Origin of the sequence: Streptomyces sp. NPDC004609 (assembly GCF_042873655.1) — a bacterium.
Taxonomy (GTDB): domain Bacteria; phylum Actinomycetota; class Actinomycetes; order Streptomycetales; family Streptomycetaceae; genus Streptomyces.
This window is the reverse complement of sequence record NZ_JBIALS010000049.1, coordinates 1-49,858: the sequence shown is the minus strand read 5'-3', so window position 1 is coordinate 49,858 and position 49,858 is coordinate 1. Positions and strand designations below refer to the sequence as shown.

Annotated in this window: 33 protein-coding genes and 1 pseudogene; 24 read left to right on the top strand and 10 right to left on the bottom strand. The window is 69.3% G+C overall.

Features of this window, described 5'->3' with window-relative positions; translation table 11 throughout:
- Nucleotides 1-340 precede the first annotated feature (340 nt).
- A pseudogene (locus ACFYT4_RS32730) lies at nt 341-634 on the top strand (transposase domain-containing protein); the annotation flags it as partial.
- 76 nt (nt 635-710) lie between these two features.
- Here ACFYT4_RS32730 and ACFYT4_RS32725 read toward each other — a convergent pair.
- The 3 genes from ACFYT4_RS32725 to ACFYT4_RS32715 all read right to left on the bottom strand — a co-directional run bounded on the left by ACFYT4_RS32725 (nt 711) and on the right by ACFYT4_RS32715 (nt 2,043).
- Nucleotides 711-1,517 carry a hypothetical protein gene (locus ACFYT4_RS32725; protein WP_389277389.1) on the bottom strand — a complete coding sequence of 269 codons (807 nt, stop codon included), beginning with the start codon at nt 1,515-1,517 and terminating at the stop codon, nt 711-713.
- A gap of 103 nt (nt 1,518-1,620) precedes the next feature.
- Nucleotides 1,621-1,896, bottom strand: a complete 276-nt coding sequence (locus ACFYT4_RS32720; RefSeq protein WP_389277386.1) for a hypothetical protein — start codon at nt 1,894-1,896, stop codon at nt 1,621-1,623.
- Nucleotides 1,897-1,920: 24 nt separating this feature from the next.
- Nucleotides 1,921-2,043: a hypothetical protein gene (locus tag ACFYT4_RS32715; RefSeq protein ID WP_389277384.1), complete on the bottom strand. Its 123-nt coding sequence runs from the start codon at nt 2,041-2,043 to the stop codon at nt 1,921-1,923.
- Nucleotides 2,044-2,261: 218 nt separating this feature from the next.
- On the opposite strand from ACFYT4_RS32715, the gene ACFYT4_RS32710 reads away from it, so the two are divergent.
- Nucleotides 2,262-4,940: an NACHT domain-containing protein gene (locus ACFYT4_RS32710; RefSeq protein ID WP_389277381.1), complete on the top strand. Its 2,679-nt coding sequence runs from the start codon at nt 2,262-2,264 to the stop codon at nt 4,938-4,940.
- A gap of 1,576 nt (nt 4,941-6,516) precedes the next feature.
- Here the strand turns inward: ACFYT4_RS32710 and ACFYT4_RS32705 are convergent.
- Genes ACFYT4_RS32705 through ACFYT4_RS32695 form a run of 3 tightly spaced genes read right to left on the bottom strand, consistent with a single transcriptional unit; the run spans nt 6,517 to nt 15,977 of the window.
- The gene (locus tag ACFYT4_RS32705; protein WP_389277378.1) at nt 6,517-8,760 is read right to left on the bottom strand and encodes a UvrD-helicase domain-containing protein; all 2,244 of its coding nucleotides are present in this window, start codon (nt 8,758-8,760) and stop codon (nt 6,517-6,519) included.
- Nucleotides 8,757-15,749, bottom strand: a complete 6,993-nt coding sequence (locus ACFYT4_RS32700; RefSeq protein WP_389277375.1) for a DEAD/DEAH box helicase — start codon at nt 15,747-15,749, stop codon at nt 8,757-8,759. The genes ACFYT4_RS32705 and ACFYT4_RS32700 overlap by 4 nt, the downstream gene beginning before the upstream one ends.
- Nucleotides 15,750-15,809: 60 nt before the next feature.
- Nucleotides 15,810-15,977 carry a hypothetical protein gene (locus tag ACFYT4_RS32695; RefSeq protein ID WP_389277372.1) on the bottom strand — a complete coding sequence of 56 codons (168 nt, stop codon included), beginning with the start codon at nt 15,975-15,977 and terminating at the stop codon, nt 15,810-15,812.
- 293 nt (nt 15,978-16,270) lie between these two features.
- Between ACFYT4_RS32695 and ACFYT4_RS32690 the strand changes: the two genes are divergently transcribed.
- Complete coding sequence (locus tag ACFYT4_RS32690) at nt 16,271-17,317, top strand: beta family protein (protein ID WP_389277369.1); 1,047 nt, start codon at nt 16,271-16,273, stop codon at nt 17,315-17,317.
- A gap of 192 nt (nt 17,318-17,509) precedes the next feature.
- On the opposite strand, the gene ACFYT4_RS32685 is transcribed toward ACFYT4_RS32690, so the two are convergent.
- On the bottom strand, nt 17,510-17,950 hold the full coding sequence (locus ACFYT4_RS32685; RefSeq protein ID WP_389277367.1) for an ATP-binding protein: 441 nt from the start codon (nt 17,948-17,950) through the stop codon (nt 17,510-17,512).
- Between the two features lie 148 nt (nt 17,951-18,098).
- Here ACFYT4_RS32685 and ACFYT4_RS32680 point away from each other — a divergent pair, with 148 nt between their 5' ends.
- Together ACFYT4_RS32680 and ACFYT4_RS32675 are read left to right on the top strand one after the other, a co-directional pair.
- Entirely contained in the window at nt 18,099-18,977 is an 879-nt protein-coding gene (locus ACFYT4_RS32680) for a helix-turn-helix domain-containing protein (protein ID WP_389277364.1), read from the top strand.
- The gene (locus tag ACFYT4_RS32675; protein WP_389277361.1) at nt 18,974-19,237 is read left to right on the top strand and encodes a DUF397 domain-containing protein; all 264 of its coding nucleotides are present in this window, start codon (nt 18,974-18,976) and stop codon (nt 19,235-19,237) included. The genes ACFYT4_RS32680 and ACFYT4_RS32675 overlap by 4 nt, the downstream gene beginning before the upstream one ends.
- Nucleotides 19,238-19,334: 97 nt before the next feature.
- Here ACFYT4_RS32675 and ACFYT4_RS32670 read toward each other — a convergent pair whose 3' ends face one another.
- The 3 genes from ACFYT4_RS32670 to ACFYT4_RS32660 form a co-directional block, all read right to left on the bottom strand.
- Nucleotides 19,335-24,545 carry a class I SAM-dependent DNA methyltransferase gene (locus ACFYT4_RS32670; RefSeq protein ID WP_389277358.1) on the bottom strand — a complete coding sequence of 1,737 codons (5,211 nt, stop codon included), beginning with the start codon at nt 24,543-24,545 and terminating at the stop codon, nt 19,335-19,337.
- 13 nt (nt 24,546-24,558) lie between these two features.
- Nucleotides 24,559-27,543: a DEAD/DEAH box helicase gene (locus ACFYT4_RS32665; protein WP_389277355.1), complete on the bottom strand. Its 2,985-nt coding sequence runs from the start codon at nt 27,541-27,543 to the stop codon at nt 24,559-24,561.
- A gap of 65 nt (nt 27,544-27,608) precedes the next feature.
- Nucleotides 27,609-28,922: a protein kinase gene (locus tag ACFYT4_RS32660; RefSeq protein WP_389277352.1), complete on the bottom strand. Its 1,314-nt coding sequence runs from the start codon at nt 28,920-28,922 to the stop codon at nt 27,609-27,611.
- Between the two features lie 598 nt (nt 28,923-29,520).
- Here ACFYT4_RS32660 and ACFYT4_RS32655 point away from each other — a divergent pair.
- From ACFYT4_RS32655 to ACFYT4_RS32565, 19 genes are all read left to right on the top strand, one after another.
- Complete coding sequence (locus ACFYT4_RS32655) at nt 29,521-29,736, top strand: hypothetical protein (RefSeq protein ID WP_389277349.1); 216 nt, start codon at nt 29,521-29,523, stop codon at nt 29,734-29,736.
- Nucleotides 29,737-29,854: 118 nt separating this feature from the next.
- A complete protein-coding gene (locus ACFYT4_RS32650) occupies nt 29,855-29,986 on the top strand; it encodes a hypothetical protein (RefSeq protein WP_389277392.1) in 132 nt (43 codons plus the stop codon).
- A gap of 621 nt (nt 29,987-30,607) precedes the next feature.
- The gene (locus tag ACFYT4_RS32645; RefSeq protein WP_389277346.1) at nt 30,608-35,302 is read left to right on the top strand and encodes a SpaA isopeptide-forming pilin-related protein; all 4,695 of its coding nucleotides are present in this window, start codon (nt 30,608-30,610) and stop codon (nt 35,300-35,302) included.
- A 183-nt stretch (nt 35,303-35,485) separates the two neighbouring features.
- Nucleotides 35,486-36,016 carry a helix-turn-helix domain-containing protein gene (locus ACFYT4_RS32640; protein WP_389277343.1) on the top strand — a complete coding sequence of 177 codons (531 nt, stop codon included), beginning with the start codon at nt 35,486-35,488 and terminating at the stop codon, nt 36,014-36,016.
- 429 nt (nt 36,017-36,445) lie between these two features.
- On the top strand, nt 36,446-36,763 hold the full coding sequence (locus ACFYT4_RS32635; RefSeq protein WP_389277341.1) for a BBE domain-containing protein: 318 nt from the start codon (nt 36,446-36,448) through the stop codon (nt 36,761-36,763).
- 123 nt (nt 36,764-36,886) lie between these two features.
- On the top strand, nt 36,887-37,615 hold the full coding sequence (locus ACFYT4_RS32630) for an SDR family NAD(P)-dependent oxidoreductase (protein ID WP_389277338.1): 729 nt from the start codon (nt 36,887-36,889) through the stop codon (nt 37,613-37,615).
- 53 nt (nt 37,616-37,668) lie between these two features.
- A complete protein-coding gene (locus ACFYT4_RS32625) occupies nt 37,669-38,157 on the top strand; it encodes a 2,4'-dihydroxyacetophenone dioxygenase family protein (RefSeq protein ID WP_389277336.1) in 489 nt (162 codons plus the stop codon).
- A 96-nt stretch (nt 38,158-38,253) separates the two neighbouring features.
- Entirely contained in the window at nt 38,254-39,225 is a 972-nt protein-coding gene (locus tag ACFYT4_RS32620; protein ID WP_389277333.1) for a LysR family transcriptional regulator, read from the top strand.
- A gap of 167 nt (nt 39,226-39,392) precedes the next feature.
- Nucleotides 39,393-40,046: an RraA family protein gene (locus tag ACFYT4_RS32615; RefSeq protein ID WP_389277330.1), complete on the top strand. Its 654-nt coding sequence runs from the start codon at nt 39,393-39,395 to the stop codon at nt 40,044-40,046.
- Nucleotides 40,047-40,048: 2 nt separating this feature from the next.
- A complete protein-coding gene (locus ACFYT4_RS32610; RefSeq protein WP_389277327.1) occupies nt 40,049-41,017 on the top strand; it encodes a sugar kinase in 969 nt (322 codons plus the stop codon).
- A 42-nt stretch (nt 41,018-41,059) separates the two neighbouring features.
- A complete protein-coding gene (locus ACFYT4_RS32605; protein WP_389277324.1) occupies nt 41,060-42,154 on the top strand; it encodes an ABC transporter substrate-binding protein in 1,095 nt (364 codons plus the stop codon).
- Entirely contained in the window at nt 42,151-42,993 is an 843-nt protein-coding gene (locus ACFYT4_RS32600) for an ABC transporter permease (RefSeq protein WP_389277321.1), read from the top strand. The genes ACFYT4_RS32605 and ACFYT4_RS32600 overlap by 4 nt, the downstream gene beginning before the upstream one ends.
- An 89-nt stretch (nt 42,994-43,082) precedes the next feature.
- Nucleotides 43,083-43,874: an ABC transporter permease gene (locus ACFYT4_RS32595; RefSeq protein ID WP_389277318.1), complete on the top strand. Its 792-nt coding sequence runs from the start codon at nt 43,083-43,085 to the stop codon at nt 43,872-43,874.
- Nucleotides 43,871-44,668: an ABC transporter ATP-binding protein gene (locus tag ACFYT4_RS32590; RefSeq protein ID WP_389277315.1), complete on the top strand. Its 798-nt coding sequence runs from the start codon at nt 43,871-43,873 to the stop codon at nt 44,666-44,668. Before ACFYT4_RS32595 ends, ACFYT4_RS32590 begins: the two co-directional genes overlap by 4 nt.
- Nucleotides 44,640-45,002, top strand: coding sequence for a hypothetical protein (locus ACFYT4_RS32585; RefSeq protein WP_389277313.1), 363 nt, complete (start codon nt 44,640-44,642; stop codon nt 45,000-45,002). The genes ACFYT4_RS32590 and ACFYT4_RS32585 overlap by 29 nt, the downstream gene beginning before the upstream one ends.
- 118 nt (nt 45,003-45,120) lie before the next feature.
- Nucleotides 45,121-46,065 carry a LysR family transcriptional regulator gene (locus ACFYT4_RS32580; protein WP_389277310.1) on the top strand — a complete coding sequence of 315 codons (945 nt, stop codon included), beginning with the start codon at nt 45,121-45,123 and terminating at the stop codon, nt 46,063-46,065.
- Nucleotides 46,066-46,269: 204 nt separating this feature from the next.
- Nucleotides 46,270-47,847: an aminotransferase class V-fold PLP-dependent enzyme gene (locus ACFYT4_RS32575; protein WP_389277307.1), complete on the top strand. Its 1,578-nt coding sequence runs from the start codon at nt 46,270-46,272 to the stop codon at nt 47,845-47,847.
- A 61-nt stretch (nt 47,848-47,908) separates the two neighbouring features.
- On the top strand, nt 47,909-48,397 hold the full coding sequence (locus ACFYT4_RS32570) for a RidA family protein (protein ID WP_389277304.1): 489 nt from the start codon (nt 47,909-47,911) through the stop codon (nt 48,395-48,397).
- A 13-nt stretch (nt 48,398-48,410) separates the two neighbouring features.
- Nucleotides 48,411-49,730, top strand: a complete 1,320-nt coding sequence (locus ACFYT4_RS32565; RefSeq protein WP_389277301.1) for an amidohydrolase/deacetylase family metallohydrolase — start codon at nt 48,411-48,413, stop codon at nt 49,728-49,730.
- The last annotated feature ends 128 nt before the right edge of the window (nt 49,731-49,858 follow it).

The following is a 49,858-nucleotide window of genomic DNA, read 5'->3' as shown; positions in this document are numbered from 1 at the left end:
ACCCGTCGTCCCCATGGGGAATTACGTGACCGCGGGGGTGGGGAATTACGTGACGCGGAACCCGCCCCACCTGGGGAATTTCGTGATCGCCCACACCGGCGGCGTCATCGAGAATCCGGCCTCGTCGCTAACTCGAAGAGGATCCAGGCGCCACCTGCCGCCGCAAGGCTTTTGCCCAAGGCCATGAAGTTAAGGGTGTTTGTGCTGTTGGGAGGGTGTTCTGCGTGATGGCCTGACGCAGGAAGCGGAGCCCCGGTAGAACTGACTGGTCCGCCAAGACAAGCCGTTCACAGCACCGGAGGCTCCGCTGTCGGGTCAGTGTGTCATCACCCGTGAAATCGTGGTAGCCGAGGGCGTGTTCGCGCCTGGACATCTGGGGGAGCTGACCCGGATCGTGCCGTTCGAGATGGTCGACGCCGTCCTCACCGATACCGGCGCGGGGCAGCGGCGGCTGCGGAAACTCCCTGCCCGCGTCGTGGTCTACCTGCTCCTGGCTGCCGCCTTGTTCGAGGAGTGCGGCTATCTCACCGTCTGGCGCAAGCTCACCGCCGCACTGGACTCGTTGCCCATACCGAAAATCACCGGGACAGGACTGTGGGACGCTCGGACCCGGCTCGGGGTCCGCCCGATGCGTGCCCTGTTCGACCTGCTGCGCGGCCCCGCCTCGGCGGTCCGTACCGGTGGTGCCCGCTGGAAAGGGCACCCGCTGTTCAGGCGTCGGGGTCGCCCCACCCGTACTCCGAGACGTACTCAGCGAACGCCTCGTCGTCGAAGTACACGGGGAGCAGCTCCGGCTGGAAGAGGTCACTATCCGGGTCGAGGGCCTCGGAGTGCGCCATCAGCTGGACCAGAAACGTCTGCGCGGCCACCAGGGCCTGCGGGTCATCGAGCCACATCCCGAACTCCAGACTGCTCCTGGACCGGTGAGTTGCGTTCGCGCTACCCACCCAGAGCCGTTCGGGGCGGAAGCCGACGACATCGGCGACGCCGCCCAGGGCGTCCTCGTCGTGCCACCACATCTCGCCGAGCAACATGATCTTTGTGTGGAGGAAGGGCACCATGTCTCCCTTAGGCTGGCGGCGGAACCCGATGGTCCGCAGTGGCGGGATCACCGGGTCGGGCATCGGTGAGCCCGGTCCCAGTACCTTGGCGCGGTCGTTCTCCCGCCAGTCCAGGCCGGTCAACTCGGCGAAGGCACTGGCCAGTATTCCGTTTTCTCCGTCGGCAAACGGCTTGAGCTTGCCCAGCTTCTCCAGCTCGCGTTTGCTGCGCCCCTGCTTGGAGACGACCACGCAGGTGTGGGCGAACCGCGCGAGACAGGAGGCTAGCTCCGGATCGTCGAGCCAGAGAAACGCGCCCAGCGCCACCGGCCCCATGCTCCGGAGCCCCGGCGTACGCCGCTTCTCCTCCAGGAAGCCTTCCATCCCATCCACCAGACCCTTCAGCACGTTCCTGCCGAAGTAGCCGTGGTGTCCGTCCTGCCGGACGAACTCCTGGTCGAACGTCGCGGGAAACACTGGACCGGCCTCGTTCATCGCTTTCCCCTCCCCGAGTGGTCTGGATACTCAATCATGGGGATGACCGGTGGTCCTGCAGTACCTTCACCATCACGTTCTCCTCTCAACCGTCGCCATCCTCGGAGTAGCCCTCCATTGTGACGCTGCTCTCGACCCATCCGCCCTGTTTGGCGATGATCTCGCAGTCGTCGCCAGCGCGCTTGGAGCTGGCAGCCAGTCCGCAGCGCGGAGAATGTCCGGTGGGGCGGAAGTTCAGCTCGGCCCACTTGCGCAGCCGGGTGATGACGTTGCCGATGGTCTCTGGGTCAATCCCGTCGGGCATGACGGTGTGCCATCTGTTGTGCAGCAGCTTGTACGCGAAATCGTCCGGGTCGGCCAAGGCGGCTGACGCCTTTCTGACCCGTCACGCGCTCACGGGGCAGCTGCTCGGCCGGGAGCCGAACGGCACCTTCACCTTCCGGAGCTGGATCTTCGGAACCGGCACGTCGACCTCCATGCCGTGCTCGGTGACGACAAAGTCGCGCACCCACAGAAGGCGACTTCGTGCTCGCGGCCAACGATGGCGAACGCGGTCACCCGATGGAGCAGTCTCGGATGCCCAGCCGGTTGTCCGGCGGGGCGATGACACTGGTGCGCAGAGCCTTCTCGGCGCCAGCGACCACGTGGCTGGTGGACCCGATACGAGCAGGTCATCATCGTCCTCACCAACAATGCCCGCCGCACTGCTTGGCAAGGCAGCCACAGGTGTCGGACTACGCCTGTGCGGGTGCGGCGCTGGCGTCCGGTGATCTACTGGTGGGCATACACATGTCATTGGTGGGGGTGGAAGTGGCTCAGTTGCGTGACGCCGACAGGCGGCTGCTCTGGGGGAAGGCGGGTAATGAGTGCGCGTTCCCTGGCTGCAATGAACGACTGATTGAGGAGTTCCTAAGCGGCACCTCGGCGAGCCTCGTTGAAACAGTCGTGGGAGAAGAGGCGCATATCGTCGCAGAGGCGGACGGTGGCCCCCGGGCCGATGCCGCTATGCCTAAGGCCGAGCGCAACTCCTATCCAAACATGATTCTTCTCTGCAAGAAGCACCACAGCTTTGTGGACAGGGACCGCGGCATCCATTTCACGGTGGAGCAGTTGCAGGGATTCAAGCGTCAGCACGAGGAGAAGATCCGGCGTCGACGCTCCGACCCTGACGAGCAGCGAGCAATCAGCAGACGTCAGGCTCTCTATGAGCTTCTGATCGCCTCGCGGGCTCGGCTTATCGCGCGGTGGCAGGCAGCCGGCCTCGATGACGTGGTGGCCAGCGAGCTCGCAGACGATCCGGTGGTCGGTCGAAGGTCGAAGGCGCTGGCGTCGCTGAAGCCGACTGGGGTGGTGGTCCTGAGCGGGGAGTTCGGTGCGGGGAAGTCCGTAACTGCTGAACGGCTCCATCAGGAGGATGTGAACGCTGCGCAAGAGGGAGATGCGCCGCTGCCCGCGTACCTACACGCGGACGACGTTCATGGACCACTGCAGCAGGCCGTGGAATCGGCCGTGGAGCCACTTGGCGTCCCTGGCGTTTCGGGAGTCCGGATCGTGCTCGACGGGCTCGACGAGATCGACGCGGCACGAGCGCAGCGGTTCTTGAATCAGGCACGTCAGATGGTTCAAATTTGGCCCGGCAGTCGAGTGTTGATGACTTCCCGTCCGGGCCTGGAGACCAGTGCTGGCGAGGAGGTTCCCTTGCCGGCACTGAGTTACGAGGAAGCCGAGACCCTTGCACAACGCTTGGGGCAGCGGCGCCTGCCCTTCTCAGAGTCAACGGCTGTTCGCGAGGCGCTGCTGTTGCCCTTGTTCGTCATCATCGCAGCCGCTGCCCGAGAGGAACAGGATTGGAGGCAGCCGAGATCGCGCATCGACTTCCTCGAAGCCCTCGTGCAACGCGCCCTGCGCGCGGGCGGGGTACCGGAAGACGACACGGAGAACCTTCTGGAGGAACTCGCGTGGCTGGCGGTCCAAGCTGGCGGTCCAGTCGCCGAGGGTGAACTCGGCCTCTCCCAGAGTCGCACGGTCCGCAGGACCCGTCTCGTAGTACGGCAAGGCCGGACTCTGCGGTTCGGGCTTCCGATCCTTGAGCAGTATTTCGCAGGTCGCGCACTGCTGGAGCGTGGCATTCCGGAGCAGGCTTGGGTCTCGTCTGAGGCGGTCGAGCGATGGCGTTACCCTCTGGCGCTTGCACTGGCAGCTGCTGGCTGGCAGCAGTGTCTCCGCCTCATGGAGCCCCTGGTCGAACGGTACCCCGGCGTGGCCGCCTGGGTCGTAGACGAGGCTTTCCCTAAAGGTTCGGGCCTACGAAACGAAGGGCCGACGCTGAGCCCGGAAGCAGGGCAGCGTGCTCACTTTGCCCTGGCCCGCTGGCTTCCTGCTCTTGGGCCGGCTGCCGACCTGGCCTTGTATCAGCGTGTCCCCGCACCGCCCCTCGTCCTCGGATACCAGGTGCACGGCACTGAGTTGTGGGGGGTTATTCAGAACGCCCCACAACCAGGCCATGAGGAACAAGCTATCGAGCTGCCACAAGGCAGCGATTACGAGGATGTGCGTACCTTCGCCGGCTTCCCTACCTATATGCAATTCGCAACGCCCGCTTTCGCATATCCGGGGTGGCCTTGGCAGTGGTCGCTGACCTGGATAAGTCAGCACCTGAAAGAGACCTTGGGCCGCCAGCTCCATCTCACCGGTAATAGCACTTGGGCGGCTGAGCGGCGGTGGGCGCTGAGTCGTGCCTTGGTCAACCAGAAAGGGGTCTTCCTTAACCCTCTGGACGCGACTGAGGTAGCACGGGCCGCTAAGGCGCATACCGGCTCGGTTCGGTCGATCTTCACCTCTGCACGCAACGGCAATGTTGTGGCAGCGGGCAGCGAACTCTCCGCTCTGATCACCGACCTGGAATCCGGAATCGAAGTTGGATCAGATGGCCTGCTCCACGCGCCCTTCGCAGTACCCAACCGCCCCCGCGCCCCAGGACGCATGTACATCTCAGACTTCTACAGCGACGAAGCCTTGCTGGACTACACGTGCTACCTTTTCGAGAGCGCGCTCAGCATCTATCAAGACCTTTGCGATCAGTGGTTCCCCCGACTGCGCCCTACGCTGAGGCTGGCATCGCGGCTGCCCTCCATTCTCACGGGCACCGTCACTCGCGGCGGCCTCGCAGGAACAAGAGTGAGGTACTGGCCCGTCTCGGCCGACCCAACGTCTTCGTCCACGGCCGACTTCACGCTTGATCCACCCCCCGGTCGCGAGAGGGTCCCCGACGTGAACAGCCAATACACCTCGCACGCCCTGCCATTCTCCGACGCACCCGCCACGGACCTCGCCCACAGCTGGCTGTGGAGCGATCTAAAGGGCGTGCGCCTGCTGTCGGGCAACGCGCCGAGCAGATGGCAGTGACGTCTCGACGGGCGACCCTGACTGGAGTAGCCGGCGGGACCTCGGGGTAGACGGCGATCTTCTGGGCCCTCCGAGCGGCAACGGACAAGCCCTTACAACCTGATCGCGCGCCTGGGCCGGGGCGGTTCCGAACGCGGAGCAGTCAGGCTGTCAGCAGCACGCGCGGCTACTACCGGGGGCAGCTGCCCCAGCCGGGGGCAGAAACCGGACCCGGCCGCCTTCGGCCACTGACTCCACGCATCGGGATACGGCCAGGAACAGCTCCAGCCCCGGACCACCGGAGGGGATCTTTCTCGATGCGTTTGCCCGCCGGCTCCCGGCCGTAGCACTTCGTGTAGTTGACAGCGTGCCGCCACTCCGCGATCTCGTCGTCATCGGGATCAGCAATCCGAACGCGCCCCTCGGCGAAGATCCGCTCGATCAGGCCCTACGCCTTCGCCCGCCGGGCCCGTGCGAGGGGCCGCTCGCTATGAGGCCGAGGCTTGGCGGGCTCCGTCAACTCATCGCCGACGGCAACCGCAGAGTCGCCATCGATCATCAGGGCTCAACGGTCCTGCATGGCATCGACTAACGTCAGCCGCTTGACATCAAGGTCCGAGATCCTTTGTCGGGCGATCCGGGCAGCCCGTACTGTCGTTCGATCAAGGTCGACCGCCAGCGTGCAGGCCCTGGCACCGGCCGTCTGCCCTACATCGAGGAGAACCGAAAGGGCGTCCGTCAGTCGTGGGAGTTCTCTGGGACTTTTCTGGGACTTCCAACTTCATCAACCCGCACGAGCATGAAACAACTGAAAGACCATTCGCGCAGGTCAGCAGCCAAAGAGCCCTCATCGTGGCAGGTCGCCGCGCTGACTGGTCTCTTCCGGGACATCTGATCGGAACGACCAGGCTCGGTGCATCACTCGTTGTCGCACCAGCGCCTAAGGAAGGGCGCTACCGCCCACAGCGCTGCCGGATGACGGCTACATACACCCTGCACGCGGAGTGAACGCCCTCGCTCGGCCGAAGACCGACACCGAACCCCGACGCTCGCCCGAGCCCTCTTTCTCTTGACGCTCATATGACGCTCGGGGCCCGGGAATCGCCGCAATCGCACACATCAAATAGTCTCTGACCTGCACTTATATTCAACCAGACCCAAGCCGACCTCTTTCCGATGACACACCACGTGGAGTGCGTGGCGATCCTGGAGCCGGTGAAGAAGGACGACTGAGCTGCGGGCTTACTGATGTGCGTTGTGGGCGTTACGGGCGATATCTTGACGCTGAAACCACGCTCGTTTGACGCTGGTTGATCATGGTCTGAGGCCGCTCTGACCACTGGGTTTTCCACGACTCAGCGTTGATGTCGACGCTCGAAGGCCCTCCGTACGCCGCCTCCGAGCCGAGGTCCCCGGTCGCGTCCGTGATCCCCCCGCCCCGGACGCCGAGGCCGGGCCGTGGGGAGCGCGAGGCACCGGCAGGTCCCGCCCGCAACGCACGCTCACGCGCAGGACCCTACATACCGTCTGCCGCCCTTCGACCACCCCGCAGCTCACCGCTTCCGGGGCGAGCCGCTCCTCCCCGGTCCGCGAATCCCTACTTCTCCCCCGTCAGCCACGCGCCCAGGAACGGACTGGGTTTTCCGTGCCAGAAGACGTCCACGCTGTCCCGGGCCCGTGTGGCCGCCACGAAGAGCAGGGAGCGGGCGCGTTGTATCTCGTGGCGGTACCGTACGGGATCACCGGCGCGCAGCCTGTTGACCGCATCGCGCGGAACCAGACCGTCGGTGACACCGGCGATGATCATTCGCTGATACTCCAGTCCCTTGAACCGGAACATCGTGCCGATATGCACTCCGCCGTCACCATGGGGCCCGTCGGAGCGGATCTCCACGGGACGGATCCCGCGCAGACCGAGGGTGTAGCCGACCTCGGCCGCCATCTGGTTCGTCGGTACGCAGATCGCGACCTGTTCATGCGGAATGCTCAGGTCGGGGCTGGCGTCCCACTCCTCGATGAGATCCGCGATGCCCTCCCGCTCCGCGGCCCAGTCCGGGAACGGGTGGCCGATCGGCTGCCTCCCGCTCAGCACGGACCGGTAGCCGGCCAGCGTCTCCTCACTGCCGTCGAGGTCGTCGTACGCCGTCTCGCCCAGCACATCGAGGGCGGAGCGCAGGATCTGACGCGTGGTGCGGTAGCTCAGGCTCAGCTTCGAGGATCGGCCGCGGATGTTGATGCCCAGGCTCCCCAGCGTCACCTGGTTCTTGTAGATGCGCTGGTGGGTGTCGCCGACGAGGAAGAGGTCGTCGGCCTCGCGAGGGGTCATCGACCGCAGCATCTTCCAGTGCGCGGGGCGCAGATCCTGCGCCTCGTCCACGACGATGTGCCGGTACCGGAAGCGCAGCCAGCCGCCCGAGGTGTCCTGGAGGTGGATGTTCTCACGGCCTCCCGCCTCTTCCCGCTGACGTGCGATCGAGAGGATGCGCTGTTCGCGGCCGATCTCCAGTCGCGCGGCCCGTTCGGCGACCTGGTCCCAGGTCTGCCGTCCGAGGCGGTCGAGCCGTTGGGTGAAGCGTTCGGCGAGCTGCCAGATCTCGGCGCGTTCGCCGCGGGTGATGTTCCGGCCGCGCCCGGCGCGACGTGCGCGGAAGTAGTCGGTCCGGGTGGTGACGGCCTGGCCGAGGATCACCTGGGTCCATTCGTCGTGCAGGAACTCGGGGTCCCAGCCGTCCTCCCCCAGCTCGTCCAGGAGCGCGCGCCACTCGCGTACGGCCTGGCTGTCGTCCATCGCCTGCTTGCCGCTGCCGGGTTCGGCCTCCCGCACGATGCGCAGCGCCAACTGGTCGACATGGCTCACCTCGACGCGGGCCAGCAGCCCCTCGCCGCCCAGTTCGAGCAGGCGGGAGCGCAGGTCCGCGGCGAGGTTCTTGTTGTACGTGGTCAGCAGGACCGGCTTGTCCCGACCGGGCGGCAGCTGTCGTACGAGATGGCGTACCCGGTGCAGGGCGACGATGGTCTTGCCGGTGCCGGGGCCGCCTCCGACCCGTGCCGGTCCCGAGTAGCGCCGCTCCACGAGTCTGGCCTGCGTGGGGTGGAGGAACACCTTCCACCGGCCGAAGTCGCCGCCTTCCAGGGCCTCTCGGAGGGCTTCGTCGGAGGTGGTCACCACCGTGGCCGGGCGCTGGGCCGCGGCCTGGAAGTCGTCCGGGTCGACCGGCTCGGCGGCGGCGACGGGCGTCGTCACCTGGTCGAGCACGTCGTCGAACGACTTGCCGTCGAAGAGTGCGAGCAGCACCTCACCCGTCAGCTGGGGGGCGTACTCGATCAGTCCGAGCAGTTGGTCTTCGGTGGTGAGGGTCCGGATGACCGGCAGCAGGGGCCGGGCGACGCCGAGTTCCGACAGCTGGGTGTCGGACCAGTCGGCGAACAGCGCCCGGGGCCGGGCCGGTTCGGGTGCCGCGGCCGAGGTCGGCGGCGGTGTGGGAAGGCGTCGCAGGACGCTCTCCTCCACCACCTCCAGATCGACGTACTCGATACCACCGGTGACGTGGTTGACGCCGTAGGCCAGGCGATCGTAGACGTCCTTGCGGTGTTTGACGGAGACGATCAGCCAGTCGTCGGCGGCGAGTCTGAGCAGCAGGGCGCGGTAGTCGTCGCTGACACGTGCCGACCACAGCCTGCTGTCGCCTTTGAGCTGCTGGAGTTTGAGCCCGGTGGTGTGCGGGTTGGCCTTGAACTTGTGCTGGAAGTCGAAGAATGCGCCCTTGACCGTGCGGGGGAGCTTGAGGATCTCCTTGTCGGCCTTGTCGAGCAGGCGCAGTGTCACGCCCGAGGTGTTCATCGTGTGTGCTCCCCGCTGCTGGTGCTGCCGTCACTGTCATCGCCGCTGTCGCCGCCGCCATCGCCGCCATCGCTTTCCCGGCGCGGTCCGTTCAGCCGGTCGATCAACTCGGTCGGCCCCCAGGCCGTCGCGGTGCGGACATCCCATCCGGCCGCCGCGAACGCCCTGTCGCGGTCGGCGGCCTCCTGGTCGGGCTCGGCGTCGGGCCCGAAGCCGTGTGTACGGGGGGCGAGGACCACGCCGACGCGGGCCGCGGGCCATGCCAGCTCCGCCTGCCAGCCCCGCTCGTTCAGTTCGTATCCGTCCTCGGGTGCGACGACTCCGGCGTCGGCCAGTGTCCGGGACAGCTCGGCGAGCCCGGCTTCCTCGGGATCGAGATACTCCAGGACCTGGTCCCACGCGGGGTCCCGGTCCGCCGACCGGGCCCCGGAGGGCTCGGTCGCGGTGCTTGCCGGCGCGTCGCCCCGGGGGGCGCCGACCACCTCGATCGTGGGCCTGGGGACGGCAGGCGCGGGCTCTGCCAGGGGAATCACGGTCCTGGTGGAGGGCAGCCACCCCTCGCCGCCGGTCACGGTGAGCACGTCGGTGGTGAAACCGTCGAGCAGACCGCTGGTGAGCTGCACGCTGTCGCCGCCGCCGTGGTCAAGGAACTGGAGCACATTGCTCCAGTACAGCCAGCCCCGCCAGCGGCGCCGGTGCGCCTGGGTGTCGGCGAGGGCCGCCGTACTGTCGTCCAGGACCGCGAGACCCGTCCACACCGGCGGGGTGCCCCTGCCGTCCGCGGCCAGGACCAGGCGGCAGCCGGAGGCGTCCGTCCCGTGGAACAGCCGGACGGGCCCCGGGGAGCCCGTGATCGCCGCGCCCCGCAGCGCTTCCCGGATGCCCGCGCCGACTCCGTCGGCTCCGAGGGCGGCACCGCGGACGCCCTCCGTCCCGATCAGGCCGGCGGCGGCGGCCTCGGCCCGGCGCTGCCAGCGCTCCGCGTCGGGTGTGCGCAGATAGGCCAGCAGCAGCCGGGCCGGGTTGACCCACACGGTGTCGGACAGCTCGCCGGGCAGCCCCTTGCCCACCCGGCTGTAGTAGTCGCGCGCCCGGTTCCGCGCATCCGTCCCGTACGGTTCCCAGACCGGGTCCACCGGGCCCGCCCCCGCGTATCCGGTGTCGCGCACGCGCTCGCGCCACTCCTTGACGTCGTCGTACGTCAGCTGGAACACCCGCAGACCGTCGCCGCGAAGCCCGGCCCGCTTGGTCGCGTCGTCGGCCAGCCGGTTGTGTGCCGGGGTCGCGTGGTACGCAAAGCCGTCGAGGTACACGGCGACGCGCGGGCTCGGCGCGTCGAGGCGTTCGAGGAGTATGTCGGGCCGGGTGCCGTCCATATCGCGCTGCTGCGAGACACGCCAGCTCACGGTCTTGTCGGCCGCCGTCAGCCGCAGGTCCAGGGCGTACGTTCCGGCCGAGGTGGTGTACGTGTCGGCCGCGGCCTGGGATTCGGGCAGCCCGGCCCACTCCCGGAGCGTGTCGACGAACATGATCTCGAGGTCGCTCTCCGCCTGCCGTTCCAGCGGAATGTGCCGTGTCGTCTCGACGGGTGCGGTCTGCCAGCCCTCGCCGTCCGCACCGAGCAGATCGTCCAGCATCTGCCGCACCTCGTTGCGGCTGACCTTGTCGTAGTCGGCGGCCGGTACCCGGCGCAGCAGGCACTGGTGGCAGCCGTCGAGTCCCTTCTCGCGGCAGCCGCAGCCCTCGATGACCTCGCGCGCCTTCAGGAGCACGTCCCGAAAGCCGTCGGCGGAAGCGAGCCGGTGCAGATATCCGGTGCCTCCGGGAAGGCGGTCGTAGACCACGAGGAACCGCCGGGGCCAGTCCGCCCCGTCGGCGCCCGTGTGGTCGGGCATGGTCGCCTCGGCGATGTCGATGTGGTCCGGGTCGCCCCCGTACTGGGCGGCTATCCCCGCGAACAGCGCGGCGGTGAACGAGGCCAGGCGTTCCTTGGCCCGGGCCACGGAGGCGGGCAGCAGGACGCGCACGGCCTCGGTGGTCAGCTCGTGGGCGAGGAGCAGCGGAAGATCCCGGCCCTTGCCCTGCTGCTCGCCCGTGCCGGCCGCGGACGTCTCCCGGGTCCGGCGGCGCGGACACCACAGCAGGTGGTGCGCCGCCGCCGGGGTGCTCGTCGCCCCCGATTCCGTCAGCGCGTGCTGCGACACGTCCACGACGGGGCGTCCCTCCGCCGTCGCCCCTCCGCAACTGGTGCAGACGTAGAAGGGGTTGAGGCGGACGTCCGCGCCCGCGAGCGGCACGGTGCTGCTCCCCTCCTCGCGGTCGAGCCCCAGATTGAACGTCCGGATCTTCGCCTGGCGGGTGAAGTCCACCCCGAACACGGCTGTCCGGTGCCGCCAGGACCCGGGGGCGATCCGTTCGGGGTCGATGTCGACCGCCGTCAGCACCGCGTAGTGCCGACGGACCCGTTCGTCGCGGTCGTCCCGCACCCGGGCGTCGTCCCGCTTGTCACGGGAGACGACCCGCCTCGGCTGGAGGACGTACTGCACGCACCCCGCGTCGGCGATCTCCCGCCCGCCGCAGCGGGAACAGGGGCTCGGGTCGTCCGCGGCCTTGGCATGGGTACGGGCGTATCCGCACGACGGGCAGAGCCGCCACACCGACCAGGCGCGGCGTTCGGGGGTGCCGACGTCGAGCGCGCGCACGATGTGCCGGTAGCCGTTGACGTAGAAGCTGTTGCCGGGGGCGAGTTCCGTCAGGGCCAGTTTGCGGGAGCGCTCGTAGTCCCGGGTCTCGCTGCGGTACACCCGGTCGGCCGGGTCCGCGGCGGGGCCCTTGGCCCGCGGACCCGACTCGTCGTCCGGTGTCTGGGTCCAGTACAGGGTTGCTTCCAGCTGGGTGGTGGTGTCGCTGAGGCTGTAGTTCGGCAGCAGGCCCAGTTCCACCAGGGTGCCGTGGGCGCTCGACTGGCTCAGTTCACGGAGCAGGTCCCCGGTGCCGCGCCGCTCGGCGAGCAGCTCGCGGCGTTCGCGGTCCTGCGCGGTGTCCGTCCGGACCAGTTGCGCGGCGGCCTCGTCGATCGCGGCGATCCTGCGGCGGAGTTCCTCGCGCCGGCCCGTCCAGTCCTCTTCGGCCTCCTGCAGCGCCCTGACGATTCCCCCGGTGGCGTACGCCTTCAGCTCCTCGGCCGCGTAGGCGGAGACGCCCGCGCCGTCGGAAGCGTCCACGCCGTCGGGGGCGTCCGGCCCTCCGCCGTCCGGGAAGAGGCCGAGGAACTCCTCGGCCAGTGCGGCGCCGTGGGTCTGCGCCGCGTCCGCGAGGTCCTGGCACCAGCCCGTGGTGCCGAACAGTGCCGAGGACAGCCGGGGGACGGGGGCGAGCGCTTCACCGTCGGAGGTGCGGAGTTCGCCGCGGGCCGCGAGGTCCAGCAGCCGGGCCGTGTACTGGCGTCGCAGGATCTCGACGGCCGACAGGTAGCAGCCCGGAGGCAGGATCGTCCCGGCGATCATCTCCCGCGGCTCGTCGAGGTAGTACAGATCGCGGGCTCTGCGCCCGCCGAAGGCGACCACCAGGGCGTTGCCCGTCCGGCGTCCGGCCCGGCCCGCCCGCTGCACGTAGTTGGCGGGCCCCGCGGGCAGGGAGCCGAGCAGAACGGCGGACAGCTCGCCGATGTCGATGCCGAGTTCCAGCGTCGGGGTGCACGAGAGGACGTTGGGGTCGGTGTAGTGGGTGCCTGCCTTGAAGCCGCGTTCGACGCGCTCCCGTTCCGGCCTGCTCAGCATGCCGGTGTGCTCTGCCGTGACCACGCGGAAGGTGCCGCCGGTCAGATAGAGGCGGCGGTAGTAGTCGCCGGTGTAGTCACGGGCGCGGACGGCCGAACCGAACGCGGAAACGCTGGTTCCGCTGCTCGGCATGCCGGGCTGGGGAGCGGTCAGCAGCCCCTTGCACCGGTAGCGGGGGCAGGGGTGTCCGTACCATCGGGTGCGGCGCTCGGGCGCCACGACCTGCTGCCAGCCGCAGTCCTCGCAGCCGACGAACGCCTTGTTGACGACGGAGTCGTCGAGCAACTGGGCCTGGATGTGACCTGGTTGCAGGCCGTAGATCCTGGTCTGCCGGTCGCGCGTGGTCCGGGCCGCGAGTACCCGTTGGTCGGCGAGGGCGGGCAGGAGTCTGCGCAGGTACTCCGTGGCGCCTGCCGCGTCCAGACCCAGGCATCTGCGCGTCCAGTCCTGGTACCAGCCCAGCCGCCCGGTGACGGCGTCGAACTCGGACTTGTCCTTGAGGCCGTCGAGCAGGAAGCGGGGCGGGGCGATGCCCTCGGGGAAGGCGGGCATGCCGTCGGGCCTGCGGCCCGAGATGAGGTACCGGTTGGTACCGGCTTCCCTCATCCAGGTGTCGAGCCAGCGGTGGTGTACCGCGCCGCGCAGCCGGAGCCGCTCCAGGATCCCGCGCACATAGGCGAGATAGCGCTCGGGGGTCGGCAGTCCGCCGGTGATCAGGAGCTGCCCCGGCAGGGCCAGATGGAGATCGCGGGCGATGTCGGTGACCCGGCCGGGCTCGTCGACGACGACCTCGGCGGCGGCGGTCCGCGTCAGTTCGAGGGTGCGCCCCATCCTGCTGCGCAGTCCGAATTCCATCACGGTGGCGAAGGCGAGTCGTTCGCCGATCAGTTTCCAGGTGCGGGCGTCACCGGTTCCGCGCCCCGACAGCAGCCGGTCCACGCCCGGCTCGTCGTGCAGATCGGGCGGTACGACGGCGGCCAGGGCGTCCGGGTCGTCGACGGACTCCAGCACATGGCCGATCAGGTCGTTGAGCGCGGTCGGTGCGCCCGAATCATCCAGATTGTGGGCGAGCAGGGAGCGCAGCGAGAACTTGTACGAGGCGTTGGCGACGTAGCCGGCCCGGTGTGCCGCGTCCTGGGTGGAGTCGTTGAAGAGGAGTGTCTTGCGCTCCTCGGGTACGAGCGCGATGTCGCCGCCGGTGAACAGCTGGGTGACCGTCGCCGAGGCGAGGGCCGCCTGCGCGGTGCCGAGGAAGCGGATGCTGTTGTCGGTGTGGCAGGCCGGGCAGCGGTCGTCCTTCGCGGCCCGGTCGGCCGTCTTCTTGTCGAGCAGGGCCAGCGCGAACCAGGCGTCGACCAGTTCGGCGGCGTCCGCGGGCACCGGCAGCCGGTAGATGCCCTGGCCGCCGTCCAGCACCACCACCGACAGGGGGTCGACTCCCCCGTCCGCCGGCCGGGCCCCGGTCAGCGCGTCGAGCACCTGCTGCCGCTCGCGCTGCGTGGCGGAGATGAAGTAGCGGATGCGCCGTTTGTCGCGGCCCACGGCTGCCCGCCAGATCCGGTCCTGTGTCATGACCAGCCGCTGGGGATCGGTCTCGGGGGACAGGGCTGCCCAGCCGGAGCGTCCGCAGTTGCGGCAGTAGACGGCGGGCAGGTGCACCTCGGACGGGCGGGCGGCCGTGTCCGCGCCGGGCAGTGGCCGGGGCCGGTTCGCCGACGGCCAGCCGCCGGAGGATCCGTCGGGGTCTTCGTCGGCGAGCGGGGCGGCGTTCAGGGCGGCCCGGCGGGCGGCGGCGCGGTCGTCCTCGTACCAGCGGAACTCCGGGGACGGTCCCACGCCGCGCAGGACACGGGTGACGGGCCGGACCCACAGGTGCGCTTCGATGTTCAGGAGCGGGCGGGGCTTTCGCTCGTCGGAGTCCGGGTCACGTGCCGCCGACAGGAGAGCGACGAACCGGGACAGGGCCTGGAGCACGAGGTGCGGGTTCTCGCGCGCGGTACGTCCCCAGGCGTATCCGAACCGGGCCAGCCGGTCCCGCAGTCCCCATTCGTCCAGCGGCTCCCCGCCCAGCAGCGACAGCACACCGTGTGTGAAGTCGTGCCGCTTGAGCAGCCGCCCGATGCGGAAGGCGTCGAGGCCGGGGCGGCCCAGCATTCTGGCGGCCAGGCCGTCGAGGTCCAGCAGCTCGGGCTGCGCCTCAACGCCGGGACCGCCCGAGACGGTGATGACCTCCTGGGGTGTCGGCGGTTCCGGCAGCTCGTAGTCGACGGCGCCGGTGAACTCCTCGGCCGACATCCGCTCCTCCCCGACGACAGCGTCGGCGGGGAAGGGCATGCCGAACACGCGCGCGGCGACGTCGAGGATGCCGCCGGTTTCCTTGCCGGCGGCTCCTTCACCGAGGGTGGCGGAGGTCGCGACCGGGCAGATCGACCCGAGTGGTCTGCCGGGGCGTGACGCGCCGGTCGCGGCGGCGAGGCGGCGCAGCAGCATCGCGACGTCGGTGCCCTGGGCCCCGTCGTAGGTGTGGAATTCGTCGAGTACGACATGGGCGAGTTCGGCGCCGTCCCACAGCGAACGGTCCTCGCCGCGCTGGAGGAGCAGGTCGAGCATCTTGTAGTTCGTGATCAGTACGTCGGGCGGTGTGAGGCGCATCTCCTCGCGCCGCGTCATGACCCGGCGGAAGTCGGTGTCCGGCCGGTCGCCGATGTAGAGGCCGGCGGTGACCTGTGCCAGCTCCGGCCTGCTCAGGAAGTCGCCGATCCGCCCGGCCTGGTCGGTGGCGAGCGCGTTCATCGGGTAGAGCAGGACCGCCTTGACGCCGCGGTGGCCCTGGGCCCGTCGGCGGCGGCAGTGGTCGAGTACGGGGACGAGGAACGACTCGGTCTTGCCGGAGCCGGTCCCGGTGGTCACCAGCGTCGGCTGGGCCGGACCGCGCAGGGTGGACAGCCGTTCCCATGCCTTGGCCTGGTGCCGCCAGGGGGTGAAGCCGGGGAATCCGGCCGTCCACTCCAACTCCCGCTGCCAGCCGTCGTCGGCGTTGTGGAAGGGGGTTCTGATCCGCAGGTACGGGCCTCGGAAGATCCCCGTCTCGGGATGGTCGAGGAAGCGTTCCAGCGCCCGCCGGGTGTCCTCGTCGGCGAGGGCGTACGTCGTCGTGAGGTACTGCGTCAGACTGCCGCGCAGCTGGGCGGCGGCCATGGTGGGCTTCACGACGGTCCCCTTTGTCTTGCCGATGCCCCGGTGGTCGGTGTCACCGTATAGCGGGCGCTGTCACCCGTGGAGCCGACGGGTGGGTGCTGCCCGGTGCCAGGTGGCCATCTCCTCGGCGAAGTCCATGGAGGAGCGGTTCCGGCCGTCGGGCCGGGAGGATACGTGGCCGCCCTGGACTGCGGCCTCCATGATGGCGGGGGCGTCGGTCAGGGTACGGAGGTTCCGCACGGTCAGTCCAAGTGTCCGGTGGTTCAAGCCTCGTGCCCAGTCAGGGAGCAGCCGGGCGCGGCTCGGCCGGATCGACAGGAGTCAGCCACGGCAGACGCGCTGCCATGCGTGCGCGTGACGCGAAAGGTTCGGCGGCCGGGCGCAACGAACAGTACCCCCCTGGTCACAGCACTACCAGACTCTTGAGCATTCCAGCCACCAGGGCCGAAAAGGCGTCATTCCGTGAAATGCCGAGGCGGCGGACCCTTGGAGAGAGGGAAGAAGGGCACGGGCAGAGCCGAAGGGGAGCCGCCATGTCCGGACCGCTGTACGTTCCCGTCCTGCCGGCGAGGCCGCACGCCGTCAGCGCGTACCGGCAGCTGAATCCGGCCGTACAGCGCGCGGTCGTGCCGCTCTGGAACCTGCCACCGCGTCATGGCACCGACCCGGAGCAGCTCGCCGCGCGGACGCGCGGTGACGTCCGTGCCGTGAGCAGGGTCCACCGCCACCACCCGGGCTGGATCGACACGCCCTTCGGCGATGAGCCCCAACTGCGTCTCCTCGCCTCGGCGCTGTCCGAACTCGGCCGGTCGACCCTGCTCCGCCCGGTCACCGGCCCCGACCGCCCCGAGGCGGGGCAGGCCGCGGCGCTGGAGCTGGCGCGCCGCAAGGGGATCGGGATCGGGATCCGGGTGGCCGTCCCGGGAGAGTGGGACGGCGCCACCACCCATACCGTCCGGGAACTCGTCGCCCGCTTGGACGCGGCCGACGAGGCGGACCTCCTGCTGGACCTGGGTGAGGTCCTGGGCGACCGGCCTGATGGGGGAAAAGAGGCGCTGCGCGCGCTCGACTCCCTGATGCCCCTGGCGCCGTGGCGGAGCGCGGCGGTCCTGAGCGGCGGATTCCCCGCGGTGACCGCCGTGATGCTGGAGCAGGGGCTTCGCTCCGAACCCCGCACGGACTGGCACGCCTGGCGCGTGCTGACCGCCAGTACCCGCGGCTACGTCCCCTGGCTCGGCTACGGCGACTACGGCATCCAGCCCGCCCGGGCCATCGGCCGCGAGCCGTCGTCCGGCCGGGGCGGTCCGGCCTGGGGTGTGCTCCGCTACACCACCGCCGAGTCGTTCGTCCTCGGTAAAGTGCTGGCACGAGGCGAGGACCGGGCGGCCGTCAACCGGGCGACGGCCCGGCAGCTTCTCGAACTGCCGGACTTCCGGGGCGCGGCGGCCGGTGCGGGCGAGAGCTGGCTGCGGGACTGCGCACACGGCCACGGCGTGACCGGCACCGGCAACGCCGCGGTCTGGCTCCGCGTCGGCAACATCCAGCACATGACCTACGTCGCCCGGAGTCTGCGGGCCTGACCCGTACGGTCCCCGCCCCTTCCGCCACCGCCCGGACGAGCAGGGCGAGCCGGGCGAACCGCTGTTCCCGCTCCGCCCCCCGGTGGGGATCCACCGTGCCGGCACTCGACTCGTCAGGGGCACCGGCCCGGCCTTTCGGCGTCGGACGGGGAGTCCTGCGATCGGGGCCCGCGCGACGACGGGCCCTGGTAGTCAGAGGCGTGAGACGGACAGTTCCGCCCATACGGTCTTCCCGGGACGGCCGACGCACGGTGAGCTCGCCCAGCGGCTCGCCAGCCGGGCCACGATGAGGAGACCGTGCCCCGACTCGGCGTCACCGGGCGGCTCCTGGTCGGAGAGCAGTGGCACGCGCTCGGTGCGGCTGTCGGTGACCTCGACACGCAGCGTGTCGTCCAACTGCGTCAGGCGGAGGTGGAAGTCCCGGCCGGGGACATGTCCGTGTCGTACGGCGTTGGCGGTCAGCTCGGCGGCGATCAGCGTCAGGGTCTCGTTGGCGGGGGATGTGTAGGGGTGGCCCCAGGTGTCGAGCCGGTGGGAGACGAGCCGACGGGCGAGGCGGGCCCCACGGGGCGAGGAGGTGAAGCACATCGAGAACTCAAGAACCACTGGTGCGGGGGGAGTTTCGCTGTTCATGGGGCGAACGCTTCCGCCCCACCCGTACCGTTGAAAGAGTCGACGCGCTTACGGCGGGTGACGGTAGGCGATCGGTCGGCGCGTGTAGGCGGAGCGGAGCGTGACGGCGGACGCGGAACGGCGTTGGCCGGTGGAGGTGATGCCGGGCATGAACGAACCGATGCGAACGGCCGACGAGCGGCCGGAGCCCGAGCCCGATTCGGGGCCGGACGCGGAGCCGGGACAGGGGCCGGGATCGGGGATGCTGCGCGTCTTCGGCCGCCAGCTCAAGCGCTTCCGTTTACGGGCCGGGCTGGAACGCCCCGAGTTCGGCACGCGGCTGGGGTACTCGGTCTCCACGATCGCCGCGTACGAACAGGGCCGCCGCGTTCCGCCGCCGCGCTTCATCGACCAGGCCGACGATCTGCTGGACGCGGGTGGCGTCCTGAAGGAGATGAAGGAGGAGGTCGCGCGGGCGCAGTATCCGTCGTTCTTCCGGGATGCGGCGAGGTTGGAGGCGGAGGCGGTCGAGCTGCATGTGTACGCAAACCAGGCGGTGCCAGGGCTGTTGCAGACGGAGGAGTACGCGCGGGCGGTGTTCGGAATGTGGAGGCCGTTGCTGGATGAGGAGACACTGACCCAGCGTGTGCTGGCTCGCCTTGCGCGTCAAAGCATGCTCTCGCGCATGCCGATGCCCACGGTCAGCTTCGTGATCGAAGAGGCGACATTGCGACGGCCGCTCGGGGGGACGACGGTCACACGTGGCCAGCTTGAGCAGATCATGCTGGTGGGGCAGATGCGCAACGTTGAGTTGCAGGTGATGCCGACGGACCGCGAGGAGCACGCGGCGTTGGGCGGTCCGTTCACCTTGATCGAGACGAAGGAAGGGCGCAGGATCGCCTACGTGGAGGCGCACAAGGACAGCCGCCTGCACACGGAGCGGGGCTCTGTCCGGGAGTTTGAAGAGCAGTATGGCATTCTCAGGGCTCAGGGGCTCAATCCGCGCGAATCGCTTGCCTTCGTAGAGAAGCTGCTGGGAGAGACATGACCTTCGCAAACCTTGATCAAATTGACTGTGGGCTCCGCTGGTTTACAAGCAGCTACAGCAGCGGGGCCGGCGGCGAATGCGTCGAGGTCGCCATGGCGTGGCACAAGTCGAGCCACAGCACTGGGGCTGGCGGCGAGTGCCTTGAGGTGGCCACATGCCCCCACGCCATCTACGTGCGTGACTCCAAGGACACGACCCGCCGGGGCCTAACCGTCAGCCCTGTCGCCTGGACCTCATTCATCAGCCTCACACGCCAGTAAGATCGCTCCAGGACAACAAGGTCTGCCTCCGACGCATCCATCGTGTCGGAGGCAGCTCCATTTCGAGTCCTACGGTCGCACTCGGCCCGGTGTTGGCTCACACATCCGCGTTCTCGCGAACATGGGGAGTCCACCGGCCAAGAGCAATCTCCTTGTCCAGCCGCGCCTGGAAGTGCGCATGCGCGGCCCGCATCTCGGCCTCCCGGTCGGCTTTGTAGAAGGGGGCGGTGTAGCCAGCGGGGGGCGGAGTGGAGGCGGGGTCCTCCAAGTGGGCAAGCAGGTCGAGGTAGTCCTGCTTGGTCTGGCCGTGGCCGTACGTGTTGAAGTCGGCTGCGATCTTGCGACCGTTGGCGTCAAAGTAGGTCGCCGACTCGTAGTCGTATAGCTGTGGGTAACGGGACTTGAAAATCGCGGTGAGTTGATCCGCAGTAATTCCGAGCCAGACGGAGACGAGAGCGTCGAGCTCGACCAGCGCGGCCCGGCGCTCGTGTTCGGTGCGGAGCGGAGTGGTGTAATCCCAAGTCGGCTTCAAATTCGCGGCAAGCGGATTCAGAAGAGGCCAATCAGGATTGGCCCAGCCCTCGTATCCTGACCAGCGGAGATCAAACAGCTCGGCCCAGAGCGGGGCGTAATGGGAGGTGAGGCTGTTCAACCGGAGGGTGCGAAGGAGTAGGGCGGGGGCGAGGGGGTGCTTGGGGTCGGCAGCAGGCATCTGGTTGGCCTCGGTGACCTGGAGGTGAGAACGGCTTGTGATGCGCAACAGGTAGTCGAGAGGCAGCGCGGCCCAGAAGCCTGCATTGAGAGCAGTCAAGCCATTGTTCTTCAGAGCCATGGAATGCACGGTGTGAACGTGGGCAGGGCCAGGCGGGAAGAGAGCAGCCAACAAACTGCGATAGGTGTTGAAAGGAATCATCGCTCGCCACGCCAACCGGAAGTACGAAGTGGACGGTTCTCCATGCCACGAGTTCTGGGCATTGAGGTAGGTCGCCCTATCGGTCGCTCTAACATAGTTGGTCACTGGCACATACGCCTGCGGCATTTCTGTAGGCGCGAGCGGCTCCCAGTCCCTATGATTTCTACAGGGGGTTCTTGGCTCTTTCGAAAATGGGTGAGCCACCGAAATATGCGGCCCTTGCAGGATGACATCCCCCTGCTCGTGAACAGCCTGATTTCCCCAACGGATCAGGCCGTCCTTCTTCGCACCGGCCTCATCGTATCCCCTGGTGATCATCGGTTGGTAGTCGGCAAGGATGCTGGTGTAGGCAGCGAGCGCTTCGATAGCCGCCTGCTCCCCACGCAGGAGAGGGTAGAGCAATGGGGCCTCAGCGACGGGGCCTGTCGATCCCGTCAGCGTCTGCCAGCCGGTCAGCAGCACGGTGTCGACGTGCACCACGCGTTCAAGGTGCGGCCGCACGTCCCAAGTATCGCCGTACCTGATGCCAGGCGGCTCCCCATGCCCGTTGTGGACCAGCGATGCAGGCAGCACCTCGGCGGCGCGCAGTTCGCTGGCGTGCAAGAAATCGGGATCGCGTGAAGATCCGTAGATATGCGTCCCAAATTCTTGAGTACGTCCCAGATCCTCAAATGCCCAGTTGGCCGAGTTGACGAAATGACCGTGCACCCGGAGATGACGGTACGAGGCTGCCCGGAGTGCACCTTCGCGAGCTCCACCGAAGTGAGTGTCCGGGTGGATGAGACCTGCACTGCCACAAGGCGTCATATGCCGCCACACCTGCGCCATGAAAGCGCGGTAGAGGTCACCTTGGGTTCCTACAAGCAGCGGATACACGCAAGGACTGCCCAGTATAGCGACGGATCCTTCGTGTGTGGTCAACTCGTTCAGGAAATATGCCTTGTTGTCGTCTGCGGCCGTCAGCACCTCCGCCCTGCGCACACGCCACTCCGCCGCGCCAGGTCGTTCCTCCAACACAAACCACGGCTCCAGCTCCGCCAGAACCAGATCCTCCTGCCACCGCGGCCTCACCCAAGGCGGATTCCCCACCTGCAAGTCAAACCCACCCCGCCCCCCGAACACCTGCGCATACTCCAGCTCCCAGTGGAAGAAGCCCTGCCGTTTCGCCACATCCCCCGCCACCGCCGCCCAGGGGAACCGCCCCTCCAACCCCTGGAAGCGGTCCATGCCCATCCACTCGGGCAGCTCGTCCTCATACCGTTCCAGCGCGTCCAGCGCGTCGAAGGACGCCACCAGCGATTCCTCGGGCACGTCGGACTTGCCGAGCAGCGCCTCCGCGAACTCCAGCCAGTCGTCCAGGTCCGCCAGCGCGATGACCTTGCGGCGCTCCCCCTTGACCTGCTCCGTACGGCGACCTGTGCTGCGGCGGGCCAGCGAGTCACGGGTGAGCGTGAGTTGCTTGGGATCCGAGGTAAAACCGGGCAGGGCGTCCGCCTCCCACGCCAGGAGGACATCGCCGTCCGGCTCGGGGACGGACGTGTGCGCGGAGGCCGCCTCGCCGCCTTCCGTCACCGCCGCCTCGAACTCAACCGGCCCGTCCGCCAGTTCCGCCGCCCGCGCGTACTGCCCGTTAGACCCGTCCAGCAGCCCCACCTCCTGAACCGGCCAGAACCAGAGCGCGCACCACGCGTCCATGACCGTCTTCAGCCGCCAGTACGGGGTGTCCACCGCCAGCAGGTCCGCCAGCACCTTCTCTCTCCGCACCGCTTCCTTCGGGGAGCGCAGCCACCCCTCCCCCGCGCCCCACACGTCGATGCGCCGTGAGATCTCCCGCTCGGAGATCTCCAGCCGTTGAGCCACCAGGTCCCAGAGGTACTCGGCCCGCCTGGCCAGGCCCTGGAGCTTGGCCGTCTGCTTGGCGTTCGGGGATCGGGTGATCGCCCGGCGCCACGCGCCCAGGGCCTTCGCCTGCTCCGGGGCGAGCGCCTTCGCCTCCTTCTCCGCCGCGACCGCGCCCCACTCCTTCGCCGGAAGCAGGAAGTGGTGGACGGCGTCCTCGGGCAGGGGGGTGCCCGACAAGGCGTCCGCCAGCGGGAAGCGCTCCGGCGTCGTACCCAGCCAGCCGCCCTTCTTCAGGCGGTCCGCCGCGTACACCTCGCGCCGGCCGCCGATGAGCGAATTGCCGCGACGCAGGTGGAGGCCGAACCAGGGCGCTTCCATGCCCGGGTGCATGGTGTTGAGCCAGAGCGAGACCTCGGCCAGCTCGACGGCCGTCTCGTTGAGGTCGACGCCGTACGAGTTGTGCAGGGCGACGTACGCCTTGGTCTTCTGGAGCTCGACCGCGTACTGCTCGGTGTCGATGGCCCGGCCGAGTTCCTGCTGCCGTCGGCGCAGGTACTCGGCCGCGACCTGGTTGATCGCCTCGTTGAGGAACGCGCCGGAGCCGAGCGCCGGCTCGCAGATCTTCCAGTCCAGCAGCTCCCGCGCCTCGGTGACCGTGCCGTCCTGGTCGAGCCGGTGCTGAAGGGCCAGTTGGACGGTAACCTTCGTCAGTGATTCGGGGGTGTAGTACGACGCGGAGGTCTGCCGGTCACGGCCCGAAAGCCGGTACACGAACGAACCCGGGACGTACCGCGCCCGCAGTTCCTCGCCGGTTTCCGGGTCCGGGCGCTTGACGAAGACCGCGTCCGGGTACTCGTCCGCCCTCGTCTTCGGGACCAGCCAGGAGCCGTCCTTCGGATCGCCGCCCTTGGCGACCTCGTACAGCTCCTCCCCCGCGATGAAGCCGCTGTACGACATCAGGCCCTCGTACACCGCGCCGAGCTGGTTGATGCCGAGCTGGGCGTAGGAGATGAAGCCGCCGCGTTCGCCCTTCCTGCCCTTGGTGAGCATCAGCTTGCGCAGAACCTCGTACAGGGTGGCGTTGCGCAGCCGGGTGTCGAGATGGCGGACGGACTCGCCCCGGGCGAGGGCTTCGTCGGAGTCGTGGCGCGGGTCGGCGATGGTGTCGGCGCCGATCAGCTCGATCGACCCGCGTTCGAAGAGCGTGGAGTGCAGGGGTTCGAAGCGCAGACCGAGGTCCTCGCTGGTCCGCGCGTCGACGGCCTCGGCCGCCGCTCCGTGTGTGCGGCGCGACCTGTAGCCGTCCTGGACCTTGCGGAACAGCAGGTCCAGGGACTCGTACAGGTAGAAGCCGTTGCGTGACTTCTCGTCGACGAGATCCCGCTCGGCCACGAGTTCGCCGAGGCGGCCGAGGCCGTACCCCATCTGGTACTCGGGGTAGTCGGACGGCAGGATGCCCAGCTCGGGGCGGGCCTCCGCGTACAGCAGGAACAGGACGCGGTACAGGTAGCGCAGCGACTCGCGCGTCAACTGCTTTCCGAGTTCCGGTAGTTCGCCGATGTCCTCGGGGCGTACGCCCTGCTCGCGCAGGCGTTCCAGCACCTCGTTGGCGATCAGCTCGACGCTGGTGCGCAGGCCGTCGCGGAGCTCGCCGGAGACGCCGACCGCGTGCTTGGTGGATTTGCCGACGAGTTCGGCGAGGGGGTTCTCGCCACCCTCCTCCGGGGTGCGCAGCGAGTCCGCGCCGAACAGGGCGGCGATCGTGTCGAGTTCGCCGCCCGCGCGGGTGTCGTTGCGTTGCAGCGCCATGTCGAGGGACACGGCCAGGTAGCGGGCCTCGCCCCAGACGACGCGGTCGGCGAGGACGACGACGCCGCCGACGAGCAGCAGGACGTAGCGCGGCGCGTCCTCGCAGGCGAACAGGAACGAGGCCAGCTTGGAACCGGTGGCCAGGGGCTGGGAACCGTCCAGGGGTACCGGTTCCAGAAGCCGGCCCGGCCCGTCGGGGTCCAGGGCCTCATCGGGATCGGCGGCCCAGCCGCAGTCGACCGCCACCAGGCCCTTCTCCGCGTGCGCGACCGGAATCTCGTAGGTCCGGCCGGCCCGTTCCACGGTGAGCGTGCCGGGCTTGGCGTCGTAGCCGAGGGCGCGGAGCACATCGGCGTTGAGGCGCCGCGCCCGCTCCCGCCAATCCGGGTCGCCGTAGGTCACCGAGTCGTCCTCGGTGTCGCGGCGGGATGCGATGCCGTCGGCGTCCTCCGGGAGGGCGAAGGAGGAGCGGGCCCGGAAGTAGTCGCGGCGCAGCGCCCGCAGTCCGGCACGCGGGGTGACGGGGAGCGCCATGCCCGTCGGCTCCCGTACGTCCTGCCGCGTCGTGTCCGGTTCACCCGCGGCCGCATCCGTGCCCTCGCCCGCTCCCGCCGGGGGCCTGGCGGCCTCCTCCCGCTCCTTCCACGTCTGGAGCAGGCCCGACTTGAGGTCCTTGGGCAGTACCTCGGCGAGGTAGTGGGCGGAGAAGTAGTCGCCGCGGTTGACCAGGGAGTCGTACGTCATGACAGGGCTCTTCTCACAGGGCGGCGGGCGCGGCGGGCAGGGGCGCGGGCGCGGCGGGTGGGGCGTCGGGGTCGGGGAGCAGGACCGCGAGGACCCGCAGCATCGGGCGCTGCCCGGTGGTCAGCAGGTCGTCGGCGAGGTCGGCCAGCCGCTTCTTGGTGTGCTCGCCGGAGAGGGTGGGCTGCTCCCACTCGCCGAGCCGCAGCTTGTACCGGGCGATCGACTCGCGCAGCGGCAGGTCCCAGGCGTCGCGGTGCTTCTCCATGAAGGACTCGGCGGCGGTCAGCACTTCGGGAACGGCTGCCCTCAGCGGGGCTGGGTCGCGGTAGCGGAGCTTGTTCGCCATGGAGGGGCCGACCCCTGAGCGGCGCAGCAGGGTGACCATGTCCGCGTCCACGGCCCCGCTCCGGGTCACCCCCATCCACTTCACGACGGTGGGCCTGCCAAGGCTGTTCGAGTACACGCCCTGGACGAGGAACGTGGGCTCCGCGACATTCGCGGTGATCATCGGGGCTTCCTGGCGGCCGAGGCGGACCAGCACCTTGTCCGTCAGCCATTCGACGACCGGGTGCAGGTCGGTCAGGAGCGAGATCTCCGGCCAGCTCGATGTGGAGTCCGCCTCGCGGGCGCGCTGGAGCGAATGCTGGGCGAGCCGCCGGTTGAAGGTGACGAGCAGGCGTTCACGCAAGCCCTGTTCCCGCAGGTAGTCCACGGGAAGTGCCTTGAGCCGGTGGAGCAGGTCGGCGGGGGGACGGAACGACAACAGACCCGACTGGTCGTCGCGGTCCAGGTCCAGCCGGTCGCCGGCGTCCGGGAACACCTCGCGCAGGGCCTCGTCCAGGAAGTGGGCGGTCGAGTCGAAGAGGCGGGGCAGTACGGCGCCGTCCGGGCCCGTGCCGCTCCCCCGGCTCGTACCGCTCGCGGGCGCCTGAGCCGCGGACGCGTCCGACGGGCTCGCCTCCGGGGCACCATCCGAGGTTTCCGCGTCCGCGGCCGGCTGTTCGCCGACCGAGCCGAAGAAGTCCGCGAGGAAGTCGTCCATCGCGCCCGCGTCCGCTTCCGACCGGCGGGCGTCCAGGGACTCGTCCACGGTCGCGCCGCGCAACAGGTCCTGGACGAGGGACTTCTCCTCGGCCTCCGCGCGGTAGAGACCGGTGACGGCCTCGGCGGTGCCGAGCGAGCGGTGTGCCTGGTCCTCGCGGTCCAGGAGGCGTTCGGCGACCAGGGTGTCGTCCTTGGCGCCCTCGGCCGAGCTGGTCAGGATCAACGCGCGGAACTGCGGCTGATGGGCCTGCCCGTAGCGGTCGATACGGCCGTTGCGCTGCTCGATGCGGATCAGCGACCAGGGAACGTCGTAGTGGACGAGCTGGTGGCACTGGCGGTGCAGGTTGACGCCTTCGGAGGCCACATCGCCGGTCAGCAGGACCCGTACCGGGGTGCCGGCGAGCCCGAACTCCTCCACGACGGCCATCTGCTGTTCGTCGGAGAGTCCGCCGTGCATGACGCGGACGCAGTCCCGTGCGGTACGGCCCCGGAAACCGAGGGCGGTGGGCAGGACACCGGCGAGCCATTCCAGGGTCTGGACGCGCTCGGAGAAGACGACGACCCGGGTGTCCGAGGAGGGGCCGACGCCGATGCCCTTCAGCTGCTCCACGAGTGCGCCGAACTTCGCCGAATCCGCCTCGGTCATGTCCGCGGCCAGCTCCGTCAGACGGGCCAGGGCGGAGAGTTCCGCCGCCGTGCCCCGGGGGTCGTCCTTCCTCTCCAGGGTCTTGGTGCGAGCGGCGACGGTGGCCTTGAAGGCCGCGTGGGAGGAGAGGAACGACTTCAGGAGCGTGTACGGGAAGAGGGGGACCGAGCTGACGGAGGCGCCGCCGTCGTGCGGCAGCCAGACCGCGGCGAGTTCCTCGAAGATCTTCTCCTCGGTGGGGGTGGCCGGGCAGTGCACCGCCTGGGACGGGCCCCGGTCCGCCCACTGCCCCTTCATCTGCTCGCGGACCTCGGTGCTGATCTTCGTACGCCGGATGAAGAGGTGTTCGATGTCCTCGGCCCGGTAGTTCTCCGGGTCGCGGATCGCGGCCGGGTCCAGCAGATCGATCAGCTCGGCGAACGACTTCGCGTCGCCGTTGTGCGGGGTCGCGGAGGCGAGGATCAGGGCGTCGGTGCGGGGGGCGAGGGTCCGGGCGAGCTGATTGCGGAGCGAGCCGCGGTTGATCAGGTTGTGCGACTCGTCGATGACGACCGCGTCCCAGCGGATCTGCTCCAGATGATGCTTGTACTGGTCGGTGTTCTTGAGGGTGTCGATGGAGACGATCACGCGTCTGAAGAAGGTGAACGGATTCCGTCCCGCGGGGATCTCCCGCTGGATCCGTTCGATGCCGACCGAGTCCAGCCGTACCAGCGGAATCGAGAACCTCGTCCACAACTCGTGCTGGAACTGCTCCAGTACGTGCTGAGGCGTGACGACGAGGATCCGCTCCCCCCGGCCACGGCGGATCAGCTCGGCGAGGGTGAGGCCGATCTCCAGGGTCTTGCCCAGGCCCACCACATCCGCGATCAGGAGCCGGGGGCGCAGATTGGCGCCCGAGAGGGCCAGCTCGGCGGGCCGACGCTGATACGGCAGCGGATCCAGCAGGAACGAGTCCGCGAGGGCCAGGCGGCGCTCCGACTGGGGCAGCGCGGTACGGCGCAGGACGGCTTCCAGGAACAGACGCGAGCGGCGGTGGTTCGGGGAGTCGTCCGCGATCAGCCGGGTGTCGCGGGGGTCGATCAGTTCGATCGTGTCCAGCTCCGTGAAGAACACGGCCTCCTGGTCGCGGACGAAGTCGGAGACTCCGACCACTTCCACCCGGGCGCCGTCGTCCGTGGTCAGCACCGAACTCCTGACCAGCCACACCTCGTCGCGGACCAGGACCTGGGCGCCCGCCGGGAACTGCCCCTGCCGCGGCTCGTCCGACACGTCGCCGTTCTGCTCGGAACTGGTCTGGACGACGGTCACCCGTGGCCTCCTGGGGCGTTTCGTGGCGGATGGTGCACGTCCTCGATTATCACGGGTCCGCTCCTTCAGAACGGCGCGGAGGCCGCGTACGTCTCACGCAGCCGCTGGGCGGTGATCCGGGCCTGCGCGGAGTGGCGGGGGCGCCGGGTGCGGGCCTTGGCCGGGGGAACGGGCGCCGGGGGGACGGCCGGGTCCCGGCCGGTGCCGGGGGCCGGCTCCGGGAGGACGTCCGTACCGCGGGTCCCGGACTCCGGCAGGGGGCCGTCGGCGAGCGTGGGGACCCGGTCGGGGCCGGTGGGAGGCACGCCGCGGGTTGCGCCAGGTCCGGGGGTGAGGTCGGGGGCGGGGTCGGTCGCCGTGGGAGGCAGCCTGCGTGTTGTCCCGGGTTCGGGTTCGGCAGTCGTGGGCGGTGCCGTTGCCGTCCCCGCCGGCACACCGGTGGGAGGGAGAGGCGCGGTCGGCGCCTCGGCCGCGGACAGCAGACTGTCCGGTATCCGCGCGGGCGCGGCCGTGTGACTCGTGAGACGGCGCCGCGCCTGGGCGACCTTGAAGCCCTGCGCCTCGATCAGCGCGCGGCACTGCCGCACGACGTCGTCGAGGGCGGGCCGGTCCTGGGCCCGGTGCGCCAGCATCGCCGTCAGCAGGGGCACCAGCTCGTCCGGTGCCCCCGACAGGTCCGGAGCCGTCGCCGGGTCGATGACCTGGTGGAACAGGACATGGATGTTGGTCGCCTGGTAGGGAAGGTGGCCGGAGGCGGCGAACAGCAGCACGGCGCCGAGCGCGTACACGTCGACGGCCGGCGTCAGCGGCTTCTCCCCGCCCGCCTGCTCCGGCGGCATGCAGGACGGGGTGCCGACCACGGTGTTGGGCGCGGTGAGGGACACGCTCGACTCGGCGAAGACCGCGAGGCCGAAGTCGATGATCTTCGGACCGTTGGGGCCGAGGAGCACATTGGCGGGCTTGAGGTCGCGGTGCAGCAGTCCCTGCTTGTGGACCGTCGCGAGCGCCTCGGCAAGAGTCGCTCCGAGCGAGGCCGTGAGCAGGGAGGGAAGCGGTCCGTGGCTCGCCACATGCCGGCTCAGGTCGAGTCCCTCGATGTACTCGGTGGCCAGCCATGGCCGGTCGGCTTCCGGGTCGGCGTCCAGGAGTGCCGCGATCCGGGCACCCCAGATCGTCTTGAGGATCTCCACTTCCTGGGCGAAGCGCTGCCGTGTCTCGGAATCGACGACGGAAGGCTTGATCACTTTGACCGCGGCGGGCTCACCGCCAGGGGACTCCCCCAGGTACACCTGCCCCATGCCGCCGTGCCCGATACGACCGAGCAGCTCGTAGCCGCCCAGCTCGGTGGGATCGTGTGGGCTGAGTGGTGCGATGTGCACGAGCTGCCTTTCCACTCGGGCGGGGCGTCATCGGGGCAGACTTCTGTGTCTGGGCGACAGCGCACACGGTATCCACCCGGAGCCCGGTTGCGTACCTGCCGGCGGGGAAGCCCTCGGGTACCCGCGACCGGTTCAGCCGAGGTCCCGCCTGCGTTCGGCGAGGCAGTGGAGCCGGATCTCGTACGCCCCGCGGGCCTCGCGGATCGACTCGACGGCGAACGCCTCCCCCGCGAACCGACGTCGGCCGCCTGCCGAACCACGTGGACCATGTGGTCTGCCGCCCGGCCGGGCCGCTCGGCATGGGCGTCCCTCAGCCGCGGTGCCCGTTCCTCTTCGCGGGCGGCCATGGCCATCAGGTCCTCGAAACCGGTCTCCTCGCTGTAGGCAGAGGGGAGACCGGGCAGGTCGGACGTCGTGCCCTCCTTTCCGTTGAGGGCACCGTCCTCGCACAGACTGCGGGAGAAGCTGCTCGCGGAAGGGGCGATACGCGAGACCACCACCTGGCCCGGGTGGCTCGAAGTGGTGGTGGACGTCGAGTGCAATTCGCCTCCGCCGCGGGAGAAATTCTTGTGGGTCGCAGCTGCAACGGATGGCTTGAGTGGAAGACCGAGGACGGCCGGCCCCGCAGGTCGTCGCCGGCAACGGCGACGAGGCACTGCAAGCGCTGGACAGCGGACGGGGCGCAGGAGCAAAGGTGCTCCTGCGCCCCGTCGACGGCGAGCGCTTCCGCGTGTACCTGGAGGGCGTTGCCGGTGAAGGCCGCCCCCTGATCCCTACACCTCTTGAACTGCCCGGATTTCCCGGGCGCCGGTAGCTCCCGCCTCAAGAAGTTCTGCCGTACCCAACCAATCCGGCCAGCCAGGATCTGTCCTGCTCGCGCGTCCGAAGGACGGAGCGACACCACCCGGGCGGGAGTTCACACCGTGGTGCAAGTGGGGGCCTCAATTCGCCCCCGGACGGAGTTCGACCGAGGAGGCCACTTCGCCGCGATGGAAGAGCCCGACCTGCTCATCGGCGACCTCCGAGCCTTCTTCCGCGGCCTGCGCGACGCAACCCCGTCCTGACGGGATGAGCACCGGCCGCATTGCACTGCGGGCAAGCCGACACCGAGTGTGTCAATTCAACGGCCCCGTCTCACATCCGATGGTGACGAATCATGAGCTTCGGGCACCGTTTCCTCGCAGAGACTGCGGCTGATGCTCTGACCTTGATGTCCGAGCGGGCGAAAGTGCCTCGGGACCACTGGCCCCCTCGCGCCGAACTCTCACGACCACATACCAAGCCGATCGGTCGATCCCGGAGCGCGACCGCTGCGGGGCGCAGACCTGCGGCTATGTGATCGCTGTTCTGTCCGTCGCCGTCACGACTTTCCGTCACCACCGGATGTGAGACAGGGTCGTTGATTGGACAATCCCCCGAATGTCCGCCGTACGGGTGACATTTCTGCGCTCCGCTGTGCGATTGGCGACCAGTGGGGTGGATCGATCCATAACTTGACCCCGAGTGCTCGCCAGATCACTCAGGTCAGGGTCCCACTTCGAGGAGAGGGGCACGTTCTGTGGTCGTGCTCTGGTCCAGGGGCAGGGGCGAACAAGGGGAGAGGGGCCTCGATGCGTAGGGCCACGCGCGCCTCCGGGCGGCGCTTCTGGACGATGTCCCGCCGAAGAGGGCGAGATTGTCTGCGCATGATGTCGAGATCGGTGCTCGCGTTGCTGATCGCTGCGCCGGTTCTCTTTGTCCACACGCCGGCACAGGCAGCCGGCGGCACGCTGAACGTCTCGGTGGAGGCGGTCCCGGAGACGGTGCGGTCCGGTCAGGGCGCGTCGTTCCGGGTGCAGTGGACGTGTAGCGGCAGCGGTACGTGCGACAACGCGACGATCTCGGTTCCGGTGCCGACGGCGCAGGCGTCGTCGGACGCGTTCCCCGATGGAGTTCCGCTGGCGGTGACGAGCCAGAGCTCGCTCCAGATCAACGGGGCTGTCGTGCCCGGGGCGGCCACGATCACCGGCACCGCCCCGGACCAGACGCTCGTGTGGACGTTCCCGGCGACCGTGGCGACCGGTACCTCTGACACGGTGTCCTTCACGCTCACCCCGCCGAACTCGGTCACGCCCGACGGGGCGACGATCACCCCGGAGGTGACCTTCGCAGCCACCGGCACGGCGTCGGTCACGGATTCGGCGACCACGACCGTGACCTCAGATATCTCGCTGAAGGTCACCAAGGTCAAGTCCGATCCGACCAGCGTCCCGTACGTGAATCAGCAGGTGACCTACTCGATCCTGGTGGGCTACGACTCCCAGTTCCCCACGGGCACTCCTGACCAGTATGCCCGCACGATGGCGAATGTCTGTGCCGGGCTCGGAACCCAGGCGCTTGAGAACCTCACCGTGGTCGACACTCTTCCCGCCGGGGCGCAGTTCGTGAGCGCCACGCACGGCGGCGTGTACGACTCGGCGACGAACACCATCACCTGGAGCCTCGGCTCCTCGATCAACGACACCCCGCCCTACACCTGCAAGCCGTACTCCGTCAGCACGAACTGGACGGGCGCGCCGCTGAAGGCGACCCTCGTCTACCCCGACGGAGAGTTCAGCGCCGACCCGGACCCGAGCGCGGTCACGAACTCGGTCGTGGCCACCGCGAACGCCTGGGGCCAGTCCTCCGAAACGCTCTCTTCGGACGGCTCCGCCTCGCACGCCCTCCGCGAGGGTTCCGCCGGTGCGAGCGTCGAGAAGAGGCCCGGCTACGACTGGGCGATCGGAAATCCGCTCTACCGCACCGTGCACACCCAGAACAACAGCATCTACTCCCTGAGCGCGACCTCGGCAGAGCCGACCGCGGGCCGGTGGACGTTCACCGACATGATGCCGTGCGGGCTGACCTCGCCGACCGGTGAGAACGACATCGACTGCGCCACCCCCGCGTTCGTGGATCTGCAGTTCTCCGCGGACAGGTATCTTCCCGCGTTTCAGGTGAACTGGACGACGAACGCCGGCAGCACCGGATCGTGCGCGATCGCCGCGGGCACGTCGATGAGCGACACCGCCAAGCGCTACTGCGACGGCACCAACGGCTCCACGCCCACCCCGGTGCCCGCGGGTGAGTGGATCACGAAGATCGAGGTGGACACCGCGATTCCCGCGTTCGGTGGCGGCAGCTTCTTCATCCACGGCCGTGTCTCCGAGGACGTGCCGTTCAGCAACGTCGACACGGTGTACACCAACCCGGACCTCGACGTGGACCGCTCCGACGTCCACCCTTGGTATGTCACGGTGGAGAACTGCCCGGTCGAGAACGTGATCACCTTCGAAGGCGGACGCCAGTACCTTCCGTTCGAACCGCAGACGGCGGACAGCGCCGCCGGTATCTGCGGCTACCGGCAGGTCATGACCAACCCGTTCACGCTGCGACCGGTCAAGTCGATGTACGATCCCGCGATCCCCGAGGGCTCCCGCCCCGCGACCCCCGCGGTGCAGACCGGCGACCGTCTCACCGTCGATCTCGCGATGACCCGGTCACAATGGAACGCGGAGCAAGCAGTTCTCGACGCGTCGACCTTCACCCCGACCGTGACCGAGTACCTCCCGGCCGCGCTCACCATGGTCGATGACTCGCTCCAGGTCGCGGGAGACTCGACGTTCGCGGCCGCGCTCGGCGAACCGGACGTCGCCGTCGAGACGGTCGACTACCTGGGTGAGCAGCGGCAACGGGTCACGGTGACGTTCCCGGACGCCGAGATCACCTCGAACGCGACCCTGGGCCGGACCGCCTATGTGCGGTTCCAGGTTCGCGTCAAGCAGGGTGTCCCCGCGGGCGCCTACACGAACAACTACCTGCTCACCGGTGCCGAAGGCGGGCCGGGCGTGCACGACACCTACCTGCAGTGCGGGCTCGGGACAATGGTCGACGCCGCCCTGCGGCCGACCACGGACCGCGCGGCCGCCATCGGGTGCCTGGCCTCCGCGAACTTCAACGTCCTCCCCGTTTCCGGCGTGAACACGAGCAAGACGGTGCAGGGCACCTACGACGCCAAGGCGATCGGCGCCCCCGGTGTCGGAAACACCGACCTGTCCGGCGAGGCCGAGTACACCATCCGTGTCGCGAACTCGGGATCGGTGGACATCCGCAACGTGGTCGCCTACGACATGCTGCCCCGGACCGGTGACTCCCTGATCCTCCCCGGCGCCCAAGGCACCCGGGGCTCGGCGTTCCCGGTGTACCTGACCGGACCGGTCACTGCGCCCGCGGGCGCGACCCTGCGGTACTCCACCAGCGCCAACCCGTGCCGCGGCGACCTCGCCGGCACCGGCGGCGGCGCCGTGGCCAGCGCACCCGCCGGCTGCGAGAACGACTGGGCGGCCACGCCGCCCGGCGGCGACTACGAAGCGGTCACCGCCCTGCGCATCGACTTCGGGACCCGCGTCTTCGCCCCTGGAGACGCCGAGAACACCGTTCTCGCCGTCAAGGCCGCAGGCCCGAACACGACCGCAAGCGCCGACCTCGACGGCATCGCGTGGAACAACACCGCCATCGCCGGTGTCGAAGCATCGTCGGGAAGGCCGGTCCTGCCGACCGAGGCATCCGCCGTCGGGCTGCGGCTCCTGCCGGACGTCGCCTGGCAGAAGACCGACAGCCGCACCGGGGACCTGCTCGCGGGCTCCGAGTGGACCCTCACCCCGGTGCTCAAGGAAGGCGAGGAGATGCCCGGCGGATGGCCCCTGACGATCACAGACTGCGCCGACGCGCCGTGTTCGGGCGCCGATCAGGACCCGGCGGCCGGACAGTTCCGCCTGGCCGGTATCCCGTGGGGCGAGTACACGCTCACCGAGACCAGGACACCGTCCGGACATCTGCCCCTCAAGGACCCGATCAAGGTGAACGTCGATCCCGCTGACGTCGACCGCGGCACCTACCTGTTCGACCTGGGGAAGATCGAGAACGACCCGCGTCAGGGCAAGTGGACCCTGTCGAAGACCTCGGACCCGGCATCCGGCACCACCGTGAACGCCGGGGACACGATCACCTACACCCTGACCGTGGCCAACGACTCGGAGTACCCGGTCCACGACATCGCGTTGACCGACAACCTGAGCGACGTCCTCGACGACGCCACGTTCGGCTCCTTCACCGACGACGACGGCCGGGCGGCCCGGGCGTCGGATGACACGATCACCTGGAACGTGGACGAATTGGCCCCCGGCGCCACACGCACGGTCACCTACACCGTGACGGTGCTGCCGGACGGGCAACGAGGGGACAACCGCCTGGGCAACGTCCTCGCTCCCACCGGCACGACCGACCCCGACTGTGAGGACGAGCGCGTCTCCTGCACCGAGCACCCAATCCCGGAGATCGTCGACACCAAGTCGGTCAACCCCGCCTCCGGAACCCCCGTGGTCCCCGGCCGGGAACTGACCTACTCGCTGACGTTCACCAACACCGGCGCAGCCACCGGCGCCGTGGACAAGGCCGACGACCTCACCCACGTACTCGACGACGCCACCGTGACCAGCGAACCGGTCGCCTCCGACGACGCCCTCACGGTGTCCAGGGACGGCAACCGGATCCGCATCACTGGTGAGCTCAAGCCCAAGCAGACCGTCACGGTGTCCTACACCGTCAAGGTCAACCCGACCGGCAAGCGCGGCGACAACGTGCTCGCGAACTACCTGCTCGCCCCCTCACAGAAGCCGCCCACCGAGCCGGTGTGCGAGCCGGGCAAGGGGAAACTGCCCGACTGCACCACCAACCCCGTCGGAGACATCGCCCCGGCCAAGTCGGTCGACCCCAAGTCGGGCACGCCCGTCGACGACGGGCAGGTCCTCACCTACACCCTGTCGTTCACCAACACCGGACGCGGACCGGCCCCGGTCGACTACACCGACCCCCTCGCCGGTGTGCTCGACGACGCCGCATGGGTTGGAAGCGTCACCGCCAGTGACGGGCTCACCGTGACCGGACCAGCCGGAAGCACCCTGCTCATCACCGGCACGGTCGCACCCGACCAGACCGCGACCGTGACCTACCAGGTCAAGGTCAAAGCCCATGGCAACCAGGGTGACCACAAACTCCGGAACTTCCTCACCCTCACCGGTCAGAAACCGCCCGCCGAGTGCGTCACGGGCAACCCCCTGTGCACCGAGAACCCGACCGACCCGCCGGCTACGCCGGAACCCGAGCGGCCGGCTGCGCCGGAATCCGAGCGGCCGGGTGGGTTCCTGCCCAACACCGGTGCCCAGATCACGGCCACCGTACTCGCCGCAGCCCTGCTGCTCGGGTTCGGCGGCTGGATGGTCATGCGCAGCCGACGCCGCCAACCCGGTGACGGTGCCGCCGGTGCCAGTCAGGAGGGCGCCACCAACGACGACCTGTTCTGACATGCGGCCCCAGGCCTCACTCTTGGGTGGGGCCTGGGGCAGAGGGTTCACGCGTGCCGTCCCCACTCGCCGCGGTGGACACCGGTGTTCCTCATCGCCGGGGCCTCGGCCTCTGCCAGCCCCCCTCCTCATCTTTCTCGACGTCCCTGATGGGCCGGGGGTGTTGTCTGTATCCCGTGATGTATGAGGTATGCGGACGGGGGCGGGCCGACCCCTGCGGGACGCCGGCGCCGAGAGGCAGTGCGGATGCGGGCGGCCGAGTTGTTCGAGCAGAGGATCAAGCCGTCGGAAGTGGCGCGGCGTCTGCGGGTGAGCCGGAAGTCGGCTTACCCGTGGCACGAGTTGTGGCGTGATGGCGGTGTGCGGGCTCTGGCCTCTCGCGGCCCGGGCGGGTCGCGGTGCCGTCTGTCCCCGCGCTGTCTGGAAAGCCTACGCACAGGAGGACCCTGCGGGCCCTGGTCACCACGGTCGTGGCCAGGGCCGTCGGCGTGCGTCGTGCGGCGGAGACGGCCGTCCGCCACGATGATGCCGGCCTCACCGGAGGCGATGGCCCGGGCAGCGGTGGGGGCCGCTTCCCGACCCGAGGCGCAGAGCGGTTACGGGGTGGCGCCGGGGCCGGAGTCCGGCAGTCCCGGCCGGGAGCGCCGTGATCCTGGCCGCATCGCGGTCGTCCCCGCCTGCCTGGTGGGCTCCCCGGTAGACGTCGTCGATTGACGGCACCCCAACCGGCACGGCCTGGACCGAGTGGCTGGCGAACCCGGGCGATCCGAGCGGGCAGCCTCCGGGTATCACGGCGCCTACACCCGGTTCACGGCCGTGGAGCCGCTGCCCGAGGCGCGGAACTACCTGATCGACACCGCAGACGACCTCAACCTGCCGGTCGCAGCGTTCCCCTTCCCGCCGGATCATCTGATGCGCCGCACTGTGCCGGACCGGGAGGCGACGGCGGCAGGCGGCCGGGACGCCGTGTACGCGTCCGCGGCTGGGATCGCGGCCAACGGGGATCGGTACCAGGCGGTCGATGGTGTGGGCTCTCCACATCGCTGTTGCCGTAGCAGCCGAGCAGGGTGGCCGGCTGGTTGTCGGCGGTGATCAGGACGATGTTGGGTGGCGTACCGGTCATGCGGTACCTCGCGGATGGTCGTGGGCGGACGGACTCGGCGGGCGGTTCACGGCACCACCGGCTCGGGACGGTCTTCGGCGGCATCGGCGTCCAGTGCCCGGCAGGCGTCCGGGCGTCGCCGGCGCAGCCAGAGGGCACGGCCCGCGCCGAGCGACGTCACGGAGGGCCGCTTCCGCGCGCTCCTGCGCAACTACGGCGCGTTCCACAAGGAGCACAGCGCTCCCGACTCGCCGTACGCGGGCCAGGGCTACGCCCGGCCGCAGCAGGTGAAGCGGCGCTACGACCCGGGCGACGTCTTCCGCCACGCTCAGTCCGTACGCCTGCCGGACGCGGGATGAGCGCCACGTCACGAGGCTATCCGAATGGGTCTCATTCCCCTCTCGTATGAGAGCTGACGTGCGCTCCGTGCCTGTGTTCAATCAGGTTCATCGCATCCGAGTCGAACACCGGAGGAGACGGCTGTGCACGATGACCGCGTGGCGGAACCCAGCGGACGAACCGTGGTGGTGACCGGCGGGACCAGCGGGATCGGTGCCGCGATCGCGGGGCGGTTCGCGGCCGACGGTGACGACGTCGTCGTCGCGGGGCTCGACGCAGAACGCGCCGCGGGCACCCTGCCGGAGCAGGTGCGCGCCGTGCCTCTCGACGTCCGGCGGGACGGTGAACTCCACGACTTCCTCACCGGGTTCGACGAGTTGCACGTGCTGATCAACGCCGTCGGCGTCATCGCCCGCGGGCGGGAGTTCGAGCCCGAGGTCTTCGCCGACGTCGTCGGGGTCAACCTCACCGGCACCATGCGCTCCTGCGTCGCCGCGCGGCAGGCGCTGGCCGGTTCCGGCGGCTGCATCGTCAACATCGCGTCCATGCTGAGCTTCTTCGGCGGCGGGCGGGTGCCCGCGTACAGCGCCAGCAAGGGCGGCGTCATGCAGCTCACCAAGTCGCTTGCGGTCGCCTGGGCGGATCAGGGAATCCGGGTGAACGCCGTCGCACCCGGGTGGATCCGCACCGGACTGACCAGCGATCTGCACGAGAGTGCCGAATCCAGCAAGCGCATCCTCGACCGCACACCGATGGCCCGATGGGGCACGCCCGCGGATATCGCCGGGGCAGTCTCCTTTCTGGCGGGCCCCGACGCGGCTTTCATCACCGGCGCCGTGCTGGCAGTCGACGGCGGATATCTGGCCACGTGAACAGATAGGCAGCTCCAAGCTCCACCGCGAATTGCAGGAAAGGACCGATGATCATGGCCATAATCCCGGCCTCCGCCGCCGTGCCGCCGGAGATCGCCATAGCCGCACTGCCCGAAGACGACCGGGTCTGGGTGCCGCAGGCGCCGAACGTGTGGTTCCGGCCGCTGATGTTCAACACGGTGACCGGGCAGTGGTGCAACCTGCTGAAGGTGACCGCCGCCGGCATCGTCTCCCGGCACCGGCATCCAGGCGTCGTCTTCGGCTATGTACTCAAGGGCACATGGCAGTACCACGAGCACGACTGGGTCGCGGAGGCAGGGCACTTCGTGTACGAGCCGCCCGGGGAGATCCACACCCTTGAGGTGCCGCAGGACTGCCCCGAGATGATCACATTCTTCAACATCACCGGTGCCATGGCGTACGTGGACGCGAACAGCGAGCAGATCGGCTACGAAGACACTTTCACGAAGATCGAGATGTGCCGCGCCCACTACGAGAAGAACGGGCTCGGCGCCGACTACGCCGACCAGTTCATCAGGTAGCGCACGTCAGGGGCCAGTGGAAGCGCTTGCATACCGCTATACCTCCCGGTCGGCCGAGGGTATCGTCTGGACGATCTCGATGATCGGAGGACGCCCATGGACCTCAACAGCGTGCACCACTACCGCATCGACTGGATCACGAGCTTCGTGGCGGTGGCCCACCACGGCAGCTTCTCCGCCGCCGCCAAGTCCCTCTACCGCTCCCAGCCACGGGTCAGCAGCCATGTGGCCGCTCTGGAGCGGCTGGTGGGCCGACGGCTCGTGGACCGCTCGGTGCAGCCCTCGATCCTCACTCCCGAGGGCCGCGGACTCCTCCCTCACGCCGAAGAGATCATCCGACGCCTGGACATGCTGGCCGGGACCGCCGAGGGAACGGTGTGCGGCACGGTACGGCTCGGCTGCTACCCGAGCGTCGCGGCGTATCTGTACCCGCGGGTGGTCCGGGCACTGCGGTCGTCCCATCCGCAGATCCGTCTGGTGCTGCACGAGGGCCCCAGCCTGGAGTTGGGCGCGCAGCTCGCGGACGGGGGCATCGACATGGCCGTGCGCCCGCTGCACCCGCTGGTCAACTCCCACCGGGTGACCAGCCAGGTGCTGTGGCGTGAGCCGCTGGTCGCCGTGCTCCGCGCGGATCATCCGCTCGCCGCGGCGGACGGGGTGACGCTGGCGCAGGCCGCCCGGCTGCCGGTGATCAGCATCGGGGAGAGCGACGACGGCCACAGCCGTCAGTACGAGACCAACCTCGCGTTCGCGAACATGGACCTGCACCCGGTCGTCTCCGAACGCACCAACCAGCCGCAGACCTTGATCTGCCTGGTCCGGCACGGCCTCGGCATCGGCATCACCAACGCCCTGGCCATGACCACCGCGGACACCGACGGCGTCTCGCTCGTCCCGCTCGTCGACGCGGGCTGCCAGCGCGTCGTCGCCGCCTGGTGGCGGCTGAACGAGGGCCCCTCACCCGCCGTGGAGGCGGTACGGGACTGCCTGAGCCGGCTCGACCCGCCAAAGTGGCCGTGGCCGGCGGCGAGCGGCGCCGCGGCGGAGCCGCTGCCGACCGCCGGTTAGCCGGCACTTGCCCGCATCCGCTTCTCGAATACCCGCATTCGAGCCCGATACCTCACCGCTCCGGCATTCCGCTCCTACGGTAATCCTGTCCGACGTCACAGGGTCGGCCGAGTAGTTCCAGAAATGCGTTCTGGAATGTGCTGCCAGCAGAACGGAGCCCATACGACATGACCCCGAAGATTCCCGCCGAGACCGTGAAGGCATTCCACAGCATCGCCACCGCCTCGGTGGCCGACGCGGTGGAGCAGATGGGACGACGCGGCTACCTGTCCGGCAGCATCCGGCAGATGCTCGCCGGCAAGCTCGTCGGCCCCGCGGTCACGGTGCTTGAGGTGCCCTCCCCCGACCCGGTTCCGCCCGGCCACGCGCTGCGGGCCATCGACGAGTCGGATCCCGGCAGCGTCGTCTGCATCACCGCCGGAGGCGCCGACGTCGCGCTCTGGGGCGGCCTGATGTCCGCCGGTGCCGTCGCCAACGGGATCGCCGGCGCGGTCCTGGACGGATGCGTGCGCGATGTCGAGGAGATCCGCCGCGACTACCCGGAGTTCCCGGTCTACGCCCGCGGGAGCGTGCCCGCGACCACCGTGGGCCGCTATCGCACGGTGTCACTCAACGAGGCCGTGGAACTGGGCGGCGTGCCCGTCCGCCCCGGCGACCTCATCGTCGCCGACACCGACGGAGTGGTGTGCGTACCGGCTGAGTTCATCGACGCGGTGCTCGAAGCCGCCCAGCAGATCGAGAAGCGGGAGCGGGAACAGACCGCGCTGATACTCGAATCGGGGTCGCTGGCGGCCGGCCTCGAAAAGTACAACCGGATCTAGCCGTGGAGATCCTCGCGGTCGGCGAGCCGCTCCTTGAGTTCCACACCACAACCGCCACGTCGCCACGGATCCAGGAGGCGGACGCCTTCGGCGTCGGATACGGCGGCGACACCTCCAACTTCGCGATCGCCTCGCAACGTTCCGGCGCCCGCACCGGGTACGTCACCAGGATCGGCGACGACGACTTCGGCGCTGCGTTCCTGCGACTGTGGGAGCGGGAGGGAGTCGGTACGGATCACGTGGTCCGGGAGGCCGGCGGGCGGACCGGCATCTACTTCATCTCCCGCTCGGAGTCGGAGAGCAGGTTCACGTACTACCGCGCCCACTCACCCGCCAGCCGCCTCACTCCCGCGGACATCCCGGCCGACTCCGTCCGACGGGCCCGTCTGGTCCACCTCACCGGCATCACCCAGGCGATCAGCACCACCGCCTGCGACGCGACCTTCCACACCATGGAGCTGGCCCGTGAGAGCGGGACGCTGATCAGCTACGACCCGAACCTGCGGCCCGCCCTTTGGCCGGCCGAACGCGCCCGCGCCGTGGTCATGCGCAGCGTCGAGTTGTGCGACATCGCGCTGCCCAACCTTGAGGAGGGCCGCTTGCTCACCGGTGCCGACAGCCCCGAGGCCGTGCTCGACGCCTTCGTGCGCCGCGGCCCGTCGATCGTGGTGCTGAAGATGGGCGCAGAGGGAGCCCTGCTGGCCCACGAGGGCGCGGTGACGCACATCGCGCCGCACCCGGTGGACGCGGTGGACGCCACCGGGGCCGGCGACACCTTCGACGGCGTGTTCGCGGCCCGGCTGCTGGACGGCGCGTCCGCGCAGGAGGCCGCCCGCCATGCGGCGGTCGCGGCGGCGCTCACCACGACAGGACACGGCGCGGTCACCCCGATCCCCCACCGCGACGTCGTGGAAGCGGCGCTCGCCGGCGGGCAACCGCCCGTCAGGCAGTCCGAACCTATCGGGAGATGAGTCATGTTGCGCGCGAAACGTCACATCGCGGTGGCGGCTTGCTTGGGCATTCTACTGCTCGCCGGGTGTTCCGGCGGGTCCACCGTCGACGACGAAATATCCGGCGGCGACGGCCCGGCCCCCACCAAGGTCAAGGCCGGATACGTGTCCGCGATCGACCAGATCAGCCTGCCGGCCGGGCTTGAGGCGGGCTACTTCGACGAGCAGAACCTGAACGTGAAGCTCAGCGACCCGTTCCCGACAGGCGTGGACGCGCTCAACGCGCTGCAGGCCGGCGAGGTCGACTTCGTACAGGTCGGCACGCCCGCCATCGCCGCGGCCCAGGAGGGCATCGACCTCGTCCTGGTGGGCAACTACACGGGCTCCGCCAGCCAGCAGAGCATCGACGAGACCATGGCCGTAGTGGCGGCCCCCGAGTCCGGAGTGGACGGCGACGACCTGAAGACCCTGCGCGGCAAGCGCATCGGCGTCTCCGAAGGCTCCATCAACCACCTGTACCTGCTCGGGCTGCTGGAGCAGGCCGGTCTCAAGGCGGGCGACGTCAAGGTCGTGAACACGGGGCCGCCGGACATGGCGGTGGCGCTCAAGTCCGGCGGTATCGACGTCGCCATCGTCTGGGACCCGTTCCCGATCCAGATCACCCAGCAGGTGGACGGTGCCAAGGAGGTGCTGCGCGGCGGCGGCCACATCCCGTTCGTGGGCTACATCGTGACCACCCGCGCGTACGCCGCGAAGCACCCCGACGTCGTCGAGCGCTTCCTCACCGCGCGGGCGACGACGGACCAGTGGATGCGCGAGAACCCGGAGAAGGCCGCCCAGTCGGCGACCCGCTGGCTGCCGGGTACGAAGATGGACGTCGCCCGGCAGTCGATGAAGCACAACGTCAAGCAACTCGACCCGCGCTTCTCCGCCTGCAACTACCTCGCGCTCGACACCCTCGCCCGGCTGCTGGCCGAGCACGGTAACGCGAAGTCCGGCTTCGACGTCAACAAGTACTTCCAGCCCGGCGCCATGCTCGAGGTGATGGGCAAGAACAAGAAGCTCTTCAAGGACCTGCCGGCGGTGCCGGACTCCGCCCTGATCGGCAAGGACTACACCTTCGACCGCAAGAGCGCCACGAAGGCGTGCCCCTCGTGACGGCGCCACCCATGAAGGCGGTCCCGCGGCGCCCGCCCCGGCGCGGCGCGCGCGACACCGCCGCCGGGCGGGTGTCCTCCGCCCTGTGGTTCTGCGGGCCGCTCGCGGCGATGGTGGCGGTGTGGGCGGTCGTGGTGGCGGTCTCGGACGTGCCGATGCGGACCTTCCCGCAGGTCACCGATGTGGCCGGGGCGCTGGGCGACATGTGGTCCAGCGGGGACCTGCTCCGTCATCTGGGCGCCAGCCTGCGGCGTATGGGGATCGGGATGGCGCTGGCGCTGGTGACCGGGCTGCCGTTCGGCATCGCGCTGGGCGCCAGTTCCGCCCTGTCCGCGTTCTTCTCGCCGCTCCTGCGGTTCTCGGTGTCGCTCGCCGGGATCGCGTGGATACCGATCGCCACGCTCTGGTTCGGGTACGGCGACCGCGCCGTGATCTTCATCGTGTGGAACTCGATGTTCTTCGCGCTGACGTACAACGCGATGCTCGGCGTCCGGCAGATCCCCACGCAACTGCTCCGCGCCGCGCGCAGCATGGGCACCGGCAGGCTGCGGATGTTCTGGGAGATCCTGCTCCCGGGTGCCCTGCCCAGCATCGTGACCGGCCTGCGGGTCGGCCTGGGGTACGGCTGGCGCGGCCTGGTGGCCGCCGAGATCATCGCGGGCAGCGCGGGCCTCGGATACGCCCTGTTCCAGGCGCAGAAGTACTTCCATACGGACGTGATCATCGCTTCCATGGTGATCATCGGCGTGCTGTGGCTGCTGATGGACCGGCTCCTGCTGGCGCCGCTGGAGCGGCGCACCGTCGAGCGCTGGGGAACGACGGGAGCGCGGGACTCATGACATCGACAGTCTTCCGAACGGAAGAGAAGCGCGGCTCCCACGGGGGCGGAGGCGCCGGCCCGGGGCCCCGTCCCGGACTGGCGCGGCGAGTGTGGCTCAGGTGCACCCGCAGCGGTACCTTCCGCACGCTCGGCCCCTTCGTGCCGGTGGTCGCCCTCTGGTGGCTGCTCGCCGCGCTGGAGGTGTTCCCGGAGTCCTTCTTCGTCGGTCCGCCCGCCGTGGTCGACAAGCTCGGCGAGATGCTGGAGAAGGGCATCCTGCCCGGCTATCTCTCCGACTCGCTCACGCGGCTGTCGTACGGCGTCGGCGTCGGCCTGCTCATCGGGCTGCCGCTGGGCTTCGCCGTGGCGATGTTCACCCGGCTGCGCCGCTTCTGCTGGCCCATTCTGCTGTTCTTCCAGGCCATCGCGGACATCGCTTGGCTGCCGATCGTCATCGTGTGGTTCGGCTTCGGTCTGACCTCGGTGACGTTCGTCCTCACCTACACGATCGTCTTCCCGCTGATGCTCAGTATCGTCGCCGGTGTCGAGCAGGTGCCGCGCGAACTCGTCCGGGCGGCGCGCAGCCTGGGCGCCGGGCGATGGCGGGTGTTCCTGGAGGTGATCGTGCCCGGGGCGCTGCCCTCCGTCGCCGGCGGCATCCGCACCGGGCTCGGCTACGGCTGGCGGGCCCTGGTGGCCGCCGAGATCATCGTCGGCACCAGTGGCGTCGGCTTCATGATGTTCGACGCCCGCCGGACGGGCGACATCAGTCAGGTGTTTCTGGGCATGGCGGTGCTCGGCGTGCTCTGGTACGCGCTGGACGCCCTGATTCTGGCCCCGTTCGAGCGGGCGACCGTCGAACGCTGGGGGATGGTACGCACGATGGAGGACGACGGATGACCGCACTTCGGATCGACAGCCTGCACAAGGCGTATACCGACTCCTACAGCGGTGAGGAGGTCACAGCCATCGACGATGTCTCCTTCGAGGTGGAGCAGGGGGAGTTCGTCTCCGTTCTGGGGCCCAGCGGCTGCGGCAAGACCACCGTCCTCAACATCGTGGCGGGGTTCGTACGGAAGACCGGCGGCACGGTCGTCGTCGACGGCCGCCCGGTCGACGGGCCCGGCCCCGACCGGGGCGTCGTCTTCCAGAGCCATGCGCTGTTCCCGTGGAAGACGGTGCTGGGCAACGTGGTCTTCGGGCTGCGCATGCGCGGCGTGCCGCGCGCCGAGCGCAACGCCAGGGGGCAGGAGTTCCTGAAGCTCGTCGGGCTCGACGGCTTCGGCCACCGGTACCCGCACGAGCTGTCCGGCGGCATGCAGCAGCGCCTCGGCGTGGCCCGGGTACTCGCCAACGAGCCCGCTGTCATGCTCATGGACGAACCGTTCGCCAGCATCGACGCGCAGACCCGCCGCAAGCTGCAGGAGAACCTGACGGAGATCTTCCAGGAGCGGCGGCCGACGGTCTTCTTCGTCACCCACGACGTGGACGAGGCGGTGTTCCTCTCCGACCGGATCGTGGTCCTGTCGCGCCGGCCCAGCCGGGTGCGGGAGATCGTCGACGTGCGAATACCCCGGCCGCGAACCTGGCAGGAGACCGCGGAGCTGCCGGAGTTCCGCCGTACCGCGAACAAGGTCAACGAGTTCCTGGCGGGAGATGAGGACGATGCCGGTCCAGTCGTCGCTTCCGCGTAGGGCCGCGAAGAGCCCGACGCTCCGCAAGATCGCGGTGGTGATCCTGCTCGTGGCCGCGTACCAGATCTGGCTGTCCGTGCAGGCCCAGGGGAAGGCAGGGGCCGGTGTCGGCGAAGTACGGGACGCCCGCGGCCGGTTCTCCGTCGACGTCGAGCTCGGCTTCACCCCGGAGCGCTACCACATCCTGCAACTGCAGAAGCACGGCCGTATCGCGGGCACCGACGGGCACGTGGTGCAGCTGCGCAGCGTGGCGCCGGCGGGAGTCGACGCGCTGGCCCGCTGGTACTGGGTCAAGAGCATCGAGACGCCCGAGGGAGGTGTGTCCCGGAGGTGAGGCGCAGCCGTCGGGCGCGGGCTCGCGCGGCCGGCCGGCTATTCGGAATGCGGATCGGCCCCCTTCCGAAACGTGAGCCGGGATTGTCCGCCGCTGAGCCCGCCGGTAGACGATAGGCATGCTCCGTACCGATTTGCGCCTCGAATGGCTCGTATCGTTCCTCAGCGTCGTGGACACAGGAAGCTTCAGCGCCGCGGCCGAGGTCGTCCACCGCTCCCAGCCGCGGGTGAGCATGCACGTCGCCGCCCTGGAACGGGATGCGGGTGTGCCGCTCTTCGACCGCGACCGCCGGCCCGTGACGCTCACCGACGCGGGCACGGTGTTCGCCGACCACGCACGCAGCATCCTGCGGCAGCTCGCCGGCGCGGAAGCGGCCATGGCCGGCTACCGGGGCGCGGTCCGGGGGCTGGTGACTCTGGGCAGCTATCCGAGCGCCAGTGTGGCGTTCCTGCCTCAGCTGCTGGAACGGATGGCGCGAACCCGCCCGGCCATCAAGGTGGTTCTGGTCGAGCGTTCCACGCTGGAGCTCGACGAGGCGCTGGCCGCAGGTGAGGTCGACCTCTGCCTGCGTCCGATGTCGCCGCCGGCCGGCCCGTCGGTCGAGCACCTTCCGCTGTGGTGGGAGGGGCTGATCGTCGTGCACCGCCCCGACCACCCGCTCGCCGAGCTGCCCGAGCCGCTGCCGGTGGCGAAGGTGGCCGAGCACCCGATCATCACCATCGGCCGGCTCGGCTCACCGACAGCGATGGGCTTCGAGACCTACCGCGCCTTCCGCGAGCGCGGCCTCGAACCGAACGCGGTGCAAGCGACGAACCAGCCGCAGACCCTCATCTCGCTGGTACGCAGCGGGCTCGGCATCGGCGTCACCAATCTCCTCGCGGTCGCCACGGCCGACACGGACGGCGTGGTGGCCCGCAATCTCGACGTCCCCTGCGGCCGCCGGGTCGCCGTGCACTGGAGCACGACGAGCCCGCTGACCCCGCCCGCGCGCACGCTGCTGCGCGAGATCGAGGCGTCCGACGTCCCGACGGGGACCCGCCGCCTGGCCCTGGGCAGGCCCTGAAGGGGGTTGTGCCTCCCCCGTTGGCCGCAGCCGGCAGCGTGACGGTACCGCCGAGAGGCTGACGGGCTGCCATCCGAGTTCCGAATAGTCACATACGGCGGACGCGCTTAACGCCCGTCCTCACCCTTCATAGCGTGATGCGCACAACGATCCACGAGGCGAATGGGAGCAGGGATGCGGACTGACGCAGTTTCTCGTCGCACGATGCTCGGGCGTGGTGCTGCCGCAGGCGGCGCCCTCGCGCTGGGGCCGCTGCTGGCAGGCGAGGCCGTGGCAGCGGGCAACAGCGGCCCCGGCAGCGGCGAGAGAGAGAAGCACGGCAGAAGAGGAAAGACGAGCGGATACAAGGAGATCGGCGTCCGCCCGCTGATCAACGGACGCGGCACCTACACCGTCCTCAGCGGCTCGCTGATGCTGCCTGAGGTGCGGGACGCCATCGACAGGGCGGCACGCGCCTACGTACAGCTGGACGAACTCGCCGACGCCGTCGGCAGACGGCTGGGCGAACTGACGAAGTCCGAGTTCGGGATGGTCAGTTCCGGCTGCTCGGCCGCGCTGGGACACGCCGCCGCGGCCTGCGTGGCGGGCGGCAACCCCGATTTCCACATCCAGATACCCGACCTGACCGGCTTCGGCAAGACCGAGGCGATCATCCCGAAACACTCGCGCAACGTGTACGAGGCGGCCATCAGCCTGGTCGGTCTGAAGGTCGTCGAGGTGGAGACACGTGAGGAGCTCAAGGCGGCGCTCGGGTCGCAGACCGCGCTCGTCTACATCTTCGCCATGCCCCGCGTCGAGGAGAGCGAGCTCGACACGAGGACGATCGTCGACCTCGCCCACGCCGCCGGCGTACCCGTGCTGGTCGACGCCGCCGCGGAGATCCTCACCGTCCCGAACGTGCACCTCCAGCTCGGCGCCGACCTGGTGGCGTACAGCGGTGGCAAGGCCCTGCGCGGCCCGCAGTCGGCCGGGATACTCCTCGGCCGTGAGGACCTCGTACGGGCCGCCTGGGTACACAGCGCGCCGCACCACGGGTTCGCCCGCGGGTTCAAGGTCGGCAAGGAGGACGCGATGGCGATGCTCGCGGCGGTCGAGATGTGGTCGCAGCGCGACCACCAGGCCGAGTACGCGAGGTGGACCTCGTGGCTGAAGTCCATCGCCCGCCGGGTCTCCACAGTGGACGGCGTCACCACGAAGATCGTGCAGCCGGAGGGCCTCTCCAACCGTACGCCGACGCTGACCGTCCTGTGGAACGGCGAGAAGCTCGGTGTCTCGGGACGGACGATCGTGGACACGCTCTACGAGGGCGAGCCGCGTATCGCCATCAACGCCGCGAGCGGCGAAGACCCGGCGCAGACCGGCGTCTCCGTCACTCCCTACATGCTGGAGCAGGGCGACGCGAGGACCATCGCCGACGCGGTCGTCCAGCTCCTCAACGACCCGCCCCCGCCGCCGGAGAAGCCGAAGCCGCCCACTGTGGACGTCGGCGGCACCTGGGCGGTCAAGATCTCGTACGCGGCGAGCACCTCGACCGCGCACAGGCTCGAACTCAGTCAGAAGGGCGCCGCGCTCACCGGCAGCCACGGCGGCGAGTTCGTCACCCGCAAGGCGTCCGGCAGCGTCAGCGGCACCGAGGTGACCGTGCGCAGCCACTACGGCGAGGAGCACGGGGACTCCCTCAACTACACCTTCACCGGGACTGTCGACGGCGACCGGATGAGCGGCCAGCTCGACATGGGCGAATACCTGAAGGCGACCTGGTCCGCCGTCCGGAAGTCCTGACCAGCGGCACCTTCCTGTCATGCACTGACCAAATCCTCACACAACCAGCACTGGAGGAATCGTGTCCTCGAACCGACGGGACTTCATCCGCAAGGCTCCCGCAGTAGCGGCCGTCGCCACCGTACCGCTGGTGGCCGGCGCCGGTTCCGCCGCCGCCGACAGCGGGCGCGGCCGCCCGCACCGGCCGAGGAAGGAAGTCCACTACCCCGACGGCTCGCAGCCGCCGGAGAACCCGCTGTTCAGCCCGATCGTGACGTACGGAGACATGGTCTACATCTCCGGGATCGGCGCCCACTTCGCAGGTGACATCCGCCAGCACACCGACCACGTCCTGAACGAGATCGAGCGCTACCTGGAGTCCGTGGGCTCCTCGATGGAGAAGGTCCTCAAGGTCAACGTCTACCTCAACACGCTGGACGACTACGACGGCATGAACGAGGTCTTCCGCGGCCGCTGGGGCCGCAAGCCCGGCGTACGCACCACCATCGCCGCTGCCGCCGGCATCCCCGGCGACTCGCTCGTCGAGATCGACTGCATCGCCGTCAGGTGAGATGGGAGTCCTGATGCCCCCGAGAAGCAAAGTCCGCCGGCTCATCCTGCCCGCGGCCCTCACCCTGGTACTCGGCGCCGCGACCGGCGCCGCCCTCCCCGCCGGCGCATCGACCGCGGCGAAGGCCGGCTCCGCGGAGGCGTACGACCTCGTCATCCGGCGCGGTCACGTCGTCGACCCGAAGAACGGCCTCAACGGCGTGCGCGACATCGCCGTCAAGGACGGGAAGATCGCCAAGGTGGCGAAGCGCATCGACGCCTCGGCGGCGGTCAAGACCGTCAACGCGGCCGGTGAGTACGTCACTCCGGGCCTGATCGACATGCACGCCCACCTCTTCCCGGGGCCGGAGGACGCGTACGCGAACGGCAAGAACGGTGTGGCACCCGACGGCTTCACCTTCCGCTCCGGCGTCACCACCGTGGTGGACGCCGGATCTTCCGGGGCGAGCAACTTCGAACTCTTCAAGAAGAGCATCATCGACCGCTCCCAGACCCGCGTGCTCGCCTTCGTCAACATCGTCGGCAAGGGCATGGCAGGCGGCGAGGCGGAGCAGGACCTCGATGACATGAAGCCGGGCCCGGCCGCCGCGAAGGCCCGGGAGCACCCGGACACGATCATCGGCATCAAGACGGCGCACTACGAAGGGAAGGACTGGACGCCGGTCGAGAACTCCGTACAGGCGGGCGAGGACGCCGACGTCCCGGTCATGGTCGACTTCGGCGCCAACCATCCCGAGCGCCCGCTGAAGACCCTGCTCACCGAGAAGCTGCGCCCCGGCGACATCTACGCGCACGCCTACTCCGGGCTGCGTGGCGAACTCGGCGAGGACGGCAGGCTCAACCCGGCGATGCAGCAGGGACGCGACCGCGGCGTGCTCTTCGAAGTCGGCCACGGCGGCGGCAGCTTCGGCTGGGACGTCGCGGTCCCGGCGATGAAGGAGGGCTTCACTCCCGACGCCATCTCCACCGACCTGCACATCTCCAGCATGAACGCGGGCATGAAGGACATGTCCAACGTGATGTCGAAGTTCCTCACGCTCGGCATGCCGCTGAAGGACGTCGTCTCCGCCTCGACCTGGCAGGCGGCGCAGCTGATCCAGCGGCCCGACCTGGGCAACCTCTCGGTGGGCGCCCCCGCCGATCTCGCGGTGTTCTCCCTGGAGAAGGGCAGGTTCGGTTACGTGGACAGCTTCGGCTTCCGGCTGGACGGCAGCCGGAAGCTGGCCACCGAGCTCACCGTCCGTGCCGGCAAGGTGGTCTGGGACCGCAACGGCATGGCGGCGCCCAAGTGGACGCCCGGCGCGAGCCGGCCTGACGAGACGAAGGAGCACTGAGCGGCCCCGGTCCGCACCAGCCCGTCGCCGGGGCCCCCCGGGGCGCCGGGGCCCGCGCCGGGGGGGGGCCCCGCCCCCCCCCCCGCCCCCCCCCCCCGGGGGGCCGCGCCCCGCCGGGAGTGTGGTTT

Bases quoted from the DNA above. Each gene is read 5' to 3' on its own strand.
- ACFYT4_RS32615 (WP_389277330.1), top strand. From the start codon at position 39,393: ATGACCCCGAAGATTCCCGCCGAGACCGTGAAGGCATTCCACAGCATC.
- ACFYT4_RS32565 (WP_389277301.1), top strand. From the start codon at position 48,411: ATGCCCCCGAGAAGCAAAGTCCGCCGGCTCATCCTGCCCGCGGCCCTC.
- ACFYT4_RS32640 (WP_389277343.1), top strand. From the start codon at position 35,486: ATGAGGTATGCGGACGGGGGCGGGCCGACCCCTGCGGGACGCCGGCGC.
- ACFYT4_RS32590 (WP_389277315.1), top strand. From the start codon at position 43,871: ATGACCGCACTTCGGATCGACAGCCTGCACAAGGCGTATACCGACTCC.
- ACFYT4_RS32620 (WP_389277333.1), top strand. From the start codon at position 38,254: ATGGACCTCAACAGCGTGCACCACTACCGCATCGACTGGATCACGAGC.
- ACFYT4_RS32625 (WP_389277336.1), top strand. From the start codon at position 37,669: ATGGCCATAATCCCGGCCTCCGCCGCCGTGCCGCCGGAGATCGCCATA.
- ACFYT4_RS32680 (WP_389277364.1), top strand. From the start codon at position 18,099: ATGAACGAACCGATGCGAACGGCCGACGAGCGGCCGGAGCCCGAGCCC.
- ACFYT4_RS32690 (WP_389277369.1), top strand. From the start codon at position 16,271: ATGTCCGGACCGCTGTACGTTCCCGTCCTGCCGGCGAGGCCGCACGCC.
- ACFYT4_RS32580 (WP_389277310.1), top strand. From the start codon at position 45,121: ATGCTCCGTACCGATTTGCGCCTCGAATGGCTCGTATCGTTCCTCAGC.
- ACFYT4_RS32645 (WP_389277346.1), top strand. From the start codon at position 30,608: ATGATGTCGAGATCGGTGCTCGCGTTGCTGATCGCTGCGCCGGTTCTC.
- ACFYT4_RS32675 (WP_389277361.1), top strand. From the start codon at position 18,974: ATGACCTTCGCAAACCTTGATCAAATTGACTGTGGGCTCCGCTGGTTT.
- ACFYT4_RS32670 (WP_389277358.1), bottom strand. From the start codon at position 24,545: ATGACGTACGACTCCCTGGTCAACCGCGGCGACTACTTCTCCGCCCAC.
- ACFYT4_RS32705 (WP_389277378.1), bottom strand. From the start codon at position 8,760: ATGAACACCTCGGGCGTGACACTGCGCCTGCTCGACAAGGCCGACAAG.
- ACFYT4_RS32575 (WP_389277307.1), top strand. From the start codon at position 46,270: ATGCTCGGGCGTGGTGCTGCCGCAGGCGGCGCCCTCGCGCTGGGGCCG.
- ACFYT4_RS32685 (WP_389277367.1), bottom strand. From the start codon at position 17,950: ATGAACAGCGAAACTCCCCCCGCACCAGTGGTTCTTGAGTTCTCGATG.
- ACFYT4_RS32585 (WP_389277313.1), top strand. From the start codon at position 44,640: ATGCCGGTCCAGTCGTCGCTTCCGCGTAGGGCCGCGAAGAGCCCGACG.